General features: G+C 43.0%; 44 protein-coding genes and 2 tRNA genes (1 of these 46 running past the window's edge). 26 read left to right on the top strand and 20 right to left on the bottom strand.

Annotation, left to right across the window (positions count from 1 at the left end; genetic code table 11):
* Window positions 1-1227, top strand: the 3' portion of a protein-coding gene (locus QL898_RS04945; RefSeq protein ID WP_057761167.1) for an argininosuccinate synthase. Its footprint begins 12 nt before the window's first position; only the last 1227 of its 1239 coding nucleotides appear in the window; the start codon falls outside the window, past its left edge; the stop codon is at window positions 1225-1227.
* A gap of 145 nt (window positions 1228-1372) precedes the next feature.
* Here QL898_RS04945 and QL898_RS04940 read toward each other — a convergent pair whose 3' ends face one another.
* Complete coding sequence (locus QL898_RS04940) at window positions 1373-2641, bottom strand: hypothetical protein (RefSeq protein ID WP_290176004.1); 1269 nt, start codon at window positions 2639-2641, stop codon at window positions 1373-1375.
* A 140-nt stretch (window positions 2642-2781) separates the two neighbouring features.
* Between QL898_RS04940 and QL898_RS04935 the strand changes: the two genes are divergently transcribed.
* Window positions 2782-3297, top strand: coding sequence for a L,D-transpeptidase (locus tag QL898_RS04935; RefSeq protein ID WP_290176003.1), 516 nt, complete (start codon window positions 2782-2784; stop codon window positions 3295-3297).
* A gap of 151 nt (window positions 3298-3448) precedes the next feature.
* Here the strand turns inward: QL898_RS04935 and QL898_RS04930 are convergent, their stop codons facing one another.
* Both QL898_RS04930 and QL898_RS04925 read right to left on the bottom strand, forming a co-directional pair.
* On the bottom strand, window positions 3449-5041 hold the full coding sequence (locus QL898_RS04930) for a CYTH and CHAD domain-containing protein (RefSeq protein WP_290176002.1): 1593 nt from the start codon (window positions 5039-5041) through the stop codon (window positions 3449-3451).
* A gap of 153 nt (window positions 5042-5194) precedes the next feature.
* Complete coding sequence (locus QL898_RS04925) at window positions 5195-6781, bottom strand: isocitrate lyase (RefSeq protein WP_101206309.1); 1587 nt, start codon at window positions 6779-6781, stop codon at window positions 5195-5197.
* A gap of 698 nt (window positions 6782-7479) precedes the next feature.
* On the opposite strand from QL898_RS04925, the gene QL898_RS04920 reads away from it, so the two are divergent.
* Both QL898_RS04920 and QL898_RS04915 read left to right on the top strand, forming a co-directional pair.
* Entirely contained in the window at window positions 7480-8469 is a 990-nt protein-coding gene (locus QL898_RS04920) for a LysR family transcriptional regulator (RefSeq protein WP_057761159.1), read from the top strand.
* A gap of 402 nt (window positions 8470-8871) precedes the next feature.
* A complete protein-coding gene (locus tag QL898_RS04915; protein WP_290176001.1) occupies window positions 8872-10245 on the top strand; it encodes an NAD-dependent succinate-semialdehyde dehydrogenase in 1374 nt (457 codons plus the stop codon).
* Window positions 10246-10407: 162 nt separating this feature from the next.
* Here QL898_RS04915 and purN read toward each other — a convergent pair whose 3' ends face one another.
* Window positions 10408-11100 (bottom strand): phosphoribosylglycinamide formyltransferase, encoded by a 693-nt coding sequence (purN, locus tag QL898_RS04910; protein WP_290176000.1) that lies wholly within the window; start codon window positions 11098-11100, stop codon window positions 10408-10410.
* Window positions 11100-12161, bottom strand: a complete 1062-nt coding sequence (gene purM / locus QL898_RS04905; RefSeq protein WP_290175999.1) for a phosphoribosylformylglycinamidine cyclo-ligase — start codon at window positions 12159-12161, stop codon at window positions 11100-11102. The genes purN and purM overlap by 1 nt, the downstream gene beginning before the upstream one ends.
* Window positions 12162-12678: 517 nt before the next feature.
* On the opposite strand from purM, the gene QL898_RS04900 reads away from it, so the two are divergent.
* The 3 genes from QL898_RS04900 to QL898_RS04890 all read left to right on the top strand — a co-directional run bounded on the left by QL898_RS04900 (window position 12679) and on the right by QL898_RS04890 (window position 15724).
* Complete coding sequence (locus tag QL898_RS04900; RefSeq protein WP_191114044.1) at window positions 12679-13785, top strand: AI-2E family transporter; 1107 nt, start codon at window positions 12679-12681, stop codon at window positions 13783-13785.
* 328 nt (window positions 13786-14113) lie between these two features.
* Window positions 14114-14917, top strand: coding sequence for a DnaA regulatory inactivator Hda (gene hda / locus QL898_RS04895; protein WP_102093670.1), 804 nt, complete (start codon window positions 14114-14116; stop codon window positions 14915-14917).
* 102 nt (window positions 14918-15019) lie between these two features.
* Window positions 15020-15724: a DUF2057 family protein gene (locus QL898_RS04890; protein ID WP_160022559.1), complete on the top strand. Its 705-nt coding sequence runs from the start codon at window positions 15020-15022 to the stop codon at window positions 15722-15724.
* Window positions 15725-15842: 118 nt separating this feature from the next.
* Here the strand turns inward: QL898_RS04890 and QL898_RS04885 are convergent, their stop codons facing one another.
* The gene (locus QL898_RS04885; RefSeq protein WP_160022561.1) at window positions 15843-16328 is read right to left on the bottom strand and encodes a Dps family protein; all 486 of its coding nucleotides are present in this window, start codon (window positions 16326-16328) and stop codon (window positions 15843-15845) included.
* Between the two features lie 263 nt (window positions 16329-16591).
* Window positions 16592-17251: a YcxB family protein gene (locus QL898_RS04880; RefSeq protein ID WP_101206317.1), complete on the bottom strand. Its 660-nt coding sequence runs from the start codon at window positions 17249-17251 to the stop codon at window positions 16592-16594.
* Window positions 17252-17749: 498 nt separating this feature from the next.
* On the opposite strand from QL898_RS04880, the gene serS reads away from it, so the two are divergent.
* Both serS and tkt read left to right on the top strand, forming a co-directional pair.
* Window positions 17750-19036, top strand: coding sequence for a serine--tRNA ligase (serS, locus tag QL898_RS04875; protein ID WP_290175998.1), 1287 nt, complete (start codon window positions 17750-17752; stop codon window positions 19034-19036).
* Window positions 19037-19331: 295 nt separating this feature from the next.
* Entirely contained in the window at window positions 19332-21329 is a 1998-nt protein-coding gene (gene tkt / locus QL898_RS04870; protein ID WP_290175997.1) for a transketolase, read from the top strand.
* A gap of 84 nt (window positions 21330-21413) precedes the next feature.
* Here the strand turns inward: tkt and QL898_RS04865 are convergent, their stop codons facing one another.
* The 10 genes from QL898_RS04865 to QL898_RS04820 all read right to left on the bottom strand — a co-directional run bounded on the left by QL898_RS04865 (window position 21414) and on the right by QL898_RS04820 (window position 34544).
* Entirely contained in the window at window positions 21414-22508 is a 1095-nt protein-coding gene (locus QL898_RS04865; RefSeq protein WP_290175996.1) for a hypothetical protein, read from the bottom strand.
* On the bottom strand, window positions 22508-24073 hold the full coding sequence (locus QL898_RS04860; protein WP_290175995.1) for an AAA family ATPase: 1566 nt from the start codon (window positions 24071-24073) through the stop codon (window positions 22508-22510). Before QL898_RS04860 ends, QL898_RS04865 begins: the two co-directional genes overlap by 1 nt.
* 244 nt (window positions 24074-24317) lie before the next feature.
* Entirely contained in the window at window positions 24318-25289 is a 972-nt protein-coding gene (locus QL898_RS04855; RefSeq protein ID WP_290175994.1) for a peptide ABC transporter ATP-binding protein, read from the bottom strand.
* Window positions 25286-26353 carry an ABC transporter ATP-binding protein gene (locus tag QL898_RS04850; RefSeq protein ID WP_290175993.1) on the bottom strand — a complete coding sequence of 356 codons (1068 nt, stop codon included), beginning with the start codon at window positions 26351-26353 and terminating at the stop codon, window positions 25286-25288. The genes QL898_RS04855 and QL898_RS04850 overlap by 4 nt, the downstream gene beginning before the upstream one ends.
* Window position 26354: 1 nt before the next feature.
* Window positions 26355-27269 carry an ABC transporter permease subunit gene (locus QL898_RS04845; RefSeq protein ID WP_290175992.1) on the bottom strand — a complete coding sequence of 305 codons (915 nt, stop codon included), beginning with the start codon at window positions 27267-27269 and terminating at the stop codon, window positions 26355-26357.
* Window positions 27270-27402: 133 nt separating this feature from the next.
* On the bottom strand, window positions 27403-28419 hold the full coding sequence (locus QL898_RS04840) for an ABC transporter permease subunit (protein ID WP_057761126.1): 1017 nt from the start codon (window positions 28417-28419) through the stop codon (window positions 27403-27405).
* 195 nt (window positions 28420-28614) lie between these two features.
* Window positions 28615-30255 (bottom strand): ABC transporter substrate-binding protein, encoded by a 1641-nt coding sequence (locus tag QL898_RS04835; protein ID WP_290175991.1) that lies wholly within the window; start codon window positions 30253-30255, stop codon window positions 28615-28617.
* Window positions 30256-30714: 459 nt separating this feature from the next.
* Window positions 30715-32343 (bottom strand): GMC family oxidoreductase N-terminal domain-containing protein, encoded by a 1629-nt coding sequence (locus tag QL898_RS04830; protein WP_290175990.1) that lies wholly within the window; start codon window positions 32341-32343, stop codon window positions 30715-30717.
* 190 nt (window positions 32344-32533) lie between these two features.
* Window positions 32534-32860, bottom strand: a complete 327-nt coding sequence (locus QL898_RS04825; RefSeq protein WP_057761120.1) for a DUF779 domain-containing protein — start codon at window positions 32858-32860, stop codon at window positions 32534-32536.
* Window positions 32861-33017: 157 nt separating this feature from the next.
* Window positions 33018-34544, bottom strand: coding sequence for an aldehyde dehydrogenase family protein (locus QL898_RS04820; protein ID WP_114700459.1), 1527 nt, complete (start codon window positions 34542-34544; stop codon window positions 33018-33020).
* Window positions 34545-34870: 326 nt separating this feature from the next.
* Here QL898_RS04820 and QL898_RS04815 point away from each other — a divergent pair, with 326 nt between their 5' ends.
* From QL898_RS04815 to QL898_RS04805, 3 genes are all read left to right on the top strand, one after another.
* Entirely contained in the window at window positions 34871-36808 is a 1938-nt protein-coding gene (locus QL898_RS04815; RefSeq protein ID WP_290175989.1) for an AAA family ATPase, read from the top strand.
* A 159-nt stretch (window positions 36809-36967) separates the two neighbouring features.
* A complete protein-coding gene (locus tag QL898_RS04810) occupies window positions 36968-38116 on the top strand; it encodes a type I glyceraldehyde-3-phosphate dehydrogenase (protein ID WP_290176060.1) in 1149 nt (382 codons plus the stop codon).
* Window positions 38117-38208: 92 nt separating this feature from the next.
* Window positions 38209-38299: transfer RNA gene (locus tag QL898_RS04805), tRNA-Ser, on the top strand.
* 105 nt (window positions 38300-38404) lie between these two features.
* On the opposite strand, the gene QL898_RS04800 is transcribed toward QL898_RS04805, so the two are convergent.
* The 3 genes from QL898_RS04800 to QL898_RS04790 all read right to left on the bottom strand — a co-directional run bounded on the left by QL898_RS04800 (window position 38405) and on the right by QL898_RS04790 (window position 40056).
* Window positions 38405-39136 carry a hypothetical protein gene (locus QL898_RS04800; RefSeq protein WP_290175988.1) on the bottom strand — a complete coding sequence of 244 codons (732 nt, stop codon included), beginning with the start codon at window positions 39134-39136 and terminating at the stop codon, window positions 38405-38407.
* 324 nt (window positions 39137-39460) lie between these two features.
* Window positions 39461-39790, bottom strand: a complete 330-nt coding sequence (locus QL898_RS04795; RefSeq protein WP_057761113.1) for a hypothetical protein — start codon at window positions 39788-39790, stop codon at window positions 39461-39463.
* 190 nt (window positions 39791-39980) lie between these two features.
* Window positions 39981-40056, bottom strand: a tRNA-Asn gene (locus tag QL898_RS04790).
* 504 nt (window positions 40057-40560) lie between these two features.
* Here QL898_RS04790 and QL898_RS04785 point away from each other — a divergent pair.
* The 14 genes from QL898_RS04785 to QL898_RS04720 form a co-directional block, all read left to right on the top strand.
* The gene (locus QL898_RS04785; RefSeq protein ID WP_057761111.1) at window positions 40561-40905 is read left to right on the top strand and encodes a multidrug efflux SMR transporter; all 345 of its coding nucleotides are present in this window, start codon (window positions 40561-40563) and stop codon (window positions 40903-40905) included.
* Between the two features lies 1 nt (window position 40906).
* Entirely contained in the window at window positions 40907-41476 is a 570-nt protein-coding gene (locus QL898_RS04780; RefSeq protein ID WP_290175987.1) for a TetR/AcrR family transcriptional regulator, read from the top strand.
* 115 nt (window positions 41477-41591) lie between these two features.
* Window positions 41592-43094 (top strand): betaine-aldehyde dehydrogenase, encoded by a 1503-nt coding sequence (gene betB / locus QL898_RS04775; RefSeq protein ID WP_290175986.1) that lies wholly within the window; start codon window positions 41592-41594, stop codon window positions 43092-43094.
* A 118-nt stretch (window positions 43095-43212) separates the two neighbouring features.
* On the top strand, window positions 43213-44913 hold the full coding sequence (gene betA / locus QL898_RS04770; protein ID WP_290175985.1) for a choline dehydrogenase: 1701 nt from the start codon (window positions 43213-43215) through the stop codon (window positions 44911-44913).
* A gap of 292 nt (window positions 44914-45205) precedes the next feature.
* Window positions 45206-47251: a choline BCCT transporter BetT gene (betT, locus tag QL898_RS04765; protein WP_290175984.1), complete on the top strand. Its 2046-nt coding sequence runs from the start codon at window positions 45206-45208 to the stop codon at window positions 47249-47251.
* 223 nt (window positions 47252-47474) lie between these two features.
* A complete protein-coding gene (locus QL898_RS04760; protein WP_290175983.1) occupies window positions 47475-47963 on the top strand; it encodes a M48 family metallopeptidase in 489 nt (162 codons plus the stop codon).
* Between the two features lie 438 nt (window positions 47964-48401).
* On the top strand, window positions 48402-48824 hold the full coding sequence (locus QL898_RS04755; protein ID WP_290175982.1) for a tetratricopeptide repeat protein: 423 nt from the start codon (window positions 48402-48404) through the stop codon (window positions 48822-48824).
* A gap of 131 nt (window positions 48825-48955) precedes the next feature.
* A complete protein-coding gene (locus tag QL898_RS04750) occupies window positions 48956-50110 on the top strand; it encodes an FAD-dependent oxidoreductase (protein ID WP_290175981.1) in 1155 nt (384 codons plus the stop codon).
* Window positions 50111-50188: 78 nt separating this feature from the next.
* Window positions 50189-51130: a DMT family transporter gene (locus tag QL898_RS04745; RefSeq protein WP_290175980.1), complete on the top strand. Its 942-nt coding sequence runs from the start codon at window positions 50189-50191 to the stop codon at window positions 51128-51130.
* Between the two features lie 200 nt (window positions 51131-51330).
* Complete coding sequence (locus QL898_RS04740) at window positions 51331-53091, top strand: potassium transporter TrkG (RefSeq protein ID WP_290175979.1); 1761 nt, start codon at window positions 51331-51333, stop codon at window positions 53089-53091.
* Between the two features lie 67 nt (window positions 53092-53158).
* Complete coding sequence (locus QL898_RS04735; RefSeq protein WP_290175978.1) at window positions 53159-53860, top strand: TrkA family potassium uptake protein; 702 nt, start codon at window positions 53159-53161, stop codon at window positions 53858-53860.
* Window positions 53861-53903: 43 nt separating this feature from the next.
* Complete coding sequence (locus tag QL898_RS04730; protein ID WP_290175977.1) at window positions 53904-54446, top strand: DUF3124 domain-containing protein; 543 nt, start codon at window positions 53904-53906, stop codon at window positions 54444-54446.
* A gap of 142 nt (window positions 54447-54588) precedes the next feature.
* Window positions 54589-55008 carry a PaaI family thioesterase gene (locus tag QL898_RS04725; RefSeq protein ID WP_290175976.1) on the top strand — a complete coding sequence of 140 codons (420 nt, stop codon included), beginning with the start codon at window positions 54589-54591 and terminating at the stop codon, window positions 55006-55008.
* A 514-nt stretch (window positions 55009-55522) separates the two neighbouring features.
* A partial coding sequence (locus QL898_RS04720) for a Calx-beta domain-containing protein (RefSeq protein ID WP_290175975.1) occupies window positions 55523-57671 on the top strand: 2149 nt, incomplete at its 3' end.

The following is a 57671-nucleotide window of genomic DNA, read 5'->3' as shown; positions in this document are numbered from 1 at the left end:
GATCCAAAAAATATCAATAAAATCGTCTTGGCTTATTCAGGTGGTCTTGATACCTCAATCATCGCTAAATGGCTACAAGAAACTTATGATGCGGAAGTAATCACCTTTACCGCTGATATCGGTCAAGGCGAAGAAGTTGAGCCAGCACGAGCCAAAGCTCAAGCAATGGGTATCAAGCATATTCATATCGAAGATTTGCGCGAAGAGTTCGCTCGTGATTATGTATTCCCTATGTTCCGTGCTAACGCCATTTACGAAGGTGAGTACTTGCTAGGTACGTCTATTGCTCGTCCATTGATTGCCAAGCGCTTGGTTGAGATTGCTAAAGAGCATAACGCCGATGCTATCAGCCATGGTGCGACTGGTAAAGGCAATGACCAAGTTCGTTTTGAGCTAGGTGCAGTCGCTTTGTCACCAGACGTAGTCACCATTGCTCCTTGGCGCGAGTGGGATCTATCAAGCCGTGAAAGCTTGATGAAATATGCTGAAGAGCATGATATCGCCATTGATTATGCGGGCAACAAGAAAAAATCTCCTTACTCAATGGATGCAAACTTACTGCATATCTCTTATGAAGGCGGTGTCCTAGAAGAACCGTATACTGAAGCAGAAGATGATATGTGGCGCTGGTCTGTCAGCCCAGAAGAAGCACCTGATGAAGCACAGTATCTAGAACTAGAATACGAAAAAGGCGACATCGTTGCTATCGATGGCGAAGCGCTGAAGCCTTATGAAGTCATGATTAAGCTGAACGAAATCGGCGGCAAACATGGTATCGGCCGTTTAGATATCGTTGAAAACCGTTACGTCGGTATGAAATCACGTGGTTGCTACGAGACGCCAGCGGGCACGATTATGCTAAAAGCGCATCGCGGTATCGAGTCGCTAACGCTTGATCGTGAAGCTGCCCATCTAAAAGATGAGCTAATGCCACGCTACGCAAAAATCATCTACAATGGCTATTGGTTCAGCCCTGAACGTATGATGCTACAAGCATTGATTGACAAATCACAAGAATACGTCAACGGTACTGTACGTGTAAAACTGTATAAAGGTAGCGTGAGCGTCGTCGGTCGTAAATCTGACGATTCATTGTTTGATGAAAAAATCGCTACTTTCGAAGATGATGCGGGCGCTTATGATCAAAAAGACGCAGAAGGCTTTATCCGTCTAAATGGCCTACGTTTAGCTATCGAAGCTAGCCGTGGTCGCGATTTATCTAAGTAAGTTTTTAGGCTACTTATAGTCAATTCGTAACTTAGATCGCACAACAAAAAAGAGACTCTATATTGATAGGGTCTCTTTTTTTATGGCTAATAAATGATTGCTAAAACGGTTGCTTTGAGGATAGCTATTTCAAAAGTAAAAGGCTTTACTCAGATTTTTCTGTCTCTACAACGTTAGATTCATCTTCGTCTACCATTACAATGGCCACATCTTGCTGTTGACGCTCATCAATGGCATCTTGTTCTAATACTTCTTCAGTTGCCAGAATCGCACCGTCAGACTTTTGCGATTGGTATTTTAAGGTAGCGAGCGCACCAAGGACACTAACGACAAGTATGATGATAAGAATGACAGGATTCTTCCATAGTGGTGTAGAAGCTTCATACTCGATGGGCTTTTCACTAGTGGTGGTCGGTGTATTGTCATTATTGCCGCCGATTAATCCCAAACTTACTAAAGGCGGTTTAGGCGGATTGGCTGGTTCAGAATTAACGCGCAGTCGATTTCGGCTGAGATAGATATCTGAGATTTTGGCCAACTGTAACAACCAACGTTGATGTGGTAAGGCAACGGCATGCATCTCCGTAAATACCAGCATATCGTTGTGACGACCCTGCTGTAGATTGTCAGGTGAACGCCCAATGGCTTTTAAGTAATTGCCTGTTGCCATTTGCATGTCTTGCACAGGTTCATAGTTTTCAGGTTTGAATCCGCTCAGCTCATACCAGTAAGGATCAAAAGAAGGTGGAGTGCTTGATAACTGAGCAGCATTTAATAACGTACGCTCCGCATTATTCTCTGAGTTGTTCTCTATCGCTTCAACAGCTTCAGTAGTTGATTCAGGCAGGTCACTATTGCTTTCTGTCTCAGCAGATGAGGTATGCGTGTGCTCTGGGCTAAATCGGGCTGCTGATAAAAACTGTGGTTGTAGCGCAAACCATTTATTGATCTCATCACTGTCTAGTTGACTGTATTCTGTCAGAATAGCCAATTCACGCAGCACAATCACGCACAATGAGGTGAGTAGAGTTTGAGCCTGCTGCATCGTTGCATCAATCTTCTCAGCGATATGTTCGCTTGCCTTTATGACACGGGCATTATCGCTAAATACAGCATCTGCTGCATCGTGACGATGGTAGAGTGTGGCGCTAATGGTGGCAAAGTTCATTGAGTTATACTGACGTAACTCTTTGACAGCACTACGACTAAACAGCTTCTTGCTGACTGCTTGTCCCTGATGACGCTGCTGATAGGCGAGCAGCGCACTTACGATGGCTTGTAGACTGGCATCCATCCCTAAGCGAGCTTGTGGTAGAGAGAGCTGTGCAGCATCGGCCAAAAGTGACAGCATAGGCTGGGTATCATGATATAAAAAATCATACATCGACACACGTGTCGGTGAAATAGTCGTCATAATCTGCTAGCATCAAAAAGTGTGCCCCTATATTACGGTGCCAAATGTCTTGATACAATCCCTTGATAATAGAAATTTTCAATCATTTTGCTAATAACCTTAATAGTAATCTGATGAATGACTGATAGTCGGAAGCATTTATGACCAATAATAAGACGCTTGATAAACAACTCGTGATTAATATCGCTGAGCAAACATTAACGATGTACCAGCAGCAGACTGAGGTTGCGAGATACGTAGTCTCCACTGCAAAGAATGGAATTGGTAGTCAGCAGGATAGTGGTTGCACGCCGCTCGGTAGGCATGTCATTGAACAAAAAATAGGTGGTAGTGAGCGTATGAATGCGGTATTTGTCGGGCGTGTGCCGACAGGTGAGACATATGATGCCAATCTTGGTGAGCTACATCCTAAGCGTGACTGGATATTGAGCCGTATTCTTTGGTTAAGCGGTCTTGAAGAAGGGTTAAACAAAGGTAGTAATGGCCAAGGTGGCTGCGATACTTATGAGCGCTATATTTATATTCACGGTACACCAGATACTGAACCAATGAGTATTCCGCTATCACATGGCTGTATCCGTATGCGTAATAAAGATATTGTCGAGTTATTTGAGCAAGTGGAGGAGGGTACGCCCGTTACGATTGTGGCTGACTAGGTCGTGTTGCACACAAATTTAGCCATGGCGCTGACAGAAATTATTTCAACACAATAAAAAAAGACAGCTGGTTATATAACAAGCTGTCTTTTTTATGGAGTGGTTTTACTTTATGAAAGTAGTATCCGTCATAAACATAATATTCCTACTTCTACCAAAACGTTGAGCTGTCCGCAAATTTTGCTAAACGTGCATCAATATGACTTTGGTCATCAGTCAGTATAGCTGTAAACCAACCCGCACCATATAAAGCATTAGCATCTGTTGTTGATTTTAATTCATAGAACTGCTGATATTGATTATTATCGTTCAGTTGTTCTAACGCTTTTTGCGCTTTTATCAGCCGTTTTAGCCAACGTTTGGTTTTCTTCTTAGCTTTTTTCTTACTTAGTAAGGGCGTAGAAAATTCACTGATGTAACGCAAATCTCTTAACTGATCAAGCAGCTCGCTTTCAGGTTGGTCATTATCAGCAATGTCTGTGTTTACATCTAGATCTACGTCATTGCTCACAAGCTCGGTAACACTTACTTCGTCAGCTTGTTTATTAGTTTTAAGACATTTTTTATATTGTTTAGAAAGGACTTTCGTTAGCTTATCGCAGGCAAGCTGATCAGTCTGAGGTTCAATGCTGGGGTCGCTCATAGTAAAGGCAATCAGCTCTAGCAAGGTTATCTGAAAGTCATTGGCTTGCAGCGTATTAATAGGTGTGATTTTGATATTTTCGATATCTGTTGTCCAGTCGACGGCAGGCGCGCCACATGCTTGTAGCTCAGGTTCGATCTGTGCATTGATATAAGCAAGTTGATAGTAATCGCTAAGCAAGGTTGCAGTTTGCTTTAGTATCGGCAACCATTCAGGGTTAATTTCATCAGAGAAGTCAGCAAATGCTTTCAACGCAGTACGCAAGCGATCAATACCGATCCGCAACTGTAGAATATGATCGTCATCTATACTGCCAGCGACGATAGCACTGCTATTTGGTAGTATCTGCAATAAGCAATTATGTACGACTACACGTATAAAAGCAGGTGCACTGCTGTCTTTGTCTATTTGCAATTGACTTAGGTTTGCGTTGACCGCTGGGCTGTGTTTTTGTCCATTAATAAGTAAGCCACCGTTCTCAGCTTTGGTCACGGTAGATAGACACAGCTTATAGCGCTTGCACCATGTTTTGGCAGTCGTAAATAGGAAATCTAAATCTCCTGACACCAGTTCAAACTCTATCTCTTGAATAGCTTTGCGTAGCGAGTCATCAGTACCATGGATGATTTCTCCCTGATCGTAAGCCATTTCGATACAGTTATCGGTTTCATTCTCATTACTTTCTGTTAGCAACCGCGTAGTGCGCTCGACATCAGTCACATAAAGTCGTGTCAGATTTTTCGCTAACTTTTTAAGTTTAAAGTCAGCCAATGCTGCAGCGATTGGAGTGTCCTCATATATTGTTAAATCAGGCATCAACTCACTATTATCGAGCATCGTTTGTACTTGCTCATTACCGAGTACGGCATTGTGCTCCAAGCGTGCCGCGATACCATCACCACCAGCTTTAATGGTTTGAACCCATGTATCGCCTTCTTTGCGAATACGCAGGCCGATACCTGCCTGTGCAAGCTGTTGGTCAGGCGTATCGTAATAGTGTGCAGCCAGTTGTGTCACTTGTGAGGATTTAACGTGCGTTTGACGCATTAATCCCTTCAGTCGTGACTCTGGTACCAAAAACTTCAGCTCTATCTCTTGCATATTAGCTCCTAATAATTCTGACTGATGGCTCTGATCGGTAGTTGTGATAAACAATTATTAGTCTACCATTCTCTGATTATTTAAACCGCAATAAAAAACCACCCTACATGATGTAGGGCGGTTTTTTGATAAATACTGCTAGTGTGTCGGTTATTAGAACTGGTTCATCGTGTTCTTGCCGCCGCCAGCTTTCAGAGCGTTATCGCCTGAGAAGATTTCTTTGTGGTCATCGCCAAGGTCCGAACCAGCCATTGCTTGGTGCTTAACACAAGAGATGCCTTCGCGGATTTCTTTACGCTGTACGCCAGCTGCATAAGCAAGCATGCCTTCTTCACCGAAGTAGCCTTTAGCAAGTTCATGAACGCTAAGAGCAGTCGTGTGGTAAGTCGGTAGCGTGATTAAGTGATGGAATACACCAGCTTCACGTGACGCATCACGTTGGAAGTTCTTAGCGGCTACGTCAGCTGCTGCATCAAGCTCAGTACCGTCGTAATCAGCACTCATCAAGTCATCTTTATTGTATGCAGAGATGTCTTTGCCTTCTTCTTCCCACTGAGCGATAACTTGCTTACGGAAGTTAAGCGTCCAGTTGAATGATGGGCTGTTGTTGTATACAAGCTTGGCTTTAGGCTGTTGCTCTTTGATACGGTCAACCATCATTTTGATGTGTTCTACGTCTGGAGTCGGTGTTTCGATCCATAGTAGGTCAGCGCCGTTTTCTAGAGCAGTTACACAGTCAAGTACAACACGGTCAATGTTAGTCTCTTCACGGAACTGATATAGACCGTTAGGTAGACGAACTGGGCGTACTAGTTTGCCGTTGTGCTTAAGTAGGCTGTCATTTTCTTGAGCATTTTCTAACGTTACTTCTTCCATTTCGATGAAATCGATGTATTTAGAAGCAAGGTCGCCTGGCTCATTTGATACTGGAATTTTTTGCGTTAGTGATGCGCCTTCAGAATCAGTACGAGCAACGATAACGCCGTCTTCAACACCAAGCTCTAGGAATGCATAACGGATAGCGTTTAGCTTAGAGATGAAGTCTTCATGCGGTACAGTTACTTTACCAGCCTGGTGACCACATTGCTTAGCGTCAGATACTTGGTTTTCAACCTGAATGGCACAAGCACCAGCTTCGATCATTTGCTTAGTCAATAGGTAAGTGGCTTCTTCGTTGCCGAAACCTGCATCGATATCAGCGATGATTGGCACAACATGTGAATCAAAGTTTTCGATTTTTTCTAAGATAGCTGAAGTGTCTTGGCCAGCTTCTTCAGCAGCGTTTAGCTCACGGAAGTAGTCGTTCAACACTTTAGCATCTGCTTGACGCAAGAAGGTGTAGATTTCTTCGATTAGCTTAGGTACTGACGTTTTTTCATGCATAGATTGGTCAGGTAGTGGACCAAACTCAGAGCGTAGGGCAGCTACCATCCAACCTGAAAGGTAGATGTAAGTTTTAGAAGTCGTACCGAAATATTTTTTCTTAGCGTACATAGTTTGCTGTGCAACAAAACCATGCCATGCACCTAAAGACTGCGTGTACTGAGACGTATCATTGTCATAATCTTCCATGTCTTGACGCATGATTTTTGCAGTATATTTTGCGATATCCAAACCCGTTTTAAAACGGTTTTGTGACATCATACGTGCAGCATCAACTTCGCTAATGTTCTGCCAGTTGCCGTGCTTTTGCTTTAATTCACGTACTAAGTCGATCGCTGATTTATATGCAGTTGACATCTATAGTCTCCTTGGTGGGGTGTAAAAACAAATAAGTTAATTGTTAAAATAATGGGTCTGTCGTTTTACTAAAATCCGCTTTACTAAAACCTTTGTGCTAAAAAGTAACATTCAAAATTTGGTCTATCGTTTATCTATCGAAGCTCTATTTACCCTAAACAAACCGCTACGCTATTACAAGAAATTTGCTGCACTCAACAGTTGAAAATAATTGCTGGTTTATAAATATTTATCGATTCTCACTATATATCTAAAAGGTATCTGAATACTTAATAGCCAGTGATGTCATAATTGGTAGCAAGAGATGTTACAATAATGAGGTCAATTAACCGTATTTAACGACTGATAAAAACCATTAATATATTACTTAGCAACAATATTTAATTGGATGAAAACAGCTTATGAACCTAAAGTTCGTCGTCTATGCTGCAAATCCTTTATAGAACTCACTATAACCACCTTACCAAGATTTATCTAATTTATGATAGTTATCTTTGGTATTTCTGTATGATATAATGTTTATATAACAGGGTCTTACGATAGGTTGAATGAGTTAGAATGCACATCTATCAGAAAAAACTAGAACCAAATTAGTAAAAAATAATAAAGTTATGCTGTTACAGCGCACAAATCATCGTAGCAGCACTACAAATGCCAGCCTTAATATGGCGTTTACTCAAAAGCCAAGAGAACCAAATATGAATTTGCAGCGGGTTGATTTAAATTTATTAGTCCATCTAGATGTGTTGCTACGAGAAAAAAACGTTACTCGCGCAGCCGAGCAGCTTGGGATTACTCAGCCTGCTATGAGTAATATCTTGCGCCGTTTGCGTAAGCTGTTTAATGATCCATTATTGGTACGCTCATCTGAGGGCATGACGCCGACTGAACGCGCTCTTGAGCTACAGCCGCGTATCCGCGAGATACTCGCTGACTTGACTCAGGTGTTGGAGCCACGTACTGAATTCCGCCCTTATAGTACTTCTCGTGTGTTCCGTATCATGACATCGGATTATGCCGAAGCGACCCTAGTACCTAAGCTAGTAAAAGCACTACGTTCTGAAGCACCCAATGTGATTTTGGACTTTTTGACTCCATCAGACGTCTCTTATCGAGATATGGAGCAGGGACGAGTTGATTTAGCGATTAACCGTTTTAACGAGATACCTCAAAGCTTCCATCAAGTTCTAGTATGGCGCGATACTTTTAGCTGCCTATTATCTTCTGACAGTCCTTATGCCAATCGTTTTAATCTGAAAAACTACCTTAAAGCACAGCACGTTTGGGTATCTAAAACAGGGATGGGTGTGGGTTTTGGGGTCAATCCAGAAAAATCTGGTGGACTAGGATCTATCGATCAGGCCCTACAGCGCCTTGGTCAAAAACGCCAAATCAGTGTCTTTACTCGGCATTATCAAATGCCTGCTATGCTTGCAGCAAATAAAGATTTGATAGCGACTTTGCCCACGCGTGTGGCAAGAATGCAGGCAAATAACGACAGTATTATGATGGAAGATCCGCCGTTTTTTATTCCTGAGTTTGAGCTTACAATGGCATGGTCTCCTTTGTTGCAGCATCACCCAGCCCATCGCTGGTTACGTCAGTTAATTATGCATGTGGCACGACAAGTCGTTGCTGAAGAAGAAAATCCACCACAAGAGATACCGGTTATTAATCATTTGTTTTGATTGGTTTGTGTGAGTTGAATCTATCTTTTATTAGAGCAGAGTATTTTTGATAGTCTGAACTTTTAGTAAGAATATTTTTCTTTAGCTCCCACTCTATATAGTTATTAGACCAGCCACTAGGCTGGTTTTTTGTGTTCTAGTGTTTAATATTTAGTATATGATATTTAGTTATACTTAATAAGTCAGTCACACTATTAACATCTTCAACACACTTCACAATATATTGTAAAACTCTTCATCAAATAGCTTGTTAAGATAACGGCAGATAGAAAACGAGCTACCAATAGATTGTGCTATCGACGTAAATTTAATAATTAAAACTGTCACAGTAAAATAACTACAAGTGGCAATAAACCCGATTATAAATCCCAAATATAAATTTGAATAATAAGGACAGTAACTATGTCAAACATTACTACTATTAACCCAACTACGGGCGAAGAAATCAGTAACTACAATTATATGAGCAATGACGAAGTCAACAAGATTGTCGATGCCTCACATAACGCATTTTTAGAATGGCGTACAGTGAGCCACGAAGAACGCGGACGTATCATCAAATCTATCGGTGATAAGCTGATGGAATATAAAGAAGAGCTGGCTAAACTGATGACTGAAGAGCGCGGTAAGTTATATAGCCAAAGCATGCAAGAGATTGATCTTTGTAAAGCCATCTGTGATTACACTGCTGAAAATGGCGTCGCTTCTTTGGCTGATGATGTACGCGATATCGAAAGCATGAAGAAAGGGCTAGTGACGTACCAACCTATCGGTATTATCTATGGCATGCAGCCTTGGAACTTCCCAGCGTATCAAGTATTCCGCTATACCATCGCAAACTTGATGGCAGGTAATAGTGTTTTACTAAAACACGCATCTAACGTAACAGGCTCTGGTTTATTAATTGAAAAAATTCTCCACGAATCTGAATTACCAAGTGATTTGTTCCGTACGATTATCATTGATCATGACCAGTCAGAAGCATTGATTGGCAACGACAAAGTACGCGGTGTGACACTAACAGGTAGTGACAAAGCAGGTGTAATCGTTGGACAGCAAGCAGCGAAAGCAATTAAGAAAGCGGTATTAGAGCTAGGTTCAAACGATGCATTTATCGTATTAGAAGATGCAGATATTGAAACTGCAGTAGAAACTTGTACTCAAGCACGTTTAATTAATAACGGTGAAACTTGTGTAGCAGCCAAACGCTTTATCGTAGTCGATAGCGTATATGACGAATTCCGTAAGCGTATCGTTGAGAAATTTGAAGGTACTAAAGCGGGTGACCCAATGGATGATAGCTCAGATATCGGTCCATTAGCACGTGCAGATCTACGTGAGCAGCTACATGAGCAAGTAGAGCAAAGTGTGGCTAAAGGTGCAACGATTGCTGTTGGCGGTAAGGTACCTGAAGGTAAAGGTAGCTTCTATCCAGCAACTATCCTAGAGAACGTTGAAAAAGGTCAGCCTGCATACGATGACGAACTATTTGGCCCCGTCGCTTCATTGATTCGTGCCAAAGATGACGACGACGCAATGCGCATCGCTAACGACAGTCGTTATGGTCTAGGTGGCGCGATTTTCTCAAAAGACGAAGAGAAAGCTGTTCGTCTAGCACGTGAGCAATTCGATACGGGTATGGTCTATATTAATGGTTATGGTCTTGCCAATCCTGCACTGCCATTTGGTGGCGTGAAAAACTCAGGCTATGGCCGTGAGCATGGCGGCTTCGGTATCAAAGAGTTTGTCAACATTAAAGCGGTTCATGTATTCTAAGAATGAACGAATTAGCTAAATAGATAACTATTTACGATTTTAAGTAATAGTAAATAACAAATAGTTATTAAATAAAAAAGCCCAGTTGCTCGTAATGAGTAGCTGGGCTTTTTATTGAGCTATATAAAGCATTATTAAAAGCAGTTTAATAAGCTGAGATTTCTATCCATCTATAAGCAATTGCAAAGGCAACTTAGGTAAATAAGTTTGTGTTTGCGATGATGTATTATTTGCTTCAAGTGACAATACATTTTTTGCTAGTAGTAAAATCGTCCAAGGTAGCAACTGATGTTCAAGTTTCTGTACCCGTGACTGTAAGCTCTCTGCGGTGTCGTTGATATCGACATCTAATACAGCTTGAGTCAATACCTGACCTGCATCAAGCTCCGCTGTCACTTTATGAATACTACAACCGTGACGACGTTCACCCGCTTGTATGACTCGTTTGTGAGTATCTAAACCCTTATAAACCGGAAGTAGAGAAGGGTGAAGGTTAATCATGGGCGCTGGTACATTATCGATAAATGAGCCACTTAATACACGCATAAACCCAGCTAAGACGATCAAATCAGGTTGCCATGCTATTAGCTGCTCGTTGGCATGGGTTTCAAACGTCTTGATACCCATACGTTTACCACTAGCAACGTGTGACAATACCGCAACTGGAATATTGGCATCTTTAGCACGTATCAATGCATAAGCATCTTCACGGTTACTAATGACACCAACGATTTCAATCGGTAGCGCACCTGCTTGCATTGCATTGATTAACACTTGCAGGTTGCTACCACTTCCTGAGACTAGAACAGCAATACGCAATGGTTTGATAGGCTGGCTTGCGTTATCAACTGACATTAACGGTACACCACTGCATCCGCCTGATCATCAGTGCTGCGTTTGACCATTTCACCTAGTTGCCAAGCTGTCTCGCCTGCATCAGTTAAAGTCTGAATAGCAGCATCTGCTTTGTCTTTTGGCACAACGATGACAAAACCAACGCCGCAGTTAAAGGTACGGTACATTTCGCTCTGCGCGATATTACCTTGGGTCTGTAGCCAAGTGAATAGCTCTGAGAACTGCCAGCTATTAGTATCGATGCTAGCCGCTAGATTATCAGGTAGTACACGTGGCAGGTTGTCCGTTAGACCACCACCTGTGATGTGTGACATCGCATGTAAAGCTGAGCTGCCAAGCGAGTCTTGTAATGCTTTGATTGCTTTTACATAGATACGGGTAGGAGCCATTAAAGCGTCTTGAATAGGCTGACCGTCTAGTTGCTCGTCGCTACTCGTAACATCCACACCGCTAACTTCGATGACTTTACGAACCAATGAATAGCCATTTGAGTGCGCGCCACTTGAGGCAAGTGCAATCAGTACATCACCTTCTGCGACATTTTCACCAGTGACGACTTCTGCTTCTTCAACCACGCCTACACAAAAACCAGCTAGATCGTAATCGTCATCTTGATACATGCCTGGCATTTCAGCAGTTTCACCGCCGATAAGCGCACAGTTAGCTAATTTACAACCATCACCAATACCAGTCACGACAGTCGCCGCTACATCGACATCCAGCTTACCAGTTGCATAATAGTCTAAGAAGAATAGTGGCTCTGCGCCGCAAACCAATAGATCATTGACGCACATCGCGACCAAATCAATACCAATCGTGTCATGACGGTTCAGCTGTAGCGCCAATTTTAGTTTGGTGCCGACGCCATCAGTGCCAGAAACCAATAATGGCGAAGTATAACCTGTCGGGATACGGCACAACGCACCAAAACCGCCAAGTCCACCCACGACTTCAGGACGAGTAGTGGCTTTGGCAACGGACTTGATTCGCTGAACCAAAGCATCGCCTGCATCGATATCAACACCGGCATCTTTGTAGCTTAAAGAAGGCTTGTCACTCATAGTCATCTCACAGTTGGGGATAGATAATTGGAATTAGAAGGTAAAGTAATTGAGCACGCAAAAATCAGCGTTATAAAGTTCAAAAGCAAAGTTTAAAGACAGTGCGCGCATTATACCCAAAAACAGACCGTACTCGCAAAGCAACTTGCCAATATTTGACTAAGATTTGCATTAAGTGCCAAATAAGCGGTTAAGAAACAAAAAATGACTGATTTTTTGTTGTACTCTGCGATAATAGAACGCTAAATTTATTGTCAATAATGGCCTTAATACAAGTCCAAATGTGATTGACAGAATAAAAACTAATAAACATAAATTTATTAAGAATCAGGCTTTTTAGGAACGTTGATACGTCTCAGTTTAGCTAGCTAAAGCTAATGAGAAAAGAAAGCAATTTGCCTAGTGAAACATCGTGATGGCTATAGTTATACCATTTAGAAGTCGCTATCACTGACTCCCTGTCACTTTTTTAAACCTGTTACTTTTTTAACCTCGTTTAACTATAGGATTACTTGCCATGATGAACCAACCAATAGATCCTTTTTTTCGGCGTTTATTTATTGTCGTGGCGTTAGTTGTGGCTGTGTTTCTCTTGTATTTAATGATGCCCGTCATCGTGCCTTTTGTTTTTGCCTTTATGTTGGCTTACCTATTTAATCCTCTAGTCAAGCGCCTATCAAAATATATCAAACGTTGGGTCGCGATTATTATTGTCTACTCGACGATTACCTTGGGGATGGCGTTATTATTATGGTGGTTGGTACCGACATTGTGGCATCAGCTGCAAGCGGCTTGGGATTATTTGCCAAAGATATTTAATTGGTACAACCAAGTCGTACGAGAGTGGTTCAATAGTAATACTCGTATCAAACTGCCTGAACTAGAGTCTAAAGAGTTTTCCGATACTCTTGTCGATTATATGCAAACGAACTATAAGTTCGCTGATGCTAGCACCATGATGAGCCAAATACTGACCTCAAGTATGAACTTCATCAATAACGCAGGTCTTATTGTATTGGTACCTATTTTGACCTTTTACTTCCTATTTAATTGGGATCAGCGTTTGCATAACTGGAAGATGGCGATACCAGGTGCTTATTGTCAAAAAGTGACTGAAATAGCTAAAGAGTGTGATCTGGCATTGATGGCATTTATCAAAGGTCAATTGCTGGTAATGGTGTTGCTAGGCGCTATTTATGCTGTACAGTTACAGCTCATTGGGCTAGAGCTTGGGCTTATCATTGGTATGGTAGCAGGCATTGCCAGTTTTGTGCCTTACTTAGGATTCGGTATTGGTTTTATCGCGGCTATTATCGCCTGCCTATTTCAGTTCGGATTGGACTGGACGTATTTGTCATTGGTCGTAGGTGCGTTCTTGATTGGACAAGCTGCAGAAGGCTATATCCTACAACCATTGCTGTTAGGTGATAAGATTGGTCTATCTCCGTTATGGGTCATATTTGCTGTATTGGCAGGTGCCAGTCTATTAGGTTTTGTCGGTATGTTAATCGCCTTACCAGTGTCCGCTGTCTTAAACGTCCTGTTCCGCCATTTATACAGCTATTATCGAACCACTGACTTTTATAAAGGTCGTAAACAACTGGCACTGTTTGAAAAAAGATAATTATCTTATTATTGAATACACTAGATAAAGATTGATATGTAATATTAGGGTATGAACGCAATGATTGATAAGGCTTAATGGGTAAAAGACTTGTCAGTCATTTTGTAAATATGTTATATATAGGCGCAGTGTTGATAGTATCAACCGTTTTGGTACCAGTTTTGCTAACGTTGTTTTCGACAAAGTGACTGACCTATTTTTGCAAAGACTATAGAGCCATTACTTACAGCTGTATCGGCTAGTATTGACAGTAATGAATACAGCTCAACGTAACCTGTCCCTTTTATTGTATTTTTCCATTGCACTACGCAACACGAGTTGATGATTCATGGCAGAAGCACAGCTAAGTCTCAATCTGGACATTAAGCATGATGCAAGTCTCAGCGACTTTGCCGGTCCCGGTTGGATGTCGATTATTGATGCAGTACGGCAGTTACATGTCGGCCTGATCGGTCAACTATATCTGTTTGGTAGCCCTGCTACAGGTAAGTCCCATTTGTTGTCTGCTATTTGCGAGTCATTTATTGAGATGGACAAATCGGCTATCTGTTTGTCCCTTAATGAGCTGATTCATACAGATGTCCACGTACTATCATCTTTAGAAAACTTTGATCTTATCGCCATTGATGATTTGGAAGTGCTTGAACAAAGCAGTCAGTGGCAAGAAGCTTTATTTCACTTGATCAATCGTAGCCGAGAAGGGCAACGCCAGTTATTGTTTGCCGCTAATAAACCAGCCGACGACTTACCATTCCAGTTAAGGGATTTAATGACGCGCTTGGCACAAGCACCGACCTTTAAAGTACCTACTGGTCATGATTTGGCAGACAGACAAGCATTATTACAGTCTATTTTGCGTCGACGTGGATGGCAGTTTGACGATCGAATTATTGATCACTTACTAACTGATGGACCGCATCGTATCGGTGCGATGATGGAAGTACTTAATTATATTCAACCAATGTTTTCTAACCTTGGTCGCAGTAATATCTCAAAAGCGGTCATAAGTGATGCTTTGCGTACCATCGATGAGCAGACGCTTGCCGCGGAACTGGCGGATATCGCTCAAGAGACACAAGTGGATAATGACACGCCTGATCAAGACCAACATACGATGCCACTTGATTTTTAGCAGCAAGACTCTTAGCAGTAAGACTTTTATCAGCAAAAAATGAATAGCCGTAAGAATACGAATCTTTTGTCCAACTCGCTTTTACTATTAATGGAATAACTTATGAAATCGAATGCTTCTTTGCTAAAAAAATTAACGATAGGTACGTTATTGGTAGGTGCTGCCTCGGTCTCTATGTTGTCACAGGCAGCAGTGACCCTACAGGTTGATGACCATATCAAAGTAACTGCTATTAATGGGCAGGAAATTCAGCAGAGCGCTTTTCAGCCGCTGCAGAAAACATTTACGTTACAGCCTGGACAACACGCTATTACTGCTAAGTATGACCGTCTATATAACTTGCCTCGTGATCAGCACGACTATTTGCGTTCAGGTAATGTCAGTGTGACGGCACAATTGGCCGACAATCAAACATATCGTTTGACTATGCCTAATCAACCAGAAGCATATGAAGCTGCTAAAGACTATGCCAAGCAGCCAACACTCGCTGTGCAACAGAATAATACGGTCATTGCTAGTCAGCAAAGTATGGTCGGTAACCAAGGCGGCATATTCTCAGGTATTGGTAAGGCATTGGGCGGCGTGTTCGGCGGTGCAGGTGATGCAGAGCTACAGAATCAACGTGCTATTGCCTCTTTAGATCAACCCGTAGTAAATACTACTAGCAACGTCAATACTGGCACGACCACTGTTAAGCAAGCATCTAGCGTAAATACTTCTACCAGTACGTTAGATACGTTTATGCAAGTATGGCTACAAGCCACACCTGCTGAACGTGAAAAAATGCGTCAATGGATCGAAAAATAAATGAATATCCTATAAAAGATAGACAATAAAAAAGCACCTAATTAGGTGCTTTTTTATTGTTTAGAATTTGACGATCATTAGGCTTATTAAAATTTAGCCTAGTAAAATCTAATGATTCTTAACCCAAAAACGCGTTATACATCCATACCAGTTTTTCTTGCTCTTGTACATAAGCATCAACTAGGTCAGCTGAACCTTGGTCTTCGCTCTCTTCTGCCAGGGCTGATACTTGACGCTGTTCTGCAATTAACGCTTGTAAGCCAGTGACCACACCTTTGACGCAGCTTGTACCATCTTTGACATTTTTGTCTTCACTGATGCTAGTATGCTGCGTAAAATCGCTATAAGCGTGAAGTGGTGTACCACCCAAGGTCAAGATACGCTCAGCAATTTCATCGATTTGGAGTTGTAGTGACGTATATAACTCTTCAAATTGCGGATGCAAAGTAAAGAAATGCTCGCCTTTTACATTCCAGTGATAGCCACGTACGTTTAAATAAAACACGTGATATGTTGATAGTAGATTGTTTAACTTGGCGATGACCTCGCTCATGTCTGCTTTTTCTAGACCGATCTGGTTAGTAGCATTATTAGAATTACTCATAGTATTGTCCTTATAGTGTGAGTGTGGTTATACAATAATAAATAAAGAAGAAAGGGTCTAATGAATTAAAATGCAGAGAAAAATACTTTAGTTTTAATCTGTATCTATCAATATAGACTCTATCTCTTCCTTCAATGTTTATAATAATAGCAAACTATTATTAATAAGTTAAATTTAATAAATACAATTTTACGATTGGTTTTATAAAACTAAAACTAAGTCTCTCTACTGTTTTTCTAAACGATAGAGAGACCTAATTACATTTACGCTGGTGGCTGCAAGTTTTCAGGGTTTAAGCCTTTAACGGGAACCACTTCTTGTAAATGTTGACGTATCGTATCGATAGGAAACTTCTGTGCTTGCAAGCGTTTCGGTACGATTTGGCTACCTTGCTGACCTTTTAGCTCAAACATCATAAAGATATAGTCATCAGTCTCATCCCAACTCTTGATAGAGGTCCAAGGAATAACTGCTTGCTGAGTCGCACCTGCACGCATTTGCATACCGCGCATTTGCGAGTTTTTCATCATATCAGGCTGGTTGCTTGGCATCGCCATGACTAGACCATGCTTTTGCACACCTAACTTCATCTGGCGCATTTCATCTGGCATCTCTTGGTCAGCGACTTGTTTGTCAAACTCTCTTTTTACGTACCATTTAAAACCTAAAGTACGCGCCAATAGATAAATCACCACACCAACCAGCATTAACCAAAATATAATGGTTGAATAGCCTGTCACAAAGATAAGTCCTGCAATAGCAAGTACCACAACCACTGCCATGATGATCCACTCTTTGGTCTTAAAGCTTGATAAACCAAAAGAAGGGCTGGCACTGGCAAACAGTTCATACTGTGCTTGGTGAAATTCAGCCTCAGTTAGGTTTAAGGCAACAGGTTGGAGCGTGTAGGGGTACAGGGCCATAAAGGTTTCTCAAATACTTATATTAAAAGCGTTGGATTAAAACTGCCAAAGCGAAGCAGCGATGCTGTACTTGGCTAGAAGTGAATAAAGGTATGCGCTTATCTTACCGAAAAGTACTCCTAAATGAAACATATAAGCAAGACTGTTCACGGATAGATGTCATATTAATGACGTAGTTCACGCTCTATACTCAGCTTATTAAGACCAGACGAAAGCAAAAGTGAGCAATTAAAAACATAATAACTTGTGATAAGCGATTAGCATAATGAACAAAAGCTAGTGAGAGTCAGCCAAAAACAGGGAAAAGTAGCCAAAGATATCCAAAACATGGTCAAATCTGCCGTGTCTTGGTATTATAGCGACTACAAGATATGTTGATATAAAACATAACGTCATAGCCAGTTGTCACAAAGACCATGATAGCGATAGGCTAGGCAATTACTCTATTAATAATACTTTTAAACCTTTTACTCACCTTTAGTGTTACAGGCAACTACTATGATTGATCCGAAACTCTTACGCGGCGATTTAATCGACCTACAGCAGCAGCTAGCCACCCGTGGTTATGAGCTTGATATGGAGTTCTGGCAGACGATTGAAAACGAGCGTAAGTCTCTACAAATCAAAACCGAAGAGTTGCAATCGCGCCGCAACGCTGGTGCTAAGCAAGTAGGTGCCCTAAAAAAATCAGGCGAAGATGCCAGTGAGCTATTGGCTGAAATGCAAAGCGTTAGCGGTGAAATTAAAGCTGCTGAAGACGAGCTACGTACTCTGCAGGAGCGCATCACTCAAGCGGCCTTGCAAATTCCAAATATTCCGGCGGCGGATGTACCAGTCGGTACGTCAGAAGATGATAACGTAGAAGTACGTAAGTGGGGCACGCCGCGTACGTTTGATTTTGAGATTCAAGATCATACACATATCGGTGAGACACTTGGTATGCTGGACTTTGAAGCAGCGACTAAGTTAACTGGTAGCCGTTTTAACGTGCTTAAAGGACAATTGGCGCAATTGCATCGTGCACTAATTCAATTTATGTTGAATACGCATACTATGAAGTACGGCTATCTTGAGACCTATGTGCCTTATATCGTCAATAGTGATAGCTTAAAAGGTACGGGTCAGCTGCCTAAGTTTGAAGATGATTTGTTTAAGCTGAGCAATCACACGAATAATGATGAGATGGATTTTTACCTTATTCCAACCGCTGAAGTGCCAATGACCAATTTGGTACGCGGCGAGCGTTTGGATATTAAAGAGCTTCCATTAAAATTCACGGCGCATACACCATGTTTCCGTAGTGAAGCTGGCTCACACGGGCGTGATACTCGCGGCTTGATTCGTCAGCATCAGTTTGAAAAAGTTGAAATGGTCAATGTCGGTACTAGCGATCAGTCTGATGACCTATTAGAAGCGATGACAGGGCAGGCTGAATATATCTTGCAGCAGTTGAACTTGCCATACCGCACGGTACAACTATGTACGGGCGATATGGGTTTTGCCGCACAAAAGACCTATGACATCGAAGTATGGTTGCCAAGCCAAGATACCTATCGTGAAATATCTAGCTGCTCTAACTGTGGGGATTTCCAAGCGCGCCGTATGGGTACGCGTGTCAAAGATGGTAAACAAACTAGCTTGGCTCATACTTTGAACGGTTCAGGTTTGGCCGTGGGTCGTACGCTACTAGCAGTGATGGAAAATCATCAAAACGCTGATGGTAGCATCACGATTCCAGAAGTATTACGTCCGTTTATGGGCGGTGCTGAGACTATTTCAGTTTAATAAATTGACTATAAGTAATGAGCTGCCTGTCACTTAGGTCACTCGCAGCTTGTTATTTATGACTTAAATCAAAGTCCGTTAGTGTTTATCGTTTAACAAAACTGATGTGAGTCATTGCTAAATATAAACGGTCTTGTCACCGCATTTTTGGCTAGGCTCATAGCAAATATGTTAATATTGCATTTTTATTTTATAGCCTATCCATTGAGGACGCCTGTCGCGTTTTTGATGGATTATCCTCTGAGTAAACTCTCCTCTTATCTTCATACTACTCATTCGAATATTAGGACACTCTATGCCAGCTCCAATTAGCGAACGTAAACTAGCCAATGCCATCCGTGTACTGTCGTTTGACGCGGTTCAAAAAGCCAACTCTGGACATCCGGGTGCGCCAATGGGCATGGCTGATATTGCCGAAGTTTTGTGGCGCAAATTTTTGAAGCACAATCCAGCAGATCCTAATTGGCACAACCGTGATCGCTTTGTACTGTCAAACGGTCATGGCTCGATGCTTATTTATTCATTGCTACACTTATCAGGCTATGATGTTAGCGTTGATGACCTAAAAGGTTTCCGTCAGCTGCATTCAAAAACCCCAGGTCACCCTGAACTTGGTTACACGCCTGGTGTAGAAACGACGACTGGTCCACTAGGACAAGGTATTGCTAATGCGGTTGGTTTTGCGATTGCAGAAAAAACTTTAGCCGCACAGTTCAACCGCGACGGTCATAACGTCGTCGATCATCATACTTATGCGTTCTTGGGCGATGGCTGCTTGATGGAAGGTATCAGTCATGAAGTTTGCTCATTAGCTGGCACACTAGCTCTTGGCAAATTGGTATTCTTCTATGATGACAATGGCATCTCAATCGACGGTAATGTCGAAGGTTGGTTCACTGATGATACGCAAGCGCGTTTTGAGTCTTACGGCTGGCAAGTGATCAAAGTCGATGGCCATGATACTGATGCAATCACGCAAGCAACTGAGCAAGCGATTGCAGAGACTGCTAAGCCAAGTCTAATCATTTGCAAAACCACGATCGGTGCTGGTAGCCCGAACAAACAAGGTCTAGCGGCCAGTCATGGTGCTCCACTTGGTGATGACGAAATCGCCTTGACCCGTGATGCTCTATCTTGGAAACACGCCCCATTTGAATTAGATGACGAAATCTATGAAGCATGGGATGCTAAAGCCAAAGGCGACGTCCAGCAAAAGAACTGGGATGCAGACTTTGAAGCGTATAAAAAAGCCTATCCAGAGCTTGCAGCAGAATTGTCACGCCGTCTCAATGGCGAGTTGCCTGCTGATTTTGCTAGTCAAGCGCAAGCCTATATTCAGCAAACGCAAGAAGCGGGTGGGGATGTTGCTAGCCGTAAAGCCAGTCAAAATGCAATCAATAGCTTGCAGCCATTATTGCCAGAATTATTGGGCGGTTCAGCCGATCTAGCTGGCTCAAACCTTACGCTATTTAAAGGTGCTAAAGGCATCGAAAAAGATGCTGACGGTAACTATATCTATTACGGCGTGCGCGAGTTTGGTATGACTGCGATTGCCAATGGTATTGCATTGCATGGCGGCTTTATCCCTTACGTAGCGACCTTCCTGATGTTTATGGAATACGCACGTAACGCAGTACGTATGGGCGCACTCATGAAGCAGCGCGTCATCCATGTCTATACGCATGACTCTATCGGTCTGGGTGAAGATGGCCCAACGCACCAGCCAGTTGAGCAATTGACTAGCCTACGTACCACGCCAAACCTACGTACATGGCGTCCTTGTGATGCTACCGAATCTGCAAGCGCTTGGGTAGAAGCAATCAAATCAGAAAACAACCCATCAGCATTGATCTTTAGCCGTCAGAGCTTGCCACATCAAGCACGTGATAGCGAGCAAGTAGCGAACATCACCAAAGGCGGTTATGTACTGGCAAAAGAGCAAGGCGAGCTACAGGCTATCATCATCGCTACTGGTTCAGAAGTTGGCCTAGCGATGGAAGCGTATGAGGCGTTGAGCGCAAATGGTGTTGGCGTCCGTGTGGTGTCTATGCCATGTGCTGAAATTTTCGTTGAGCAAGATGCTAGCTATCGCGAAGCGGTATTGCCTACCAATATCCGTGCTCGCGTCGCAGTAGAAGCGGCGCATGTAGATTACTGGTATAAGTTCGTTGGTCTAGATGGCAAAGTCATTGGTATGACCACTTATGGCGAATCTGCTCCTGCTAGCGATTTATATAAAGAGTTTGGTATCACGACTGACGCTGTGGTCGAAGCGGTAAATAGTTTGGTGTAATTAAGACTTAGTTAGTGTTTAAGAAAGAGCCATCAGAGAAATCTGGCGGCTTTTTTTTTGTATGTTAACTTACTTGATAATATGTTATGAAGCTCTCGAAATAGAAGAAACTGGAACGCAGCCCCAAGCCATCATGAGTTCTCCAATATTTCTCCAATGCGATATAACTTCCGGCTCAATTTGTAACCTTCTTAAATTTGATTTGCTCAGATCGGCTACAACTCGCTTGAGCATATTATCTCCGAACCCTATCATTTTAGGACAACTATTGCAGCTATAGCATGCACTATCCTTGAAACATTCTCTATTAGAAAAACGGCTAATATTTGATAGAGCAGGCAACCAGAAGTTGCCATGATCATTATCAATGTTAATCACATTTTCTAAATTCAAACCTTCTTTATGATCAAAATATTGTCTAAACTGAGGATAATATGTATTTAAAGATTTTATTTCTTCAAATGTATCTACTTGATCATTACTTGAAAGGGTGTTTTCAATTGCTTTCAATGGTATCAAACTTTCAATTTCTCGGACATCAATAACATGGGCTAAACTTTTGCCGTTATAACTTCTATCTGAAATTGTAAAAACTGACGAAGTAGAGCCTTCACCCTTATTTGGATGGGATTTATCATTATCAGTAATACATAATACGATTTTACCTTCACTAACTAAATTATCAAAAATAGGCTTTGACTGACTACCACCACCATTGTTAAATTTGAAGTTAACTTCTAGATTAGTTGATGAAAGATACTTAGCGTAATACTTAGCTATTAAGGAATAAAAATCAAAATCTAATTTACCTTCGGTCACAAGATTAACTGGACTAATATTCTCAGGGTCGCAAAAGAAATCATAACCTATTCTTATAATCCACTGATCAATTTTACGAATACATTGCACTCCTTTAAAATCGAAATCAACTATGCTGTAAACAGCTAACTTCTCTACAATAGCACCATATTCTCGCCTTTGCTTTTCAATGTCTATAACAAAATTTTTGGTAGAAGCACTATAAATATCGGAATATTTAACATCACTAATAGTGTTTCTATCAAGAAAAACTATGTTTTTTCTTAGGCCATTTGTATGAATTAGGTTTTCCAGTGCTCTTAGTTTATCTAAATGATTAAGGTATATGTTAGGGGAGCAGTTCTCAATTTTGAATAGCATTATCTTCGTCCTGAAAAAAAGCCAATCGGCCATTCTTCTAAAAACCCATCATTATTAAAATGAGAAAATTTTATATTTGTAGTACTACTATTAAACTCCTTCGCAAAAAGAACGATATTGACATCTTGAGCTTCTAAATCTCCATCTTCAATGCAATCGCCTAAAGTATCTATCATAGTGTTACTATGAGTCTCAAATATAATTTTAAGTGATATGTTTTTTTCTTTTGCTGCATTTATTACTAATACAAACATTTTAGCTAACTTGGCTTGATATTCAGGATGCAAATGTAGCTCAGGCTGTTCAATTGCAAATATAATACTTATATTACGTATTCTAGATCCGTTTTTAGGTTTTGAAGTTTCCATCCAAATTGATGCAACAATAGGTAGGATTTGAGAAAAACCAAAACCCATATCATTTATATTATATTCTTTGGGATCGTCTTCTGTTTGAATTTGTAGGGCATAATGAAGTCCTAATTCTTCTACTCGAACTTTAAAGCCAAAATTTTCACTTGTCCACTGAGCAAATCTCTCATTTTCTTTAGTAGAAAAAGACCTTAGTAACATAGCTAAATTGGAACCAGTATGATCTATTTCTTTGACCTGTAAGTCTTGATGTCTATAATATCTTTCTGCTGTAGCGCGAAGAGGAGCTATATATTTAACATTACTAAAGGTTCTTTCCATCTCTTGGTTTAAAGTGGATAATAAGCTGCTTATATTTGCAGATAAAGTTAATCCATACACAGTCTCACAAATGATACTTTCTTTTTTTTCTAAATTTCTTATAAAAGTTTTATTACCTTTGAAAACTTTTTCTAATACGTCTTTAATTTCGCTACGTTCATTTACTCCAATTCGAGCAATGCCGTTTTTAATTGTAGATGCGCTTGTGTTTCCTTGAAAATACTTTTTTAATTCTATATATAACTTTTCAGAAAAATATCTGTACATTCCATTTAGATTATCTTCAGCAAAACGATGTTCAGATTTATTTGATGCAGTAATGATTAAAGGTAAAAAATGATTCATAGTTATAAATCTTAATTCTTCAGATAGCTCTTGTAAATTATCATCTATAAATAAGTCGCATTTTTGGTTTTCTTTAAAAATAAATTTGTATTCACTATCATGTATATTTAAAATTAACTCTTTTGCCACTGTCTTTTTATTAGTTTCAGTTACTCCAACTTTTACCGTTATAAGTATGTATTCAGAACTTATTTTTCTAGTTCTTGGCCAATCAAATGGATATGTATGGCTCAAATAATCTGGAATTTTAAGATCAAACTTAAAATCAAAATAAATAATATTCTTTTTGCTGTCAAACTTCTTTGCTTCTGAGAAAGCACCAAAATCTACATAAGAGCTATACCATAATATAGGTCCAGTAGTATTTGCTTCTACGGATTGTCTTAATAAAGGTAAGCTACGTAAAAAAGAGCTTTTACCACTACTATTTTTCCCTATTAAGACAGTTAAAGGCTTTAAATCTACATAGGGTGAATGGTCATCGTCTGCAAAACTCCGTAAATTTCTAAGCCTAATTGACTGTAACATTCTGTTGTCTCAATAGAATAAAATTATATTTTGTAATATATCATATCAATAATTAATTGGTATGATGTTTCGATTTAACATGCTTAATTTGAGTAAAGCTAAATATCTGTAATGCGTGGCAAAAAAAGGCCTGAATCAAGGACAGACCTTTTTTGGTTGTAGCCAATTTCCTAAGTGCCGCGGTGTGGTGAATATTGATTAGTCGTTAATCATCTTAACCTTAATCATTTTAACCTTAATCACCTTAACCATATATCTCTTCTAAACGTAAACAAGCAACCAATCGACCGTCCCATTCGCGCAGCTTTGGCTCTATTTCGCTACATTGCTGCTTGGCATAGGGGCAGCGTTTATGTAGGGCGCAGCCACTTGGTGGATTAAGCGGACTTGGTAGCTCACCTTGTAGGGTCAAATCATTTTTATGACCGTTTACCGTTGGTGCCGCAGCCAATAACGCGATGGTATAGGGATGCTTTGGCGCATTATAAATCGCTTCTTTGGGGCCGTGCTCGACCGCTTGACCTAAATACATCACCATCACATCATCAGCGACGTGGCGCACGACCGACAAATTGTGCGAGATAAAGACGTAAGCGGTGCGATACTCATCCTGCAAATCCATAAATAGATTCAAGACTTGCGCCTGAATCGATACATCGAGGGCGGAGGTCGGCTCATCAGCGACGACAATTTTAGGATTGAGCATCATCGCGCGGGCGAGGGCAATACGTTGGCGCTGTCCACCCGAAAACATATGCGGATAACGACCAGCGTGTTCTGGACGTAGACCGACATGTCTCATCATCTCGTTGATTTTGTCGCGCTTTTCTTCTTTGGACAGTTTGGTATGGATATCCAATGGTTCTGTCAATTGATAGCCAATGGTATGACGCGGGTTCAAGCTACCATAAGGATTTTGAAAGACCATTTGAATTTCAGTACGCAACTCTTTTAGCGCTTTTCTGCTATAGCCTGTGGTGCCTTCATCATTGATAAATAGCTCACCATGTGTAGGCGCTTCGATCAGTGTCAACTGGCGGGCAAGCGTGGATTTACCGCAGCCTGACTCACCAACGACGGCCAATGTCTTGCCAGCTTCAAGCTCGAATGAGACGCCATTGAGCGCTTTCACGTAGGCCTTTGCTTTGCCCAGACCTTGTGATACTGGGTAGTGCTTATGTAGATTGTCTGCTTTTAGGACCACTTTGTTACTCATACTTGTGACTCCAAGGTAGCAGCGTGAGAGGGTCGAGAGGTAATATCAGAATCAATACAGCGCACCTTGCCATTGGGCGTATCTAAAATAGGTGGCGGTACTTCGCAAGCGGGCTCCTTATACGGACAACGAGGAGACAGTAAGCAACCACTTGGACGATCATATTGACTTGGTACGACTCCTGGTAAACTGTTCAATCTATCTTGACCGATAGCCAACTCAGGGATGGCTTGCAGTAATGCCTCGGTATAAGGGTGAGCAGGATGTTGAAAAATCTCTGGCACAGTACTGGTTTCAACCACTTGTCCGGCATACATGACCGCGACATCACGCGAGTTTTGGGCAACCAGTCCTAAGTCGTGAGTGATTAATACCATGGCCATTTGTTTTTCGCGTTGCAATCGGCTGAGCAAGTCCATGATTTGCGCTTGTACAGTGACATCTAAAGCCGTGGTTGGTTCATCTGCGATAAGTAGTTTTGGCTCGCAAGCAATAGCCATCGCAATCATGACTCGTTGACTCATACCACCTGATAGTTGATGCGGATAGACCTTGAGACGATTCTTTGCATCGGGCATTTCGACCAACTCTAGCAGCTCTAAGATGCGGGTTTGTACGGCTGCGCCTCGTAAACCAAGGTGCTTGCGTAGTACTTCACCCAATTGCATCTCAACCGTAAAGCTTGGATTTAGGCAAGACATCGCATTCTGAAAAATCATAGAGATGTCTTTACCAATGATGCCGCGCTTTTCTTTGGCTGGCATACTGAGCATGTCTTTATTGTCAAAGACCACTCGCTGTGCACGTACGGTCGCGGAAGGTGGCAACAGTCCCATCAATGCCATCATCGTGACCGACTTACCTGAGCCAGATTCACCCACGACAGCGATGACCTCCCCTTGAGTAATCTTTAACGATACATCGTCAACGGCACGAAAGGCACGCACTCCTTGTCCAAAAGTGACAGACAGGTTTTCAATATCTAGCAGCAATGGTGAGTCTTTTGTCGATGCGCCATTCATAGACGTGTGAGTGATAGGCGTATTAATTAATGGTTCAGTCATCTTAGGTCACCTGCTTTAATTTAGGATCTAGCGCATCGCGTAAGCCATCACCAGTCAGGTTGATCGATAGTGCAGCCAAGAAAATAGCGACACCCGGCCAGATGGCTAGCCAAACATTACTTTGAATATATTGACGTGCCGTACCTAGCATCGCGCCCCATTCGGCATCTGGTGGCTGTACACCAAAGCCCAAGAAACCAATCGCACCTGCTTCTAAAATAGCAGACGAGAAAATCATCGTTGCCTGTACGATCAGTGGTGCCATACAGTTGGGCAAAATGGTGATAAACAATAAACGGAGCACGCCAGCACCCATCACTTGTGAGGCGATAAAGTAATCACGTTGCAGCTCCACCATCGCTGTGGCACGAGTCAGACGAATAAATGGCGGTGTACAGACCAGTGCGATTGTAATAATCGTATTGGTCATAGATGGCCCTAAGATAGCGGCAATGATAATGGCCAATAGCAAGCTCGGATATGACATCAGGATATCATTGACCAACATGACCGCTTTGCCCCAGACCTTTGGCCAAAACGCTGCACTTAGACCTAAAGAAATACCAACCAACATCGCTAAAGTCGTTGCGCTTAGACCGATAAATAATGAATAACGCGCGCCATACATCACTCGAGACAATGTATCTCGGCCCGCATCATCAGTGCCTAGCCAAAACATCGCATTGCCGCCATCTAAAAAGGCAGGTGGCAATTGCTCTTGACCGGTGAACAACTCATAAGGATCATGAGGCGCAATAGCAGGCGCGAGTATGGCAACTAGAACCATTAATGCCAGTACGATAAAACCAATCACGGCGCCTTTGTTTCGGCAGAACGTCGATAAAAATAGCTGCCAAGATGACGGCGGTGTGGCTGCCATCAGATTGACATCAGAGGGGAGAACAGAAGGCTTCATGAGCATTTCCTATAGTGGCTAGCGCAGTGACATTTTTTAGAATCTTATTCATAAAAAAGTACTAAGCATTGCTAAAACTTCACTTGAGCGCTAATTATCACTATTTATAATGTGATTATTTATCAATGTTAAATTAAGAAGTATGGCGAATACGTGGATTGATCAGACCATACAAAATATCAATAAATAAACTAACCAAAATCAGAGCGGTGGCGACCAATAAAATACCATTTTGTACAATAGGGTAGTCACGAGTGAAAAACCCATCGAGTAGCCAATTACCAACGCCTGGCCAACTAAAGATAGTCTCGGTAATAATGGCACCTGCAAGCAATGTCGCCATCTGCAAGCCAACGACGGTAACCACAGTAATCAAGGCGTTACGCATTACGTGGACTAGTATCACTCGGCGTGGAGATAAGCCTTTGGCTCGCGCTGTACGCACGTAATCCTCATCTAGTACCTCTAGCATCGCAGAGCGTGTCATCCGTGCAATCATCGCTAACGGAATGGTCGATAGAGCAATAGAGGGCAATATAAAGTGTTTGACCACGTTCCAAAACGCGCCAGGTTCTCCCGAACTTAGTGAGCCGAGTAACCATGAACCATACAGTGGTTGCACATCTAAAAACTGTGCGACAGATATCACCCCAGCGACGGGCAGGAGACCTAAATAATGAGCGAAGATACCAGTCAGGATAGGGCCCAATAAATAGATAGGCATAGAGTAACCTGCCAACGCGCCTGACATGAGGGTGTAATCAATCCATGTACCACGGCGCAAGGCAGCAAAGATGCCTAAGCTGACACCAATGACACTAGCGATAACAATAGCGCATAATGCCAATTCTAGAGTAGGAACAAAGTGGGCAAAGAAGTCTTGCAATACGGGCGTACGAGTACGAAAGGACTGGCCGAAATCACCCGTTAAGATGCCAGTCAAATAATCCCAATACTGGGCAACGAGCGGTTTGTCTAATCCTAGTCGTTCTAGGGCACGGGCATGTAGCTCGGGATCGACCATACGCTCGCCCATCATAATCTCGACCGCATCTCCAGGTACGAGACGAATCAGAGTAAAGGTCGATAGAGTTAGACCAAGATAGACGGGTATTAAAATGGCAATACGACGCAGAATATAAAGTAGCATGGGCTGCTCAATAGTTGTGGTTCAATGATTAGAGTATTAGCGATGATGAAGAAATCCGTGACAAAGCGCTTAGTTCATATTGTCCATATCATTCATATAAGTGCGGCTGGAGCAGAGTATCTGACCCAGCCGCACTTATATGAATGAATAAAATGAATAAATTGCTTATGTCGTAACGGAATTAATCAGTCAAGGTTATTCAACTTTTACACCATCGAAGCGTATTGAGCCAAGCGGACTGATTTTATAATCGACAACGTTTGGTGCGGTAAATACCGTCACTACCGAGTGTGCCATCGTCGTCCAAGGAAGCTGCTCTTTGAATATCTGCTGAGCTTGCTCGTATTCACTGACACGCTCATCTTGATTGTTAATCTGACGGGCATTGGTCACCAAATTATCGAAGTCTTTATTACACCAGCGCGAGTAGTTGTTACCACCGACCGCGTCACAAGACAATAATGAACCAAGCCAGTTGTCTGGATCGCCATTATCGCCAGTCCAGCCGGCTAGAATGACATCAGGCTCGCCTTTAGCAGCGCGTTTTAGGTACTCACCCCACTCATAAGTCACAAGTTTGGTATCGACGCCAATCTTCGCCCAATCTGCTTGTAGCATTTCAGCCATTAGCTTGGCATTTGGGTTGTACGGACGCTGAACTGGCATATACCATAGATTGATAGAAAGGTTATCCGCGCCAGCTTCTTTGATCAGTGCTTTTGCCTTTTCGACGTCGTAAGGCGCGTCTTTAAGTGACTCATCATAGCCCCACTGCGTTGGCGGCATTGGGTTGGTTGCTTTGAGGCCTTCGCTCTGATAAACCGCGTTAATAATAGCGTCTTTGTTGATCGCCATATCTAATGCTTGACGGACTTTAAGATCGCTCAGTTGAGGTTTTTCTACGTTGTAACCGACATAGCCAACGTTGAAGCCAGGCTGATCGAGAACAGTGGCTTTACCTGATTGTTTGACAGATTCGATTTCGGCAGGTTTTGGATAAGCGGACACATGACATTCGCCAGCTTGCACTTTCTGTGCACGAACTGCCGAGTCTTTGGTAATGACAAATACTAGGTTGTCGATATAGATGTCGTCTTTATTCCAATAGTCTGGGTTTTTGGTATAACGAATTTGTGCGTCTTTTTGATATGAGGTAAAGACGAAAGGTCCAGTACCGACGGGCTTAGTATTGATATCTGCAGCATTGCCAGAGGCTAGCAATTGATCTGCGTACTCAGCAGAACCAATATAAGCAAAAGGCATCGCTAGGTTCTGTAGGAACGGCGCATTGGTCTCGCTAAGGGTAATTTTTACCGTATAGTCGTCAACCTTTTCGATATTAGAGATAATATCAGGTAGTCCCATGCCGACCGAATATGGGAATTCAGCAGGATAAGCTTTGTTAAATTCAAAGTCTGGGTCAGTGATACGTTCTAGCGTAAAGACAATGTCATCTGCGTTGAAATCGCGAGTCGGAGTGAAGTAGTCAGTTGTACCGAACTTAACCCCTTTGCGTAGATTAAAGGTATAAGTCTTGCCGTCTTCGCTAATATCCCAACTTTCAGCAAGTCCTGGCTGAATCTCAGTTTCTGCTCTTTTGAATTCTACCAAGCCATTATAGATAGGGAAGGCACTCGCATCAAAATCAGTACCTGAAGTATATTGCGCTGGATCGAATCCAGCAGGGCTACCTTCTGAGCAATAGAGCAATGTTTTGGCAGCTTTAGCGTCTGAGCTAGCAGCAGAGTCGTCGGTAGTTTTGTTGTCTCCACTACAGGCGCTGATACCCAAGACAAACGTCGCCAACATCGTAAGTTTGAAGAGTGATTTTTGCATTATTACATCCTATGTAATGGTAGGTAGGTACTCATGTATCCATATGTTCGTACTCGAGCATGAATACGATGAGAAAGCGTTTAGTGACCTCTAAAGTATCTATCTATGCATTATTTTATATATACAAAATGAAACATATTAAAAGTTGTTATAACTTTAAATTATATAGATGGAAACTAAAAATATAAACAAGTCGTTCGAATATACTCTCTTAATCTGTGATAATGCAAGCAATAAATCGACTAATTTTGATAAAAAATGCATGGTTTTGCCGTATTTAGCATCAATAAGATATTGAATACTAAATTCTATGGCTTTATGTTTATTCGCTCTAAGTAGCAAAGAGATACATTTTTAGATTGCTAACCAGTTACAATTTTACTAAGTGTAAACAATTAGAAATAATAAAGTTATGTCTCTTTAAAGCAATCAGCTATAAGCAGTTTGCCCAATACAGCATCAAATAGGGCCATGATTCGCCTTAATGAGATCGGCTATTTTTTCGGCAATCATAATAGTTGGCGCATTGGTATTGGCGCTAATAAGCGTTGGCATCACTGAAGCGTCGATAACTCGCAATCCGCTCACACCTCGTACCTTTAATTCCAAATCGACCACAGAGCTATCATCTGAGCCCATGCGGCAAGTGCCTACTGGATGATAGATGGTATCTGACTTATTTCGGATATAGCCGAGCATGCCGTCTTTTTCGAGGTAAGGGGCAGGATAGTCTTCAGTGATGTACTTAGCGAGTGCGGACTCTTGCATGATGGCGCGAGTACGCTCGGCACCGGCAACCATATACTCTACATCTTTTGGATGCGACAGATAGTTTGGATCGATTAAGACGGCATCGGAAGGGTCAGCTGAGTCCAATCTGACAGTACCTCGACTTTCAGGTCGTAAGTAGCAACTGTGACAAGAGACAGCGAAGCCGCGTCTGAGGTCCCGACCATGCTCTATCACGCGCGAGATGACAAAGTGCAGCTGTGTGTTTGGCCACTCTTTTGGGTCATCACCGACGCTAAAGAACGCACCTGCTTCTGCATAGTTGGTAGACAGCAGCCCTGTACCGTCTTTTCTCCACTGCCGAATACTTTTGGTCAATGTCGAAATAGATGCCATGCCAATACCGATAACATCAGTCGTATTGACCTCATAATCAAAGACGACGTCTAAATGATCCTGCAAATTGCCACCGACTTCAGGTGCATCTACTACCACATCGATACCATGAGACTGCAAATGCTCTGCAGGGCCAATACCTGAGAGCATCAGGACTTTGGGTGAACCAAACGCACCACCTGATAGTAGGACTTCATGACGCGCCGTGACAGTATGTTCAACACCGTCTTTTTCGTAGACGACGCCTGTCGCTTGATTGTCTTCGATAATGACGCGGTTAGCCTGCGCATGAGTGATGACAGTTAGGTTAGAGCGGTTTTGGACAGGATGCAGATAGGCAGCCGCGGCAGAGCAGCGTTGGCCTTGTTTTTCACCATGGAAATGAGTGACTTGATACAACCCTGTACCGTCTTGCTTTTCGCTATTAAAGTCGGTGTTATGATCTAGGCCATTGGCAATCGCAGCTTCTACGAATGCTTTGGAGATGTCTCGCGGACTGAGTAGGTCGCTAACATGCAGCGGCCCGCTATCACCATGTAGGTCATCACTACCACGAACGTTGTTTTCAGCTTTGATAAAGTAGGGCAATACATCGTCAAACCCCCAGCCAGTACAGCCTTGCTCTACCCAGCGCTCATAATCTAGCTTGCTACCACGCGTATAGATCATGGCATTGATTGCTGATGATCCGCCCAGACATTGTCCACGCGGCTGAAAACCTTTACGATTATTAAGGTGCTCTTGCGGGGTAGTGTGAAAGCACCAATTGTTCAATTTAAGCGGTTTACCAGGAACCATCAGAATCAGTCCAGCAGGCACACGAACTGCTAGATCTTTGCCATCACCGCCGTACTCTAATAAACAGACACTGATATCTGGGTTTTCAGTGAGACGGCTGGCGAGCACGCAACCTGCTGATCCACCACCGACTATGACATAGTCAAATGTTGTGTCAAATTCCATTTTATATTCCTTATAGCATCCATGCTAATTAAAATAGGGTACGCTTTACAGTAACTATTATTCTGCTGAAATAATAAAATAAAAATGACTCTGCGGTATCTGTTTGAGTCAATATTATAGGACACGCTAAGACTGTTATATTCGGTACATTATTTAAGATTAATGCTACCTAGTTTTGCGTCAAACGTGCTTATATCGCACAGATTTCCGAGCGTACGATAAAGCGTTTGCCTTCAGGGATTTCTAACGAAAAGCTCGCACCGCGACCATTGACGACATCAATGGTGAGATCAGTATGCTGCCATAAATTGTACTGTGCCTTGCCCATATAAAATGGACAGCCAGCAAGCTCACCAACCAATACATCCTGACCACCTACCTTGAACTCTCCTAATGGATAGCACATGGGCGAGCTACCATCGCAGCAGCCACCTGATTGATGAAACATTAGCTCCCCGTGCTTGGATTTCAATAGCTCAATTAACGCTTTACAAGACTCTGTTGCTGCAATTTTCATAATCAACTCCTATGCTATCAGTGTCGAAAAACCATATAATTCTAAAAAACTATTATTCAAAACATGGCTTTTTACGACTTCTTAAAGTGAAAATGCAACCTATCTTGCGACAGATTGCATTTGTTTTCTAAGTACTGTCATGCGTTCACAGGTTAGATTAGAAGAAACCCATTTTTTTAGGGCTGTACGACACCAGCATGTTTTTGGTTTGCTGATAATGATCGAGCATCATCAGATGGTTTTCGCGGCCGATACCTGATTGCTTATAGCCACCGAATGCCGCATGTGATGGATATAGGTGATAGCAGTTGGTCCATACGCGGCCCGCTTGGATACCACGTCCGAAACGATAGGCTTTATGTACGCTACGTGTCCAAACGCCAGCGCCTAGACCATATAGGGTGTCGTTGGCAATCTGCATGGCTTCTTCGTCGTCTTTAAAGGTGGTGACAGCGAGCACAGGTCCAAAGATTTCTTCTTGGAACACGCGCATGTCGTTGGTACCTTCAAAGATAGTTGGCTTAACATAATAGCCGTCTGCTAGGTCGCCATCGTGTTTGGCTTGATCGCCACCGACTAGGACTTTTGCGCCTTCTTTTTTACCGATATCAAGATAAGATAAAATCTTTTCTAACTGATCTGAGCTGGCTTGCGCACCAATCATAGTCTCAGTATCTAGTGGATTGCCCATTTTGATTGCTTCGACACGAGCGATACAGCGTTTGATAAATTCGTCATAGATGCTTTCGTGTACGAGCGCACGTGATGGACAAGTACAGACCTCACCTTGGTTTAGGGCAAACATGACTAGGCCTTCGACCGCTTTGTCCAAGAAGTCATCGTCTTCGTCCATGACATCAGCAAAGAAGATATTTGGGCTTTTGCCGCCAAGCTCTAGCGTCACTGGAATGATGTTTTCGCTGGCGTACTGCATGATAAGACGACCCGTTGTGGTCTCACCAGTGAAGGCAACTTTGTTAATACGTGGGTTTGAGGCAAGTGGTTTACCAGCTTCGACACCAAAGCCATTGACGATGTTTAACACGCCTTTAGGTAAGATATCAGCGATACCGATCGCTTCTAACATATATAGTATCGATGCAGGCGTTTGCTCAGCAGGCTTCATGACGATACAGTTACCAGCGGCTAGAGCAGGGGCGATTTTCCATACTGCCATTAGAATAGGGAAGTTCCATGGGATGATCTGCCCGACAACGCCTAGCGGCTCATGGAAATGGTAAGCAACGGTGTCTTCATCAATTTGGCTGATACCGCCCTCTTGGGCGCGGATGGCGCTGGCGAAATAACGGAATTGATCGATGGCTAGTGGAATATCTGCCATCAAGGTCTCGCGTACAGGCTTACCATTTTCATAGCATTCAGCAATAGCGATCGCTTCTAGATTGGCTTCCATGCTATCTGCGATTTTTAATAATAAATTGGCACGTTCAGCGACGCTGGTTTTGCCCCAAGCGTCTTTGGCAGCATGCGCAGCATCTAGGGCTTTTTCGATATCTGCTTCTTTTGAACGGGCGACTTGGCAAATGGTTTTACCATCGATAGGGCTTGGGTTGTCAAAGTACTCGCCATCGACAGGAGGGGTCCACTCACCATTAATAAAGTTATCGTATTTTTCGCGGAATTGGACGGGACTGTTTTCAGTATTGGGATAAGCGTATAACATTAACCACTCCTTGTTGTGTATTATGGTTATTTAAAATATGGTTACTTACGTATGACCATTTAAAAATACATTCTTGGTCTTCCTAACCAAGTTATTATCCTATCGTACTGAGCTTTTTAGCAGAACGATAATGACTTTTTATAATGATATATTTTGTATCGTATAACTTTAAGTTATGTGATATGAATCGGTTAAAATGGTTCGCAAACGGTATGCAGCTGTTATAATTGTGAGCATCTATTTTGGCTTACTATGGTTATTGAGTTAATCATGGCGGCTGTCTTTTTGTATTATTTCTTCTTCATAATATTGGTTGGTTTGGATCTATGCGTCAATCTTCTGCTCTTGATATCCTAAAAACAGGTCAAAACGTCTTTTTGACTGGCTCAGCAGGTTCAGGTAAGACTTATACTCTCAATCAATACATCGATTATCTACGCGCCCGCCGTGTTCCTGTTGCAGTGACAGCCAGTACGGGTATTGCCGCCACGCACATGAATGGCACGACGATTCATAGTTGGTCAGGCATCGGTATCAAAGATGAGCTGACTGATCGAGATTTGTCCACCTTGTCACGCAAGCAGTTCTTAGCCGACAGATTGAAAGATACTGCGGTATTGGTCATCGATGAGATTTCGATGCTACATGCCAAGCAGCTTAACTTGGTCAGCCAAGTGCTCAAGCATATTCGCAAAAATGACAAAGCGTTTGGTGGTATTCAGGTGGTAGTCGCAGGAGACTTTTTTCAGTTACCTCCGATTGGTAGTAAAGGCGAGACGAATCGTGAAAAGTTCGCCTTTATGTCCGAAGCGTGGCTCGATGCCAAGTTCCATATTTGCTACTTGTCTGAGCAGCATCGTCAAGTCAGCGATGCAGCCAATGGCGGACTCGATTTAGACGATATTCTTAACCAAATCCGCCGTCAGGAAGTGACTTTTGAAGCGATTGCCGCTTTAGAAGCGACGTATGATCAAAGTGTCGATATCAAACGTACGCGTCTGTATACCCACAATCTCAACGTTAATAAAATCAATGACAAAGAGCTGGCGTCTCTAGATGGCGAGATGATGCGTTTTGAAGCGACGGCGACAGGTGATAGTAAGCTGGTTGAGACGCTAAAAAAGACCGTGCGAACCCAAGACGAGCTGATTCTCAAAGTCGGCGCCAAGGTCATGTTTATTAAAAATAATGCTGAGCTTGGTGTCTCTAACGGGACGATGGGCGAGTTGATTGGTTTTGCTGCTGTCAAAATAGAGGATAAAGACAGTAGTGACGCGTTAATCGAAGACGATAGCAGCGATGACGTTGATGAGGAGGATGCTGGCGAAAAAACGACAAAAGGTAAAAAGTCCGCTGCTAAGAAAGATAAAGAAAAACCAAAGTCGAAGAAACCAACGACCCAAAAGATGCCTGTCGTGCGGCTTAATTCAGGACGAGAAGTTATCGCTGAGCCTGAAGAATGGATTATCGAAGATGAGACAGGTGACGTGCTAGCAAGTTACTTACAAGTGCCGCTCTGTCTGGCATGGGCGATTACCATTCATAAATCGCAGGGCATGACCCTCGATGCGGCTGAAATTGACTTGTCGCGTACCTTTGAGTTGGGACAAGGCTATGTGGCATTATCACGCCTCAAGTCACTATCAGGCCTACAGCTACTAGGTATGAACGATATGAGCTTGCAACTCGATCCATTGGCTCGCGGTGCGGATAAGCGGTTTTTGGTACTGTCTGAAGAAGCCGATGCCAACTATGCGATGCTAGATGAAGAAAGCATGCAGCAGGCACATGAAAAATTCGTGTTGAAGTCAGGTGGGACATTGAGCAAGTCGGTAATCGATGCTTATGCCACGCTACAAAAGAAACGCCGCGAGCAGCAGCAAGCGCAAATAGACAAAAAACAAAAATTAGGCAATCAAGTCTCTGATAAATCAGAGAGTACTTTGCTTGCGACTAGAGTGCTGTTAGAGGAGAGTCTGACCATAGCAGAGATCTCACAAGCGCGTCAGCTGTCACAATCAACTATCATGCGTCATATCGGTGAGCTAAAATCACAAGATCCCAGCCTTGCCTGTGATCATCTGCGCCCAGACGATGAGGTAATGACAGCCGTTGGCAATGCCTATGTCGCTATTAAAGTCGCTAACAATCCAAATGACTTCAATGATGACGGTAGCATCAAGCTGCGTCCGATATTTGATCATCTTAAGCATAGCATTGACTACAATACCATTCGCCTCGCATTGATTTTTATCACGCCATAGTTTTACTGCTTGTAGCTTTATTGCCTATAACTTTGTTACCTTTATTTTTATAGGCTTTATTTTTGCTACTTCTTAGTATTCAGCAATCATTAGCGCACTCAACGTGATAACGCTCAGTTTTTACCTCCATTTATAGCGATAGCCTTTATGTCCGATGTTATGCCTGATTTTTCGAGCGCTACTTATCAATTGACCTCTGACCCGATAGCGGCGACGTTTCGTACGACTGGTGAGCACTCACAGCCACTAAGAGTCGCCATCAATGGTTTTGGACGTATAGGACGCAATGTACTGCGCGCCTTGCTAGAGCGCTTTGAGGTATTGGGACGTGCTATCCATGTCGTCGCCATTAATGATTTGGCGCCGGCAGATATTTTGCTGCATCTTCTAAAGTTTGACAGTACACACGGTCGCCTTAGTCGATTGGGCGTCGATGCTGAGATCATAGAAAGTAACGCGGATAATGGAGGAAAAACCCAGCTTTGTCTGACCAAAAACAATCTAACATATTGTATCAATATGCTATCAGAGCCTGATCCCAAAAATTTACCTTGGCAGGCGCTGGGTGTCGATGTGGTTTTAGAATGTACTGGGCACTTTCGCTCGTATGAGCAGGCGACGCTACATATTGACGCTGGCGCGCAGCAAGTAATTATCGGTGCTGCGCCATTTGACGATGTGGATGCCTGTATCGTCATGGGCGTGAATACCGATGCGCTCACGCTTGAGCTGCCGATTATCTCTAGTGTTTCTTGTACCACACAGGCATTGGTACCGTTGATTGATACGCTAGATAAGGCGTTCGGTGTGCAGTCCGCCATGATGACCGAGATTCATGCAGTCACTGCCGATCAGACGGTATTGGATCAAGCACATCGAGATCCAAGACGGGCGCGCGCTTCTGGCTATAACATTATCCCAACGACGTCCAGTAGTATCGCTGCGACAGAGCGGGTGCTACCAGCCATGGTCGGCAAGATAAATGGGCATTCGATACGAGTGCCCACTATCGATGTGGCTGCGATTGATGTCACCTTTGTGTTTGATACGCCAGATGTCGATGTCGAGACAGTGCGAGAGGTGCTCAAATCTGCCAGTCAGGCGCATTTGCATGACATCATGGCTTATACCGATGAGCCGTTAGTATCTAGCGACTTTATCCATCAGACTGAGTCGCTTATCATTGATGGTCAGCAGCTTATGCAAGTAGGCGGTCAATATAAGGTTTTTGCATGGTATGACAACGAATGGGGTTATGCCAATAGGCTGCTCGATATGTGCTTACATCTGGCCTCAAGCAAGCGATAACGCACCAATTTACAAGTATTCGAAAATTAATTGGATTTTTTTAGTTTAGGGGCTTGCATTATAAAATGATATCTATATAATGATGCACCAATGGAGACGTGGCAGAGCGGTTGAATGCACCGGTCTTGAAAACCGACAAGGGTTAATAGCCCTTCGAGAGTTCGAATCTCTCCGTCTCCGCCAAATTCGAAAAAGCCCCAATCAGCAATGATTGGGGCTTTTTTTTATGGTATTGATAAAAGTATTCATTAGTACCTTCTATAAAATCCTCAATAGTAGGTTGTACAGCTACTTCACCAGTGAGTTTTCAAATTCGATTGTCTGATCGTCTACTAAGATAAGCATGCCTTTATTAATCTCGATAGTGATGCCACTAGCATTTTTGATAGCGCGCATGACATTGATATCCTCAATGCTGCTTTCAATAATGATCTTGCCAGACTGCTCTGGTGCGATAGGTGGATCAAACGTTGTCAAAGGCACATTAAAGTTTTTGCCCTTTGTAAGATTGGCATCTTTCATGGTCAGCGTCCCTTTAAAACTTTTTATCGCGCCTTTGCCATGATTGGATAGCATAAACTGCATTTTGACCTGATTTAAGCTATCGCTATCACTGGTTTTTACAGGTAGTAGGGCGACAGGATACATCTGTGCAGTAGCGTGAGTCGCTTGACCTTTGACAATTGGGCTTTTCTTACCCGTTGGGTTGTTTGGATGCAGCCGCTCGTATTCACGCTGTTGTATCAGCGCTTGCTTAATAGTGGTGCGCGGCATGGCTCCTGATTCATAAGCGTCGCTCAATTTCATACGCAGCATATATCGGCTGAGTACTTGTTGATCGGCCTCAGACAATTGCTCAAAAGTTTGGCCTAACTTTTTTTGCCATTGGTCAGAATCTGTCGGTATGGTTGTTTTACTTGGATCAGTCTGCGGCGATGAGCAGCCAGTCGCAATCACTAGCATTGCTACCGTCATGGTTGAAAACAAAGTTTTGTTGAAACGCTGATGTAGGCCCGTCATCGTACCCCTCCTTACAGATCTTTATTATGTTAAAACCTTATAAATAGTCGCGACTATATGCTTAATATACCTTGTTTAAACCTCTGTTGTGTTTAGTTATGGCTAACTAAAACCGCAAATATCGCAGAGTATTTAAAAAAATATGTACTGAGAACTAGATGGAAGCAGGGCGTAACAAGAGGAGAGTTAGAGAAATATCAGTAATGCTTTAACTTTTATAACAGCCACAAAAAAAGACCAAGCTCGCGTTAGCAAACTTGGTCTTTTTTATTTTAATACTATTCAGCAGCGATACTATTGATGAGCAACGATACTATTAATTGTTTAATCGTTGTCTTGCAACTCAGATAGCGGATGAGTGATGTTATTATTATGCGTCACTACAATCGCTTCATCAATAATATGCTGGCTAACACCGCGCTTACGTAGCGTTTCGATGAATACTTCATCATGGGCAAGCGTATAATCCTGATGGTCACGATCCAAGCCCTGACGAATATAAAGACGAATAAGCCCTTGAATGCGCTTAAAGCCCAAGTCTGATGACGTCGTTTCTAATAGGCCAATCATTTCTTCAGACAAACGAATACTAATCGGGCGCATAATCTTTTGCGGATGATCAGAAAACTTATTTTTTATACGTACAGGTATCATAATAAACCATTACTTTTAGTGAGTAAGAGCGAAGCACTCAAACAAAAACGAACCCAATCAAAACTAATCTTACCATACAACAAAAATGTCTAAAAGAACACCACAGCCGTGCTAATATTATTAGAAGTAAATATAAAAGACGCAGCAATAAAAAAACCTCCATCAAATTATGATGAAGGTTTTTAGTATATGGCTCTCCAACCTGGGCTCGAACCAGGGACACACGGATTAACAGTCCGTTGCTCTACCAACTGAGCTATTGGAGAATAGCTGGTCATAACAGCAAGTTATTGACGCTTTATATTAAAGCAGTTAATTAGCTTGTTTGCGTTATGTGGGGCACATTTTAGCCAAGTCACTACAGGCTGTCAACCTTATTATGCGTTTAATTATAAATATTATCGCAATTATTGAAAATTAACGCCAATCCCTTATCAGATAGGCTATTTCAAGGCAGAACTCAATAGAAAATGACGATAAATATGCTTTAGAAATAAAATGTGCTTTAGAAATAAAAAATATTTTCAGAAAATTTTATACGGCACCTGGACAAACGATAAGAATATAGAACCAGACGTCGATTCGGCAAAGTAAAACTGGATTTAAGGCTTTGTGTTTTTGAATACAAGGGTGGTGCGATACCGTTTGACACAATAAAGTTGCAAGACAGCCCTTCACATTGGCAGTAGAGTTCTATAAAATACCGACCATGTGGTTTCTTTGCTATGTTTTTTCATAGCATGCGTTGAACAAAAGCGGGTGTTCTAAAGATGAGTCCTACTACGATTGCTTACGGTTATCTGACTATTGCCATTATATGCGAAGTGGTGGGTACGACTTTTTTGGTAAAGTCAGAACAGTTCACTCGTTTGGTGCCAACTTTGATGATGGGCGCGCTTTATGCAGTTTCATTTTATCTATTGGCTCAGACGCTCAAGACCATACCGTTAGGCATTGCGTACGCACTGTGGGGCGGGCTTGGGATTGTGCTGACGTCACTCGCTGGTGTGGTGCTATTCAAGCAAAATCTTGATACAGCAGCAGTGGTCGGTATCGCGATGATCGTCGGCGGTGTTGTTGTGATGAACTTATTGTCTAATTCTGTGGTGCATTGATATGGAAAATGCTTATAAGCGTAAAAAACAGCCAGAAGTTGTTCGTCGTGCGTTGTTAGATCAGGCAGCACGTATCACGTTAGAGCAAGGCTTATCTAAAGTGACGTTTCAGGCAGTCGCTGATGCGGTTGGGGTGACAAAGGGTGGCGTGATGCATCATTTTTCTACTAAGAACGCACTCGTTCTAGAAGTCTTCAATGATGCAATGGCTAAGTTTGAGGCAGAAGTAAACGCAGCAATGGCTGACGATCCTGTTAAGTACGGTTCATTTACCCGCGCTTATATAGATGCCACTATCAGCCTCGGGGAGCAAGGGCAGGAAGAATACGATAATCAAGCAACCCTATATGTGCTGATGCTAGGTGATAGCGAGCTGCGTGAATTGTGGGCTAAATGGGCGAACGAGCAACTCAAAAAACATGCGGCAACGGATAATACCGAGACATTATGTATGGTTCGCCTCGTCGCTGATGGTATTTGGCTCTCAGACTTTTCAGGTATCGATATCGCAGACAAACAATCATTACGTGATCGCTTGATAAAAATGACGCAACAAGACTTTGATTTATAAAATAATTTTTACTTTACTACTTAAAGACTAGATTTCGAAACTTAACTAACGACTACGCCTTTCGGCCTGAGTACCTTTGTATAGGTACTTTTGCCAATCGTCCTAAGGAAAATTTATGACTGATTTTAATAATTTGACAGATATTATCGATTTAGACCAAGTACAAACAGCCTATATTAACGGTCGTTATCTAGCGGTTGACGAATCGCTGACGACTTTTGAAGATATCAATCCAGCCACTGGTGAAGTATTGGCAACGATTCAGCAAACGAGCAATGAGCAGATTGATGAAGCTGTAAAAGCCGCACATAAAGGTCAAAAAGTTTGGGCGGCGATGACAGCGGTCGAGCGTGGCCGAATTTTATCAAAGGCTGTTGAGATATTGCGCGATCGCAATGATGTGTTGGCACTACTTGAGACCAAGGACACAGGTAAAGCTTACTCTGAGACGAAGTACGTCGATATCGTCACTGGTGCTGATGTCGTTGAATACTATGCAGGTCTGGCACCGATGATTGAGGGTCGTCAGATTCCATTGCGTGATACTAGTTTTGTATACACTCGCCGTGAGCCACTTGGCGTGGTCGCGGGTATTGGCGCATGGAACTATCCGATTCAAATCGCGATGTGGAAAGCGGCGCCTGCACTGGCTGCTGGTAATGCGATGATTTTTAAACCATCAGAAGTGACACCGTTGACGGCATTGAAACTGGCAGAGATATTGACCGAAGCTGGATTGCCAGATGGTGTGTTTAACGTCGTACAAGGTAACTATGAAGTGGGTCAGGCGCTGACTGAACACCCGGATATCGCCAAAGTATCGTTCACAGGTGGCGTACCGACTGGCAAGAAAGTCATGTCGAGCGCGGCAAGCTCATCTCTAAAAGACGTAACTTTGGAGCTTGGTGGTAAATCACCTTTGATCATATTTGATGATGCAGATATTGATACTGCTGCTGACATCGCTATGATGGCCAACTTCTACAGTACTGGTCAGGTATGTACCAACGGTACGCGCGTATTCGTCCCTAAAGCGCTACAAGCTAAATTTGAGCAAGCCATCTTAACCCGTGTTGAGCGTATTAAGCTAGGCGATCCAATGGATGAGAACATCAATATGGGTCCGCTAGTTAGCTTCCCGCATATGGAAAGAGTGCTTGGCTATATTGAACAAGGTAAGAAAGGCGGCGCACGTCTGCTAACAGGTGGCGAGCGCGTTACGACAAACGAGCTTGCAAACGGCGCATTTGTCGCACCGACAGTATTCACTGATTGCACTGATGATATGACTATCGTACGCGAAGAAATCTTTGGCCCAGTGATGTCGATATTGACGTACGAGACCGAAGAAGAAGTTATTCGCCGTGCCAATGATACCGATTATGGCTTGGCCGCTGGGGTTGTGACTGCAGATCTAAAACGCGCACATCGAGTCATCGCTCAGATTGAAGCTGGCATCTGCTGGTTGAACACGTGGGGCGAGTCGGCAGCACAAATGCCAGTAGGCGGCTACAAGCATTCTGGTATCGGCCGCGAAAACGGTATCGAAGCGCTCGAACACTATACTCAGACCAAATCTATCCAAGTAGAGTTGGGTGCGTTTGAATCTGTCTTTTAATCAATCTTATTGAGAAAAACGAAGCCAGTAAGGTTGCTTATTAGCTTTAATTTAGCTTTTTTAGGACACCTTACTGACCCTAAACGATTTATGTTTTTTCAATATTATGGAGTATGTTATGACATCAACCACACCTGAGTATGACTATATTATCGTCGGAGCAGGCTCAGCAGGAAATGTGCTGGCCACACGTCTGACCGAAGATGCCAATATTAAGGTACTGCTGTTAGAAGCAGGTCGTCCAGACTATCGTTTTGACTTCCGTACCCAAATGCCAGCTGCGCTTGCAATGCCATTGCAAGGGACGACTTATAACTGGGGTTATAAGACAGATCCTGAGCCATATATGAATAACCGTGTCATGGACTGTGGCCGCGGTAAAGGGCTAGGTGGCTCATCGCTGATTAACGGTATGTGCTATATCCGTGGTAATGCGCTAGATTTTGATGACTGGTCTAAGATAAAAGGTCTGTCAGACTGGACATATTCTGATTGCCTGCCTTATTTTAAAAAGCTAGAAAACTGTGACGCTGGCGAGAATGACTATCATGGCGTGGGCGGACCTGTTGAAATGACTACCTCAAAGCCAGGGGTCAATCCACTGTTCCAAGCGATGATTGAAGCGGGCGTACAAGCAGGCTATCCACGTACCGAAGATCTAAACGGTTATCAGCAAGAAGGTTTTGGTCCGATGGATCGATTCGTGACGCCTAATGGTCGCCGTGCATCAACAGCACGTGGCTATCTTGATCGTGCCAAACCACGTAGCAATATCACGATTTTGACAGGTGCATTGACTGATGTGATTTTATTTGACGGCAAGCGCGCTGTCGGTGTCAAAGTCGAACACGAAGGCCAGACCAAAAATTTCCATGCCGCTCGTGAAGTGATTGTCTCATCTGGTGCGATTGCCTCACCGCAACTACTGCAGCGTTCAGGTATCGGTCCTGGTCAGTGGTTAAAAGACGCTGGCGTGACTGAAATATTGGATCTGCCAGGTGTCGGTAATAATTTACAAGACCATCTAGAGCTATATATGCAGTATGAATGCAAACTACCAGTGTCAATCGCGCCTGCCAATAAATGGTGGAATAAGCCTGCGATTGGCGCAGAATGGTTGTTCAATGGCACAGGTCTGGGTGCGTCTAACCAATTCGAAGGTGGCGGTTTCATCCGTACGGATGAGAAGTTTACCCATCCAAATATTCAGTATCATTTCTTGCCACTAGCCGTACGCTACGATGGCCGCAGTGCTGTGAAATCACACAGCTTCCAAGCACATGTCGGCTCACTGCGCTCACCGAGCCGTGGTCGCGTCAAGCTAAAATCACGTGATCCGAAAGCACATCCAAGTATCTTGTTTAACTACATGTCGCATGATCAAGACTGGCAAGAGTTCCGTGCTGCAATGCGTATCACGCGTGAGATCATGCATCAGCCAGCGCTTGATCCTTATCGTGGTCGCGCGATTGCACCGACTGATGATCTGGTCACCGATGCCCAATTAGATGAATACGTACGCAATCATAGTGAGACGGCTTATCATCCATCTTGTACCTGTGCGATGGGCGAAGATAACGATTCGGTAGTAAACGGCGAAGGTCTGGTACATGGTATTGATGGCTTGCGAGTCGTCGATGCATCTATCATGCCAAACATTATTAGTGGTAATCTCAATGCTACGACTATTATGCTCGCCGAAAAAATCGTCGACAAGATGAGAGGCGTACAGCTGCCACGTTCAACGGCAGATTATTATGTGGCCAATGGTGCACCGCTGCGCTCAGAGCCAATGCGCGATTATCTCTCGACGATGTAGGCTGCAATATAAGCCTGCATACAGGATACTGAATAAATAACGATATGAGAAAATTTTAACCAAAAGGCCTTTCCAAGTAGAGGTCTTTTCTATCAGCGCTAACGTATTAGAATAATGAATACCGTTCAGGTTGAATTTGTTTATAGTTTTATTAGCTTTTTATTTATTGGTACTGCTTTGTCCGTCATGCGGTTGGTTCCACGTTATACGGTTATAGATCATCAGTCTACTATTAGACGATGCCGGACAAAGCAATATCGGACCCTGTTTAATTTACCTATTGAGGTCTTTTATGTACAGTTCGCCATCACAAGATGTGACGAAACCTCTGACCCTAAACAAAACGGTGTTTATGGGCTCAGCTATTATTTCTATTTTATTGATAATCTGGACCATCGCTTTTCCAGATTATAGTGAGGCCTTGTTGAGCGCGAGCATGACTTGGGTATCAGACAAGTTTGGCTGGTATTATATGTTGGTGGTTGCCGCTTATAGTATCTTTGCGTTGTTTGTTGGTTTTTCTAAGTACGGCGATATAAAGCTTGGTCAAGACCACGAAAAAGCACAATTTCCGTTTTTAGCGTGGGCAGCCATGCTGTTTTCAGCGGGTATTGGTATTGACCTGTTGTTCTTTGGTGCCTCTGAGCCTTTGATGCATTATTTGACCCCGCATACAGGCCTAGAGCCTGCGAGTGCTGAAGCCATGCGCGAAGCACTTGCTCAGACTTTTTTGCACTGGGGTCTACACGGTTGGGGTATTTATGCGCTGATCGGTATGGCGCTGGCTTACTTTGCTTATCGCAAAAATATGCCACTCGCGCTACGCTCGCCGCTGACACCGATATTTGGTGAACGCTTAATCAAAGGTTGGTTAGGCGATGGTATTGATACCTTTGGTGTCGTCTGTACGTTGATGGGTATTGCGACTAGTTTGGGTATTGGAGTATTGCAGGCAAATGCTGGCTTGACCCATGTGTTCGGTATCGAATCTAGCAAAATGGTTCAGGCGCTCATCATTGTGGGCGTTGTCGCGGCTGCTGCTGTCTCTGCGATGACAGGTGTCGAAAAAGGCGTTCGTCGTCTATCTGAATTCAACATGCTGTCGTCAATACTGTTGTTGCTTGCCATATTGGTAATGGGCAATACGGTGTATCTATTAAATACCTTTACTCAAAATATCGGTCAATATTTCCAAACCATCATTCATAAAACCTTTGACGTTTATGCCTATGACGGTGCTGCTGGTGCCGAGTGGAAATCTTGGTGGACGATATTTTTCTGGGCATGGTGGGTTGCTTGGGCACCATTTGTAGGTCTATTTATTGCGCGTATTAGCCGTGGCCGTACGTTGCGCGAGTTCGTATTTGGCGTGATGTTCATTCCGCTTGGGTTTATTTTTGCATGGTTCTCTATTTTTGGTAATTCAGCGATAGATTTGGTTGCCAATGGCGCAACAGAGCTGGGCGAAATCGCGGTCAATGATGCGGCAATGGGCATGTTTGCGCTGTTTGAATATTTTCCTTACAGTGAAGTATTGTCATTTGCGGGTGTGGTTATTGGTCTTATTTTCTTTGTGACTTCTGCTGACTCAGGCGCGTTAGTATTAGCGAACTTGAGCTCAAGAGGTATGACCAATGATACCGATGCTCCTGTTTGGTTACGTCTGTTTTGGGCAGCAGCGACTGGTCTTATTACCTTAGGATTATTGTTTGCAGGTGGTTTTTCTTCACTACAGTCTGTCTCTGTCATTGCAGGTTTGCCATTCTCTATTATTCTTGTGCTTTACATGATGTCTATGTGGAAGTCGCTAAAAGAAGAAGGCAACAAGCGTAAAGCCAGTACAATCGGCACGGCAAATGTGTTGGACAGCGGGAAGAGCTGGAAAGCGCGCTTGCAACGTATTGTGAGCTTCCCAGGCCATGCACAGGTTGAAAAATTCTTGCATACGGTCGTGATGCCAGCGATGTCTGAGGTCGAAAAAGAGTTTAAAGCAGGTGGTCTCAAAACCTCATTAGATACCAAAAACCTTGCTAGTATCGGTGAAGGTATCGATGCAGGCATGGACCAAGACAGTGGTCAGGTAGACGGTCTAAAACTGCGTGTCGGTCATGGCGATGAAGATGACTTTATTTATGAAGTCAATCTGATTAAAGCTCATCGTCCTAATTTTACATTGAGCACATCTACTAAGCACGCAGAGTATTACTACCGTGCGGAAGTGTTCTTAAGCGAAGGCTCGCAAGAGTATGACTTGGTTGGCTACTCAAAAGAGCAAGTATTGGTTGATATTTTAAATCAGTATGAGCGTCATTTGCAGTATCTGCATTTAGAGCGTTAATCCGGTACACTTTTTAAGTAAAACTATCAGTAAAAATGCCCCCATAAGTTGAACGCAGCTTATGGGGTTTCTTTTTATGAATAACTATTTATAAATAACTGTCGTTTAAGTTGAGGATATATCCCCAATAAGTGGCAAACAAGCACCGCAGATATAAGGTAAAATTCCCTAAGATTAAATTGATCGACTGATACGCTGCAACGTATTAGCAAAGGATACATGTGTGAACAAATTAAAGTACATAGCGCATTACTCAGAACAAATTCAAACTCAAGCTGCTCAGCTTATCAGTGAAGGTAGGTTGGGCGAGTATCTGGAAAAAAAGTACCCGACTCAACATCAAATCCAAAGCGACAAAGCGCTCTATCAGTATATAAATGAGATAAAAACTCAATACATGCGTAAGATTGGTCAGCTATCAAATGTCAGCTATAGCAGTAAATTAAAAGTTTTAAAACATGCACTGGGTATCCATACGACGCAATCGCGCGTACAGGGGAGTAAGCTCAAATCGCATAATAGCATCACGGTAGCTAGCCTATTTAAAGACGCGCCGCCAGAGTTTTTGCGCATGATAGTGGTGCACGAGCTTGCCCATTTCAAAGAGCATGAGCATAACAAAGCGTTTTATCAATTATGCTGCCATATGGAGCCTGAGTATCATCAGTTCGAGCTGGATACGCGACTGTGGCTGCACTGGTGCGAGTTGTAACCCTAATATAGTCAAGTCTATATACATCCGCTACATCGTCATCCTCGCTTGAAGTATCAAATATACATCTACACTCGGTTGCCTTGTACTACTTTTAAATTGAATCGACTATAGTATGAATAGCAACCTTCATAAGGTTCGTAGTAATGTTAATAACAGCCATATAAATATCGTGTCCTTTTCTGTGGCGATCATCTGAGCCGCTAGGGCGTGTCCTCAATTCAATTGATCATATCTAAACGGGCTAAAAATGGCTAAATTTTGCCAAAAATTGTTAAATAGCTGGTTAATATCCCGATATGACCTGCGCTATTTTCCTTGTTTGACTGCAATTCATCTCATTTTTATCACCATTTTTAAAATGAGGACACGCCCTAGAATTACGTTATAATCCTAACCAAATAATCTATACCCCAAGTCAATAAAAGGTTGTAAGCAATGATTAATACCAAAATATATAAATCTATTTATAAATTGGCAGAAGAGTTACTAGAGGCTGACCGTATCGGTAATCAAGAAAAATTTGATGCGTTTTATGCTGAGCTAAAAGCCATCTGTACGGATAACGAAAACAGAGACAAAGATCATCCGGAGCAATGGGAAACGCTTGCTGACTTTACAGAAGATTTGGACGAAGCGCTGGTCATTTATGACAAAGCACTAGCCAAAGCCACGGCGATCAATTCAAAAGATCATCTATCGTCGATTGCTTTTTCTATGGCGGTGTTACAGCTTGAGACAGGTAACAAAGAAGCGGCCATTCAAAGTCTACAAAATGCCAAAATCACGGCAAATAAGATTGAAGATAAAGAGTTTAAAGTTGAGATAGATGAGATGCTTACTAAGCTATTGGCAGAGTAGTTTTGATTATAGTTAGTCCTCCAAAAATTGGGTACGGTGTCAGTCTCGCTTAGCTTACTACTTGTCGTACTTTCACTAGGCTTCCTTGTATCCAAGTTATATTGAACCGACTATAAATAGAGCAATCCGATATGCAAGACATACCTGTGGTAATCGTTGGTGGTGGGTTGAGCGGATTATATGCTGCCTTCTTATTAGAGCAAAAGGGTATAGCGTATAGATTGCTAGAGGCACGTGATACCTTGGGTGGTCGCATTGTAGTTGCTAAATATTCAGATGTACATACTGCGAACAACAGTGCTAATGTCGATCAAGCAGAATCAAGCGCAGCATTTGATTTAGGGCCGTCATGGTTCTGGCCTGATTATCAAACGCAGTTAAGTACACTTATTGAATCGTTAAATTTATCACGTTTTGCGCAGTTCGAAGAAGGCGATATGATGATTGAGCGCGCTGCCAATCAGCCACCTGTACGTATGCAAGGTTATAAAAGCGCACCACCTTCTATGCGTCTAGTCGATGGTATGGCCTCTTTGATCGAGGCTTTATATGCTCGCCTAGATGCTAGTTGTATTATGACCAATCAAACGGTAAGGCAGTTGAACAAGACGTCTCAATATATTGAAGTACAGAGCGAAGATACTTCTGGACATGTGACCGGACATGTGACGACGTTCCGAGCGCAGCATGTGCTACTTGCGTTACCGCCTCGATTGGTAGAAGGTCGGATAGCATTTCAGCCAGCGCTACCGCAAGACTTAAGTGAACAGTGGCGCGAGACAGCTACTTGGATGGCGCCCCATGCCAAATACATTGCTGTTTATGAATCACCATTTTGGCGAGATGTTGGTCTCTCGGGTGCCGCGCGTAGTGCAATAGGGCCGCTTACTGAGATACATGATGCCTCTACGCTAGAGGGCGATGGGGCATTGTTTGGTTTCTTTGGTGTTCCTGCTCAAGTACGTCAGAGTGTCTCTGATACGGTGCTAAAAGAACATTGCCGTGCCCAGTTAGTGCGACTATTTGGTACGCAGGCAAGTACTCCAAAAGCTGAATATCTCAAAGACTGGGCACAAGATCCATTAATAGCGATGCCTGCTGATGCTAGCGGTAACGGTCAGCATGCAGTAGCACCGCAGTCCAAGCCAAAAACAGGCGTGTGGCAAGACTGTCTAACAGGTTGTGGTAGTGAGTGGTCAGCGCAGTTCCCTGGCTATGTCGCTGGGGCAATTGATGCAGCAACCGTCGCTGTACAAAGCATACCTGCTGACATTTTGCGCCAGTAGCTATTAGGGTGCTGTTGTAAGCTATTATAAAAGCCATCCAACATGACTAAGAAAATTCGTCATCCAATAGGATAGTCGATGAATGACTCGCTCACACAGAAAACTTCTCGCAAAACTACTTGGCTGGTGCCTTTTGTTTGTCTGCTTGCAGGAGGTGCACTTACTGGTATCTCAACCAATGTGGCAAAGTACGCTATCGATGTCGGTCTGACCCCATTAGGGTTTTTGTTTTGGTCGATTACTGGCGCTGCTGTTATTTTATTTATGATAGCGCTCATCAGAAAAGAACTCCCTCCTCTTAATGCTCGTAGCTTAGAGTATTATTTTGTCGCGGCGCTGGTCAGCGTCGCGGCCGCCAACTTATTATTATTCTCTGCCATTCCTCATGTGGGCGCAGGTTTCGTCGCCTTAATCCTCTCATTGCCGCCACTGCTAACGTATCTTGGTGCGCTGATACTACGTATAGAGCAATTTTATATTGTCCGTGCGCTTGGGGTCATCGCAGCACTCATCGGGGCAGGAGCATTAGCCGTGCATAAATTCTCTGCGCCAGATTCTAGTGTATTTTGGATTTTAGTCGCGCTTTGTGGTCCAGTGCTACTCGCTATTGGCAATATATATCGAACGTTACGCTGGCCTGATAATGCGTCTTCTGGCGCACTCGCTCCAGGTATGTTGATTGCGGCAGCGTTGCTGCTAGGTTTATTCAGTATGATGTCAGATTTGTCTATTGCTGTATCTTTAGAGGACTGGCTACCGCTAAGCATGATAGCTATACAAGCAGGCGTATTTACTGGACAGTTTTTACTATTATTTCTATTGCAAAAGACAGGTGGGCCCGTGTTGCTAAGCTTACTAGGTGCGGTAGGGGCCATTGTCGGCGTACCTGTCGCTATTTTTTTGCAGGGGGAAAGTCCACCAGAAGGTTTGTTTTTAGGCGCTACTTTAATTGCGATTGGTGTGGCATTAGTCACATGGGGCGGCGTAAAAATGTCGACGGTCATAACAAAAGAAGAATGAAGGGCGCTTAGTAAACGTGCCAATGGGCAAGTACATCAATAAAAGATCTATAATCGTGTAAGTATTTGATAACCCATTTTAATTACTCATACAGCTTATATTGATTCCATAATTGGTTACGATTATCTCAAATCAAATTTTGTGAATAGGGCAAAAAAGGAGTATAAGTATCGGGGTTATTGTTGTCATGGATTCAGGCTATGAATGCAGCCACGCGTTATCGATTATTGAATAATGTTACGATTCTGATAAGTGTCATTGGGGTCGTTGTTGCTTTGTTGGATAGTGGTTTTACACTACCAACATGGCTCCAGCAAGTGTTCCATATTTTCTATTTGGTCATTATTTTTTTGAGCTTTGTGGTGACGGTTGGCCGTTATATCTACACAAATAAGCCGTTCACGCTTAATAAAGTGGCGGTATTCGATGCCTTTACCAGTATCGCTATTATTATTTTACTTGCGGCACACTTTACTGACCTAATGCGTTTTGGGTTGTCTGCCGCTGTTGATGGCTTCGTCGCCATCAAGATAGCCGTGTTTGTCACCTTCATTCGTGAACTGTCTGATCACGAGTTCAATCTTAATCGTACCTTTCTGCATCCTGCGCAGTTTTTTATTCTAAGCTTTTTGGCGGTGGTGCTGATAGGCGCCCTGCTGCTAATGATGCCTAATGCCACAACGCAGCCGTTATCCTTTGTTGATGCGCTCTTTACCGCGACCAGTGCGGTTTGTGTGACAGGACTTATTGTGGTGGACACGGCGACCCATTTTACGACGTTTGGACAGGCCATTATTATGGGCTTAATACAAGTCGGCGGCTTAGGTATTTTGACATTTGTGACTTATTTTAGTTACTTTTTTAAGGGCGGCGTCAGTTATGAGACGCAAGCCAGTATCAGCGAGATGTCGTATATGCGCGGTATGGGCAACGTAGTCTCGACCTTGAAGTCAATCTTATACGTGACTTTCGGTGTTGAAGCAGTAGCAGCGGCACTGATTTATATCAGTATCTATGATATACCCGATATGAGTTGGTCTGAGCAGTTGTTCTTTTCGATTTTTCATGCAATTTCAGCTTTTTGTAATGCGGGGTTTTCGACCTTTAGTGCTGGCATGTATGACGATTCGCTACGCTTTAATTACCCGCTACAGCTGATCGTGGCGATGACCTTTATCTTTGGCGGTATGGGTTTCACTATTGTGGTCAATGTACTGCGCTATCTACGGCATCGCATTGAGCGACTACTGTATCGTCATGATCAACGCTATTTTTATCAGCCTTGGTTGCTCAACATCAATAGCCGCATTACCTTGATTACGACTGGTGCGCTATTGCTGGTCGGTCTGGTTGGGGTAATGATATTTGAATACGATAATGTGCTCGCTGACCATACCAGTATTTTTGGTAAGCTGGTCACAGGATTCTTTACCGCTGCCACGCCGCGAACCGCAGGATTCAATGTGATTGATATGGGTGAGCTTGCATTCCCAACGATCATGCTGACGATATTTTTGATGTGGATTGGTGCGTCACCAAACTCGACAGGGGGCGGTATTAAGACCAGTACCTTTGCGATTGCCTTATTGAATACACTCAGTCTAGCCCGTGGGCAAACGAAGATCGAGGTGTTCAAACGTCAAATTGCGGAGATCTCCGTGCGCCGCGCATTTTCTATTATGTGGTTGTCACTGCTGGTCATCGGTACGGGTGTGACGCTCATTAGCTATGATCAGCCAGAGCTTGATTTGATCAAAGTAGTGTTTGAGTGTTTTTCAGCATACAGTACAGTAGGGCTGAGTTTGAATCTAACAGCAGATTTGTCAGATTTTAGCAAAGTGGTGATATCGGTCATTATGTTTGTTGGTCGGGTCAGTATGCTAACGATATTTATTGCGCTACTCAAAAACATGCGCCAACGCAATTATCGCTATCCAACTGAGGAAATTACGATTAACTAAATTTTTATACATAAATAATTTTACGTTTAGAAGCGAAAAATATAGTTTAAAAAAGGTCATCAAGGTTATGAAGTATATTATCGTAGGATTGGGGAATTTTGGCGCGTCACTAGGCTCTGCATTGACTAGCCAAGGGCATGAAGTGATTGGCATTGATAGCAACATGCAAAGGGTCGAAGCCTATAAGGAAGTTATCTCTCATACGCTTTGTATGGATGCCACAGATGAGTATACCGTAAGCGGCTTACCCATCATTGATACTGACATCGTCATCGTGGCAGTTGGCGAAGATCAAGGCGCAAACGTGATGGCAACGGCGTTATTTAAGACCCTAAAAGCAAAACGGTTGATCAGCCGCAGTATCAACCCACTACACGAAAAAGTCCTACAGGCTATTGGGGTGGACGATTTGATTCATCCTGAAAAAGAAGCGGCCAATCGCTGGGCCAAACGACTGTCGCTACGTTATTTTGTCGATTCATTTGAGTTAAGCGATAACTTCAGTATGGTAGAGATTAATATTCCAAGTGTATTGATCGGTAAGACCATCGATGAATTGCAATTGGAGCAAAAGTTCAATATACGATTGCTTAGTACCTTGCGCTATGAGTATTATGAAGACAGCTTTGGTCGTACTCAGAGCAAACCGAGCATCCAAGGGTTAGCAACACCGGAGCAAGTATTAAAAGACCACGATGTTTTGGTTATTTATGGCGCGAACAAACACATCAACCAGTTCTTACGTAGCGTGGGTGTGAAAATCAAATAACGGCTTACCATCGTAGTGACATGAGAAGACACAGGGGAAATCTATGAATAAGCGCAGCGCAGTCGTTCTATTGGTCACCGCTATGGCGCTCCTGTCTGGCTGCGATCCGTCCGCGCAAGATCCGAACGTCACCCTGTCCGAAAATCAGCAAGATCCGATTGAGGCGTTAGAGGTGACCTCCAATGTCGATCGCAGCGAGTTTAGCTATAAAGAAACCTTTTATGTGCCCATTTATTCGGATATTTATACCGATAAAGACAATCGTAAAGTGTTACTGGCTGCGACGTTGAGCGTACGCAATACCACGTTGGAAAAATCACTATATATCAATAAAATTGATTATTACGATACCGATGGCGCCCTTGTCAAATCCTATATAGACAAGCCAATCGAGCTACCAGCGATGGCCACGCTCAACTATATCGTTGAAAAAGAAGAGAATAAAGGCGGCGCTGGTGCTAACTTTATTATCGAAGTCGAAGGCGCGGATGACACCGTCAAACCTGTGATCGAAGCGGTCATGATTGGTAATTTTAGCAACAAAGGCTTTGCCTTTAGTACAGAAGGCACGCCGGTGATACATTGATATATGTATAGTCGGTGCGTAATTTAAAGTATTAAAAAAGCACCATAGCATAGGCGAAAATAGTTTCTACTTTGCTAACTAGCGATGATCGTATAAATGAATTAAGCGAATCAACATGGACAGTTCAATTCAAGGAAGAGTTATGTCTGCAACCAAAGAAGAAATCAGCGCCTTTATGGCATTGGAGTTTCCTCAAACCAAATGCGTCGTCGAGGCGGTCAGCGAAAATGGCGCGACCTTATCGCACGAGATCGGCATAAACGAGCTGCGTCCCGGTGGCACAGTTTCGGGACCGGTTATGATGGCCGTCGCTGATGTCGCTATCTACGTCGCTATCCTCGGAAAAATCGGCATCGTTCCATTGACCGTAACCACGAGTCTGACCATCAATTTTTTGCGTAAGCCCTCAGCAGAAGCGCGTATTATCGCCAAATGCACCTTAATGAAAGTAGGGCGTACGCTGATAGTTGGGGAGGTCTCTCTCTATTCAGAAGGATGTGATGATATGGTGGCTCATGTGGTCGGCACGTATTCTGTCCCGCCTAAAAATCAAATGTCATAGTATTGAGTTTATTAAGTTAATTGAACTCGCTTGTGTGTGAGCTTTATTGGCATGAAGGTGTTTTTTAAAGATTTTTCATAAAGTTTTGAGACTATGAACTATTAATACTCATAAAGCAAAGAGATTGTTTTTAGTCTAAATTTATAATAGATAGCGTACTCTATTTATAGGATATAGAACAATAATCTACTTTTGTAAAATGACTGGGAAAATGGTTGGATTTTAAAATATTTTAATAAAATTAATAACTTAAAGGGTTTTTTTTTGAGTAAAAATCGACGAATGGTCGATAAGATGGCTTGATTTAACTATGGTTAAGTCCTAAAAAACAGTATTATAAAAGATATAAAAGATATAAAAGATATAAAAGATATAAAAGATATAAAAGAGTCAAGAAAGAACTCATTAGAGACTTATCCAGTCAAAATGACCTTGGGATAATCTTCGATAATCAAACAGCCTAGCATGCACTTACATCAATCGAATTAAACGATAAAAAGCAAAAGGTAGAAATATGAACACTATCATGGTTAAGACAAATAATGCGACTCAAACCGTAGCCGAAGTGGCCGTTGTCACTAAAGATGGAAAACCAACCGTCATCCAAGCTATGGAGAAAGTCAATTACGAGTTCCATGATATGGCGATCGGTAGAGCGCCCAATCATATTATTACCAAACGCATCAAAAATGATCTGCACGTCTCATTTGAAGAAGACGGCAAAGACAGTGACTTAATTATAGAAGGTTTTTATGACAGTGCAGACAGTGCCTTAGTCGGTATTGCAGAAGATGGCGACTATTACTACTACATTCCAGATACTGGCGAAACCTACGATTATGTGACTCAATTGGCAGCAGGCGACGTAGAAGGACAGGCGTTAGGCGGTGAAGAATATGTTGCGGCGGCAATACCGTGGTGGATACCTGTCGCTGCAGGACTTGGATTGGCAGGTTTGATTGCGGGTATCAGTGGCGGTGGTAGTGATGATCGTCCTGAACCTGCGCCCATAGTCAGTCTCAGTGGTGTTAAAGGCTTAAGTGAAGCAACGGCAACGAATGATGCAAACACTGCGCTATATAGCGTTACTCTAGATAAGGCCAGTGATGTTGATACCAGTGTGACAGTCACCATTACGCCTGGTTCTGCCGATGGCGGTGACTATACGGCACCAATGACGCAAACCATCACGATTCCAGCAGGACAAACCTCTGTTAATTTTAGCATACTAATTGTGAATGATAACGTTTACGAAGGTGCTCAAAGCTTTATGGTTGCTATAACCAGCGTCAGTGCTGGTAAGGCCACTATTGACCCTGTTAAAAGCGTTGTTACCACGACTATCTACGATGATGGCACCATTGACGGCACGATACCAGTAGACCCTAATGACCCAACAGTGGGTGATGACACGCCAACTGTAAGCATCAAAGGTACAGTAAGCCTGAGCGAAACAGCTGCTGATGGTAGTGTTAATAGCGCAACGTATACCGTGAGCTTAAGCAATCCAAGCGCAGTCGATACGACTATTAGCTATATTATTAGCAATGGCAGTACAGAAGGTAGCGATGACTACGTTGCACCAACTATAAAGACTGTCACGATTCCTGCTGGGCAGACCTCTGTTGATTTTAGCTTACCAATGGTAGATGACAATATTTACGAAGGTGCTGAGGACTTTACGGTCACTATCACTGGTACCACTGCTGGTACAGCTAACATTAGTGCGGATAATGACAGTGTCACCACGACTATCTATGATGATGGCACCACTGATGGCACCACACCAGTTAATCCTGCTGACCCAACAGTAGGGAATGATATCCCCGTGGTCAGCATTAGCGCAACCGATGCGCAAGCGATTGAAGGCGTGGACAACACCCTCATCTTTAGCGTGACTCAGACCAACCTTAGCAACCTTGACACCACCGTTAACGTGAGCTTGGGTAATAACAACACCGTCGAAGCCGCTGACATTGCCAGCATCAGCTACACCAATGCTGATGGGGTTTTGGTGACGCTAGACAAACTGTCTGACATCCAAACCTTCCTAGCGGATGGTGCAACGGTCAACATACCGGCAGGCAGCCTCAGTGCACCTGCTATTACGGTCACTGTGATTGATGACGTTGTGTATGAGCGCTCAGAAGAGCTTGTGCTTAATATTGCCATACCGACAAGCAGTCCAACGCCTGCCACTGTTGGTACAAGCACTGCCACTGGCGTCATCCTTGATGAAGACCAGCGCGTCAACACCAACAACCCGAACAATCCAGATGATGTGAATGATGAGGTCGATGGCGACAAGCCCGTCGTTACCGTCTCTGCTGCTAGTGCTGATGAGGGTAGCGATTTGGTTCACACCGTGACCTTATCAAACCCAACTGAGGTAGCGGTCAGCTATCCGTTTGCCATCACCGATGGTACTGCAACTGCAGGGAGTGATTATGACAGTGCAACACCGCCTGTCTTTAGTGTTCCCGGCATTGTTTATGATGCCGCTACCGGCACCATCACCATCCCAGCAGGAGTGACGAGCTTTACCGTCAGCTACGAAACCACAGATGACGCGACAGACGAGCTTACTGAGACCACCACGGTCACCATCGGTACTGGCGTCGGTATCGGCACCATCACCGACAATGATGATGCACCTATCATCA

This window comes from Psychrobacter sp. APC 3279, assembly GCF_030407795.1.
Taxonomy (GTDB): Bacteria; Pseudomonadota; Gammaproteobacteria; order Pseudomonadales; family Moraxellaceae; genus Psychrobacter.
The sequence above is the reverse complement of the archived record's forward strand: the minus strand, read 5'-3'. Positions and strand labels throughout refer to the sequence as shown.

What these genes read in the sequence shown, in the direction of transcription:
- QL898_RS04940 (WP_290176004.1), bottom strand. Translation starts at nt 2,641, where the DNA reads ATGACGACTATTTCACCGACACGTGTGTCGATGTATGATTTTTTATAT.
- QL898_RS04935 (WP_290176003.1), top strand. Translation starts at nt 2,782, where the DNA reads ATGACCAATAATAAGACGCTTGATAAACAACTCGTGATTAATATCGCT.
- QL898_RS04930 (WP_290176002.1), bottom strand. Translation starts at nt 5,041, where the DNA reads ATGCAAGAGATAGAGCTGAAGTTTTTGGTACCAGAGTCACGACTGAAG.
- QL898_RS04925 (WP_101206309.1), bottom strand. Translation starts at nt 6,781, where the DNA reads ATGTCAACTGCATATAAATCAGCGATCGACTTAGTACGTGAATTAAAG.
- QL898_RS04920 (WP_057761159.1), top strand. Translation starts at nt 7,480, where the DNA reads ATGAATTTGCAGCGGGTTGATTTAAATTTATTAGTCCATCTAGATGTG.
- QL898_RS04915 (WP_290176001.1), top strand. Translation starts at nt 8,872, where the DNA reads ATGTCAAACATTACTACTATTAACCCAACTACGGGCGAAGAAATCAGT.
- purN (WP_290176000.1), bottom strand. Translation starts at nt 11,100, where the DNA reads ATGTCAGTTGATAACGCAAGCCAGCCTATCAAACCATTGCGTATTGCT.
- purM (WP_290175999.1), bottom strand. Translation starts at nt 12,161, where the DNA reads ATGAGTGACAAGCCTTCTTTAAGCTACAAAGATGCCGGTGTTGATATC.
- QL898_RS04900 (WP_191114044.1), top strand. Translation starts at nt 12,679, where the DNA reads ATGATGAACCAACCAATAGATCCTTTTTTTCGGCGTTTATTTATTGTC.
- hda (WP_102093670.1), top strand. Translation starts at nt 14,114, where the DNA reads ATGGCAGAAGCACAGCTAAGTCTCAATCTGGACATTAAGCATGATGCA.
- QL898_RS04890 (WP_160022559.1), top strand. Translation starts at nt 15,020, where the DNA reads ATGAAATCGAATGCTTCTTTGCTAAAAAAATTAACGATAGGTACGTTA.
- QL898_RS04885 (WP_160022561.1), bottom strand. Translation starts at nt 16,328, where the DNA reads ATGAGTAATTCTAATAATGCTACTAACCAGATCGGTCTAGAAAAAGCA.
- QL898_RS04880 (WP_101206317.1), bottom strand. Translation starts at nt 17,251, where the DNA reads ATGGCCCTGTACCCCTACACGCTCCAACCTGTTGCCTTAAACCTAACT.
- serS (WP_290175998.1), top strand. Translation starts at nt 17,750, where the DNA reads ATGATTGATCCGAAACTCTTACGCGGCGATTTAATCGACCTACAGCAG.
- tkt (WP_290175997.1), top strand. Translation starts at nt 19,332, where the DNA reads ATGCCAGCTCCAATTAGCGAACGTAAACTAGCCAATGCCATCCGTGTA.
- QL898_RS04865 (WP_290175996.1), bottom strand. Translation starts at nt 22,508, where the DNA reads ATGCTATTCAAAATTGAGAACTGCTCCCCTAACATATACCTTAATCAT.
- QL898_RS04860 (WP_290175995.1), bottom strand. Translation starts at nt 24,073, where the DNA reads ATGTTACAGTCAATTAGGCTTAGAAATTTACGGAGTTTTGCAGACGAT.
- QL898_RS04855 (WP_290175994.1), bottom strand. Translation starts at nt 25,289, where the DNA reads ATGAGTAACAAAGTGGTCCTAAAAGCAGACAATCTACATAAGCACTAC.
- QL898_RS04850 (WP_290175993.1), bottom strand. Translation starts at nt 26,353, where the DNA reads ATGACTGAACCATTAATTAATACGCCTATCACTCACACGTCTATGAAT.
- QL898_RS04845 (WP_290175992.1), bottom strand. Translation starts at nt 27,269, where the DNA reads ATGAAGCCTTCTGTTCTCCCCTCTGATGTCAATCTGATGGCAGCCACA.
- QL898_RS04840 (WP_057761126.1), bottom strand. Translation starts at nt 28,419, where the DNA reads ATGCTACTTTATATTCTGCGTCGTATTGCCATTTTAATACCCGTCTAT.
- QL898_RS04835 (WP_290175991.1), bottom strand. Translation starts at nt 30,255, where the DNA reads ATGCAAAAATCACTCTTCAAACTTACGATGTTGGCGACGTTTGTCTTG.
- QL898_RS04830 (WP_290175990.1), bottom strand. Translation starts at nt 32,343, where the DNA reads ATGGAATTTGACACAACATTTGACTATGTCATAGTCGGTGGTGGATCA.
- QL898_RS04825 (WP_057761120.1), bottom strand. Translation starts at nt 32,860, where the DNA reads ATGAAAATTGCAGCAACAGAGTCTTGTAAAGCGTTAATTGAGCTATTG.
- QL898_RS04820 (WP_114700459.1), bottom strand. Translation starts at nt 34,544, where the DNA reads ATGTTATACGCTTATCCCAATACTGAAAACAGTCCCGTCCAATTCCGC.
- QL898_RS04815 (WP_290175989.1), top strand. Translation starts at nt 34,871, where the DNA reads ATGCGTCAATCTTCTGCTCTTGATATCCTAAAAACAGGTCAAAACGTC.
- QL898_RS04810 (WP_290176060.1), top strand. Translation starts at nt 36,968, where the DNA reads ATGCCTGATTTTTCGAGCGCTACTTATCAATTGACCTCTGACCCGATA.
- QL898_RS04800 (WP_290175988.1), bottom strand. Translation starts at nt 39,136, where the DNA reads ATGACGGGCCTACATCAGCGTTTCAACAAAACTTTGTTTTCAACCATG.
- QL898_RS04795 (WP_057761113.1), bottom strand. Translation starts at nt 39,790, where the DNA reads ATGATACCTGTACGTATAAAAAATAAGTTTTCTGATCATCCGCAAAAG.
- QL898_RS04785 (WP_057761111.1), top strand. Translation starts at nt 40,561, where the DNA reads ATGAGTCCTACTACGATTGCTTACGGTTATCTGACTATTGCCATTATA.
- QL898_RS04780 (WP_290175987.1), top strand. Translation starts at nt 40,907, where the DNA reads ATGGAAAATGCTTATAAGCGTAAAAAACAGCCAGAAGTTGTTCGTCGT.
- betB (WP_290175986.1), top strand. Translation starts at nt 41,592, where the DNA reads ATGACTGATTTTAATAATTTGACAGATATTATCGATTTAGACCAAGTA.
- betA (WP_290175985.1), top strand. Translation starts at nt 43,213, where the DNA reads ATGACATCAACCACACCTGAGTATGACTATATTATCGTCGGAGCAGGC.
- betT (WP_290175984.1), top strand. Translation starts at nt 45,206, where the DNA reads ATGTACAGTTCGCCATCACAAGATGTGACGAAACCTCTGACCCTAAAC.
- QL898_RS04755 (WP_290175982.1), top strand. Translation starts at nt 48,402, where the DNA reads ATGATTAATACCAAAATATATAAATCTATTTATAAATTGGCAGAAGAG.
- QL898_RS04750 (WP_290175981.1), top strand. Translation starts at nt 48,956, where the DNA reads ATGCAAGACATACCTGTGGTAATCGTTGGTGGTGGGTTGAGCGGATTA.
- QL898_RS04745 (WP_290175980.1), top strand. Translation starts at nt 50,189, where the DNA reads ATGAATGACTCGCTCACACAGAAAACTTCTCGCAAAACTACTTGGCTG.
- QL898_RS04740 (WP_290175979.1), top strand. Translation starts at nt 51,331, where the DNA reads ATGAATGCAGCCACGCGTTATCGATTATTGAATAATGTTACGATTCTG.
- QL898_RS04735 (WP_290175978.1), top strand. Translation starts at nt 53,159, where the DNA reads ATGAAGTATATTATCGTAGGATTGGGGAATTTTGGCGCGTCACTAGGC.
- QL898_RS04730 (WP_290175977.1), top strand. Translation starts at nt 53,904, where the DNA reads ATGAATAAGCGCAGCGCAGTCGTTCTATTGGTCACCGCTATGGCGCTC.
- QL898_RS04725 (WP_290175976.1), top strand. Translation starts at nt 54,589, where the DNA reads ATGTCTGCAACCAAAGAAGAAATCAGCGCCTTTATGGCATTGGAGTTT.